Here is a 57,671-nt window from a genome sequence, read left to right on the forward strand (position 1 = left end):
TGTTCTTGAGCAGTCCAATAATAATTTGAAGTTGTTTGACCATTGTGAGGATTATCATAACTATACACCATTACTTCTGAATTTGCTATTGGGCTAAGACTTTCAGGATGTGTGATAGCCACTGCATCTTTCAAAGCAAACCAGAAAACATTAAGCCACCTAAAATCATATTTAAGGAGGTACTGTTTACTTCCAAGGTCAGAAACGGTCATTGTTTTGCTAATCCAAGAATCATTGTGCGAATTTGACCCACCTGAAAATGGAGTTAAATATTGTTGAAACATTGCATTATACGCTTCTTCTTTAGAAAAATAAACTGTCTCATTCCCATTACCATCGAATTTAGATATAGTCTCTACCCGACTTATAACTTCCCCTTTAAGATCCTGGAATTTGCTATTATATACATCTGCTGGCATACTTAAAATTTGATCTTCAGTAAAGCCTAAGCCTTTTAGTTGCTCAATTTTAGTATCCGTTAGATTATTAACAGGTTCTATATTACTAGCAGAAGTAACACCACTTATCGACATTATTAACAATAAAACAATACAAAGTGCGATAGAAAATTTCTTTTTCACAAAAATTCCCTCCTACTTTTTTATTAGGAATAACTAATACCACTTATCGACATTATTAACAATAAAACAATACAAAGTGCGATAGAAAATTTCTTTTTCACAAAAATTCCCTCCTACTTTTTTATTAGGAATAACTAATTTATCCATCATCTCCTCTCATTGCTATTCCTTATTAAAATTTTACATGATAAAGAAAATAAGAAAAAGAGGGTTATTTTGTAGAATTTTGTCATTAATAGAAGAAAACCGTGACTATACTATGACTTTCAGCAGTAGCTTTTTAAAAGAATTTTGCGTTTGGTATGAATTAATTTGTGAATTATTTAAAATTAACCCAATCATTGAAGCCCGTGTAGTAAGACTACAGCCAAAAGCCCACCGACCAGTTAAGGTTGACGGCTATTTATATATACTCTAAATTCAAATCGTTCCCGGATAAAACGGGTACCAGCTATCTTAATTGATTCGGTGTATACCCCTGCACTATACCTCCATAATCCATGAGGTGTCCTATAGGGTATGATTCAAGCCTAAACCAGACGGATACTTTAGATTGTGACAAAGCAGCAGCCAGGAAGTCTGTATCGCTCTTCAGGACTTTGTATGTAGTACTCTTGTAACTGACTCCTTTTTCTTTAAACAGGAATTTTTAAAAAGAACTGCTGCTCTGGTTCAAAGATATCCCATTTGAATAAATAGCTGTTTTTTTAATGAAATAGGTAATCCGTAAGGAACAATCGTATCATAAACCAGTTCAGTGCCGGCATGGTATGAAGAACCATCTCTAAAATCAAAAGAGCCAGTATCTAATGAAAACTGTAATTGATTCACATAATGGGAGTGATCTGTTCCTATCATAAAATAACAAAGATCAATTCCTTCATCCCTGTACATTTCCAGGTTAGATAAATCTTTAAAAACATGGAACCTTCACTCTGGTTGACCTTGCGATTGATGCCAGATACTTTAAGTATTTCGCACCCGATGTTGACCCTGTAAAATACAATGCTCAACAAGCCGGTGATGAATATGTTAATGATGATGACCTTCTATTTATAGTCGATCAGATTTTAAACAATCCAGAGTACTTGCCTAATAGTTAATTAATGAGCTGAAAATAACCTCGTCAAATTTTATTGACGGGGTTGTTTCTGTGTGTTCCTGGACATTTCTCATGCACCTCGCCGCGAGTTGGACATCGTGAAACAAGCCCACTCAGGAACCCCTAAGGCCCGGATTCGCGGATTCTACAAATCGGTTGACCGATCACACAAAAGAGAGCACCATTTACGGCACTCTCCCAGCTCATAACTATACCTCAGTGCAGCCGAGGGCTCTATCCGGGCGTCAAATATGGAATCCAATTCACGTCTGTGCACTTTGCCCGCCAAAATCACCCCTCAGACTCTTCAGAACACACATTCCGTGGCAATCAACGGACGCTTAAGCAATTCCCATCCGGTCTGGGCGGATATAAAAGAGGCAAGCTCGCAGCCCATCCGGTAATGCGTCTGATAGCCGGGATGGTAACGGCCTCCCCAGCCTTCTACCTCTGGATGAATCAGCCCTAAATCCACCAAGAATACCTTTCCGTTTCCAGTTTGATTATAATGGGCCACGACCTTCTTTGCACTGGCCAGATAGTTGTTGTTCATGGTTCCGACACAGCAAAAGACATAGGGGTCATTGTATTGATCCAGGATAACCTGAATGAATTTTATATAAGCGGCGATATACGCCTCATCCTCAATGGGTGTTGAATAATCGTTTTGACCCAAATTAATGACAATTCCATCAGGAGTATACCGGGAGAAGTCCCATGGCGCCGTCTCTTTGCCGAGGGTCCCGAAAAAATGCTCCGGCAATCCATGCTTATTCCCTACCGCATCCTGCCAAACGCCAATGCCGCAAATGGCCATCGTGTGATATTCCGCGTTCAACATTCTGGCGCTGATCCCGACATAGGACATGTAGCCGTCGTCAAGATGCGGGGCTTCAGCGAGCTCATGCGGATGGCCGATCCCTGCTCCATCTGTGATGGAATCCCCAAAGTATTCAAGCCGGATAGGTTTGGCCGCAGGCGGGGCAAGGAAGCTTCCGCCGTCCGGAAGAGAAAAATGATGAAATGCGATATTTCCGGTCAAAATCCCTGTTCGCTTGTGGATTTCCAAAGTATGCTCGCCGTCCGGGAGTCCCTGTTCGATTAGGTATACATGAACGCCCTTCTTCAGATTAATCCAATTCCGGGCGATCCCGTCCAATACGATTTCAACGTAATCCTGCCCGCCGGAATCCTCTGCTGTCATTGAGATGGCCGTACCCCGGAAGGCAAGCTGAACAGCACTGTTCACCCATCCGCATTTCGGATTCCCGTTCTCTGTTAGCTCAAATCTTCCCATCAGCCTGGTGTACTTAGTAAAGTCAAATTCCAAAGTAACTCCTCCCCTAAAGGCCCCCTTCCAGAAAACCTGCAGCACTTCCGGAAGGGTCCTTATTCAGTTAGTGCATATCACCCGGCACTCTATTGACCAGTCTTTCATTGAACCGGAGTAAGCCCTAGCTTTGGATTTGCCAGATCGAGCTTATACATAATTTGATTATAGTTATACCGCGGTGTTGCGACATGATTCGTGAACGTATTCGTATAAGTCCCCTCGAAGTAGATTACCCGGCCGCCGGACTTATTGAAGTTCTTATGCTGGGCAACGTTATAAAAAGTATAATTATCGTGCGTTACGATCTTTTTGGCAGTAGTCCATGGACCTTGAGGCGCCGGAGCTTCCGCGTACCAGATCTCTCCAAGCACCGAGGTCCCCTGCACCTGCTGCCCGATCATCACGTAACGCTGCCGGTAAGCATTCCATTCGACGGAGCTTGAGGAGATTTGAACCTCTTCACCGGTATCGGCATCTTTCAATTGATAATATTTCAGGTCGGACGCCTGGATCACGCCTAAGCCGATCAGCTCCTTCTCTTGATCCTGCTTAAGCGGCGGCGTATTCTTTTTCCATCCCCATACAAGCTGGCCGTTTGCATTGCGCTCCAACGACGTTTGAGCTCCGTTGTACGCCGTTCCCGGTGTTAGAGCTGTAAACGATTCATATTGAGTATAGTCGATGATGGCATCATAGCTTGCGGGAACGCGTAAATTCGGCATCCGGTGTTCGGTAAAGAGCCAATAGCCCTTGCCGTTCTCCTCATAATAGGTCGCCTGGCCGCCCGGATGGCGCCAATCGTCTATGGAAGGAAACTGGACGGCCTGCTCGAACTCCTTCATATTGTCATTAAAAGCAAGGATGCCGAAGGCGTTGAGTCCGGGATTGTGGGTACTATATCCGGCGAGCAGGCGTTCATGTCCTGCACTGTCCTTGGCAGTCATCAATCCGAACACCCAAGCGATGCCGGCGCCGTCTGGCAGCTGCGGCACCAGGCTTTTGACGAAACCGTCCGGTTTAGTGAAATAATCCAGATTCACACCGGCGTCCGGGTCCAATCCGCCAGCCTGCGGCAGCTGAGAAGTTGCTCCCGTCACCCGGAAGTTCCCCAGCGGATACGCCGGTCTGTCGGTGTCGCCCCAGAACCAGTACAGCTTATTGTTGTACGTGATCGTCTGCACAGAATCCTGTCCCATGACCAGACCGTTTATCAGCGGCTCCTGAATCGGCGCCCCCAGACCAAGGAGCATACTGTCGCGGTAAATACCTTGCCCCGTAATCCGGTACAGCCGTTCAGCGATGTTGACCCGGTTCATCTCGATGGTAATCATGCCCCCGGGCATAATCTGTACCGCCTGCCCACGATTGCCAAACATATCGGCAGGGATATCATAACCGTGGCTCGACAGATGGAAAAAGACCGACTGGTCCATCAATCCGGGCTCGCTGAACGCAATCACACCAGCACTATCCGTATAATACAGAATGTTGTTCGTCGTCTTCAGCTCCACAAGAGGAATGCCCCGGCCCGTCTCGGCATCCACGACCTTGATCTTGAATGGCGCCTGGACCCCTGTCTTTGCGCTGCTCAGATTTTGCCGGCTACCGTTTTCCTCCGCCTGGGCTGCAAACGCGCCGCCCGGCGCCGTCATAATCATCAGCACAAGGCAAGTCCATATTCCCGCACTTTTCCACGGTTTCATTTTCATTTTATTGGCCTCCCGATCTTAGTTTTTTCATATCACGCCTTGCGGAGCACCATCCGAATTGTCTTCACCTCGAACGGACGAAGTTTCAGCATGACCTCTCCGCCTTCGTGCGGCACTTCTGCAATCTTCTCCTCCAGCATATTGGTCTCACTAACCGCTGCAATGGACAGCCCGATGTGAAGCTTGCAGTCTACAGAAGCCCCTTTACTTTCGTACAGACGCACCACCCAATCTCCCGATCCGTCTTCGGCAAGCTTGACCGTCTCCGCAATCACATTCGCTTGATCAATGCGGAGTAAGGAATGTGTCCCGCCCCCTCCCCCAGGTGCAAGGCTGACAGGATAGTTCAGCTCATAAGCTTCACGTACGACAGGACTATCAAGAAACGCGCCGTTCCAGAATGTAAATCCGTAGGTAAAATGATGCACCCCTTGATCGGATGTTTCATCCGGCCAGGTCGGAGCCCGAAGCAGCGTTAGGCTCATCGTGTTATCATCGACGGAAATGCCGTATTTGCAGTCGTTCAGCAGTGCGAAGCCGCGGTTTGCCTCTGCAAGGGCGGACCACTTATGCTGAACCACTTCGTAACGATCCGCATCATGCGGACGCGAAGCATGATTCGGCCTCTTGACGTGACCGAACTGAATCTCCTGCAGGGACTCGTTCGTATGAATGCGAACCGGGAAATCGACTTTCAGCAGCTTATTCTTCTCGCGCCACTGAATCGTTGTATGGAACTCCACCCGGCGGCTGCCCGCCAGCAACCGGATATCCTGAATCATAGTCGAATGATTCAATTCCCGCTCCACCCGAATATTCGCGAAGAGCGGTCCATTCGCAGTAACGGAGACCTTGGCATTGGCGTTTAGATCAATGGGTGCCAAGCGGTAGCGCCGGTCAATCTCCCAGGCATCGAAGTCCGAATTTTGATCCCGGTACATCCGCATGACATTGCAGCAGTCTGCTGCCCACTCCGTACCGGTCTCCTTATCGACAACCCGTGTAATCTCACCCTTTTCATTAATTCCAAGGTCAATCCATTCATTCTCCATATGCGATTCACTTGCCAAGACTGTCGACAGGACAGGAACGACCGGTATTTCCGGTTCAGTTTTGTAGGTCGACCAGCCCATGGAAGGAGCCTCCAGCTTGGCATAGCTAGCACCTTCGTGCAATTGCACGGGTAGAGCTGTTCCATGGCTATCCGCAATTCCGTGAACGCCATTAGGTAATGCTACCAGTTCCTGTCTTCTCCAGGACAGCGAGTTAAATACGGTAACACTCGAGAAGTCGCCGTCCGTGATTGCTTCTCTTGCTTCTGACGCCATGTTGTACACATGCTTATTCAATTCGATCAGTTCAAGCTGCGCCTCTTCATGGACGCGGTGAATAGAGGAGCCCGGCAGAATATCGTGGAATTGGTGCAGCAGCAATACCTTCCACAGACGGTCCAGCTCTCCGTAAGGATAGGTCCGGTTATTTAAATGCTCCGCTGCAGCCCCCCATACCTCCGCCTCACGGAAGCCAATTTCCGCCTTCCTGTTCAGCTTTTTGATAACCGCTTGTGTTGTATAAGTCCCCCGGTGAGCGGGGTAATAGAGCTCTCCCACATACTTCGCATCAGGGATGCCCTTTTCGATCTGATCCCGGAAAAATTCGATTGGCGAGCCGTGCCTCGTCTTGGGAACGCCCTCCAGATTGCCGAGCCTGCGCATAAACTCAAGATCGTCCCGGTTCGAGCCTCCGCCTCCGTCGCCATGCCCGAACTGCGTGAGCCGCGTAGAAATCCCTTCCAGCTGGACGCGGTCTTTCCACTGATTGATTAAGAACGACGGACTGATCCGGATCGGGTAGTAGTCTCCATAGTTCAGCAGATGCGCCAAGATTTGCGAACCGTCGATCCCTTCCCACAGAAACGTATTATAGGGGAACGGATCTGCTACATTATCATAAGTTCCGAATAATTTAACGGAACCGAAATACTTAATCCCGCAACCCTTCATGATTTGCGGCAGATTCCCGGAATAGCCGAATACGTCAGGCAGCCACAGCATTTCATTGTCTACGCCGAATTCTTCCTTGAAGAAGCGTTTGCCGTGCATCGCCTGGCGGATCAGGCTCTCGCCGCTAGTAAGGTTCGTATCGGGCTCTATCCACATGGAGCCTTCGGGAATAATTCTGCCTTCCTTCACCGCTTGCTTGATCCGCGTATACAGCTCCGGATACAGTCTCTTGACTAACTGGAACAAATACGGCTGGCTCTGCATGTACGTATATTCCGGATATTCATCCATGAGCGCAAGCTGATTGGACATTGTCCGTGCAATCTTACGCTTCGTCTCGGCAATCGGCCACAGCCAGGCCACATCCAGATGGGACTGTCCCATAAGGTACAGGGTAGGCACTGTTGAACCGTTTACACAGGATAAAAGCGGTTTCATGATCTCCCTGCACTCTTTTACGTTCTCTCCCAGCAAGTCCTGACGCAGGGTCAGGTCCACCGCCGCAAATACCTGAGTCAGACAACGGTCTATCTCCGCAACGCGGAGAGATTTGACATCTAGATGATTGCGAAGATCGTACAGGCATTCCAAGTCAATAAAAAACTGGTACACCTCTTCTTCAAAAATACAGAGCTGTGACTCTCCGAACACCGGCTGTGAACCGGAATGGCCGGCGTACGCCTCCGCAACAATCTCGAAGGATTCGCCGCTTGCCGCCGAACGGGTTAAAGTTACGTAATGATGGTTAAGATCCTTTGCACCACTCACGATGCCGTCAACATACACAGTCGCTTCGGACCCAAAATCAAGCATAGCCACCAGCCGTTTGCCTGCGGCCTCCTCAGGAACGATGATTGTGGAGCGGAACCAGCCATACCCCCAATTCTCCCCCCACTGTTGTCCCCTGGCCATGCTCTGGAACGGTTGTTCATCCATTTCATGAATGAAGAGCTGTTCCATTGTCGTAAAACCTGAAAATTCTAGTGGAGAAATTTTTGTAATCATAAATTGATTTCTTTTATTCAGAAGCTTCTCAACATGGAATAAAATCTCTTTTTTCTCGTTCAAAGCTCTTCTCACATCCTAGTTATCTTAATTTGCTGTTACTCTTTGCGCAGCATCGTTATAAATTTTCAGCGCTTCATCAATGGCGCCCATTGTTTGGACTTTATCTATGAATTCCTGCCAATCATCGAAGCTGCTCTTGCCGGCCACGAATTTGGCCTGTTCTTCCGTAACAAACGTTTTAACCGGGTTCATAATCTCCGAGATCCGCTGGTTCTCATCGCCTGTGAGCTGAATTGAAGGTTCGCTCAGCCAGGAAGGAACGTATTCGTTCTCAGGCATGGGTAAGCTCGTCAGGAATGGCGACTTCTCAATTGGCACCTCTTCATATTTGCCGTCAAATACGGTATAGTCTGTCGCGGCGAAATCTACAAACGCTCTTGCGTCGCTGACCATTTGCAGGCCAGGATTATGATTCCGGCTTGCCCGCATGCCGTATTTATCGCCTTCCAGCCACGGATCTTTGGCATTTTTCAACGAGTCCACAAAGGTCGGAAGACCATCCTCCCCGATCGTATAGGTCGTGCCCTCAATCCCCCAGGTGATCAGTCTGATCATTTCGTCCGAATATTGATAATCAATGAATTTGATCAACTCTTCGGGGTTTTTCACTTTTGAGCTTAGGCCATAAGTTGCCCAGCCCAGATCAGGAGTATTGCCATTCACCACTTCCTGCCAGGCTTTCCCGTACTTCGGATTGTCAGGATACAGGGAAACCGCAAAAATCTTTCCATCGTTGGCCGTTCTTGTGTACTCCGCCGGAGTGGTGAACCACTGCGTCAGCCACATGAGGTTGTCGCCGTTCAGCGCCTTTCTTTTCAGCGTATCATCGGTATCAATCGTATACTCCGGATCTAACAGCTTATCCGCATACAGCTTATTTGCAAATTGGAGCGCATCTTTAAACCCTTCTTCCAGCACCCCATATACATATTTCTCACCGTTCCAGAAAATTTCGTCCTTGATATGGTTCGCAGAGAACAGCGATCTCAGGCTATTCCATTTGGTTGCGACGGGATATTTGTCGGGGTAGAGTTTTTTAAGACTTTTGGCAGCCTCATAAAATTCATCAAGCGTCTGCGGAATTTCGATATGATTCGCTTGGAACACATCATAGCGGTAAGAGGATGTATTCTGAATGAGCATGCCGCGATCCTCAGGGAACCTCGGAGTGGATGTTTCCATAAAGGTATACATCTCGCCGTCAGCATTCGTCACCCGCTTCATTCCATTGTTCACCTTGCTAATGTAGTTCATATAATTCGGCATCAAATCTGTATATTGGGCTAATTCAAGAAGCTGACCCTGAGCAGCCATTTCACTCGTATCATAAAATAACGGCGTCACGAAGAAGTCTGTCAGATCGTCGCTCGCAATCATGAGTTTGACCTTCTCGTCATATTCAGAAGACGGAATATAGTTATAATCAATTTCCACCTTTTTACCCATGTATGCTTCCATACGTTTGTGCCATTCCTTGCCTACGAGACTATTCGGATTATCCACGCCATACGTAGGCAGAGTCACCGAGAAGCGCATCACATCCTGATTCTCTTCATCGGTAGCAGAATTCTTGGATTCATTCGAACATCCTGAAACAATCATTAGTGCGGCCAACCCGAGGACAAGTATTCTCGCCAGCTTGCTCATTTCATTCCCCCCTAATGTGTACGATATACCTCAGCCTTTGACGGAGCCTACGAATAATCCCTTGGTGAAATGCTTCTGAAAGAAGGGATAGATGCACATAATCGGAAACATGGTAATAATAATGACGCTCATTCGTACCGCCTTCGGATCAAGTGTTTCTCCCGGAGCATTAACAGCAACTGCACCGCCTCCTACCCGGCCTTGAATCGCAGTCGTATCCAAAGTGAACAGATAGTTTCTTAACACCATCTGCAAAGGGTACTTATCCTGATCCCGCAAGTAAATCAAAGCTTCGAACCAGCTGTTCCAGCTTCCGACCAGACCGAACAGGGCAAAGGTTGCAAAAAGCGCTTTGGACAACGGCAGTATGATTCTGAATAGGACCACTAGATCATTCGCCCCGTCGATATAAGCAGAGTCCTTCAGCTCAGAAGGAATATTAAGAAAGAAGGTACGAAATAAAAATACGTTATAAGCGCTGATGGCGCCCGGGAGAATCATAACCCATACCGTGTCTAACAGGTTCAGACTGCGCATAAGCAGATAGGTCGGAATTAGACCACCGCCGAAAAACATCGTTATCATAAGAAAGAAGGTCAAAAACTTCTTACCTGCAAAGCCAGGGATCGTGAGCGGGTACGCCATCATTGCCGTAAAAAGCAGCATGATGCCCGTTGAGCCTGCCGCATAAATAATCGAGTTCAGATACCCTTTAAAAATGTATGGATCATGAAATACCGTCGTGTACGCTTCCAGATTAAATCCCTTAGGCCAAATCGTTACGCTCCCGGAAGAGATGTAACTTGCACCGCTTAGCGATGTCGCGACGATATTCAGAATCGGATACAGCACAACAACCAGGATCAACAGCATGATCACAACATTCAAGGCATCGAAAGCTCTGGAGCCTAAGCTATCCCTTTTCAACTTCTCACCACCTAGAACAAACTTGTCTCTGATACTCTACGGCTAATCCAATTGGTCAAGTAAAGAACAATAAAGGAAATAAGCGACATAAACATTCCGATGGCTGTGGTGTACTCGTATTGCGCACCCAGTATACCTTGACGATACACATAGGACCCAATGACATCCGCTACTTCGTAAGTCTCAGGGGAATAGAGCAGAATGATCTTCTGAAAGTCACTCCCCAGAACTCCTCCTACCGCAAAAATCAGCAAAATAATTGTAGTCGGCTTGAGCGAAGGCCAAGTAATGTGCACAACCTTCTTCCATCGGCCTGCGCCGTCTACTTCAGCCACATCATAAAGCGTTGGATCTATTCCGCTTAATGCGGCAAGGTAGATGATCGTGCCGAACCCGACGCCTTGCCATATACCGGAGGAGATGAAGATCGACCGGAAAAAATCCGACTCCAGGAGAAACATCACCGGCTCTCCGCCGAAAAAGGCGACAATATGGTTAAACAAGCCGTCTCTTGCCGTAAATTCCTTCAGCATTCCCGCAACAATGACGACTGAAATGAAGTGCGGGAAATAAGATACCGTCTGCACTATTTTCTTAAATCTTTTGTTCCTTAGTTCATTGAACAGCAGAGCCAATATAATCGGCGCCGGAAACGACCAGAATAAAGTATACAAACCGAGAAGCAATGTGTTCTTCAACACTCTAAACGCCATGGGATCATTAAAAAAAGAAAGGAAGTACTTGAATCCCACCCACTCGCTTCCCCATATTCCTTTAGAAGCATTAAAATCCTTGAAAGCGATTAGAATTCCGTACATCGGAAAATAGTGAAAAATTAACAGCGTCAGGAAGCCGGGAAGCACCATAAGGTAGAGATAGCGGTGCCTGATCATTCTGGCTATGAACCTGTTATTACTTGTCTTCACTGAAACGCCTCCTGACTGTCAACCTGTTGTAGTCTGATACACCTGGTACCGGTCGCTCACAGCCACCTGAACTCCACGATCCAACTGTTTGCAAGCGCATTCATTTTCACCTCCAGATCGGAACCCAAGTTCGTCGAAACCGGGTTGTTCGTGCTTTCCGTTTACTCAGATTAGATCATCATGATGCCGAAGGTTATTATGCTAAATAGAAAATAGCACATACTATTTGATGCGTCAATATATAAAAAGTAAACATAATTAATATTAATTTGGTATACCTATCTATGGATTTTACCGAATTGCCGGTACCGGTGAGGCGTCAGATTATGTCTCCGTTTAAACAAGTCGTAGAAGTAGCTGACGTTCTCAAGTCCAATCTCCAAACTGATATCCACGATTTCCATATCCGTGTTCAGCAGCAAATTCTCAGCGTAGGACATCCTTAATTCATTGATATATTGGGTTGGAGACATCCCAAGATACTCTCTGAACATTCTGCATACGTAGGCATGCGATTTGCCGGACAGCTGGACAAGCGCGGCCGTTCCCCGTGTAAATTGTTCTTTCTTGTTCACCTCTTTGCATAGGGCCTTTAACCATTCCGGCTGTCCTGCTGGTTCGAACGGCTCCGCTTCGGCCGTGATATAACGGGAGAACAAGTCGGTCAAGATGGCTCTTACCTCCGCTTTGATAGCCGGCTTCTTCTCCTGCGGGATCAGATTGAGCTGCTCCAGCCGATACCGCACATATTCTTTTTCCGTCTTGGACAGCAAAGTCGACGGCGGCATGGCCGGCTCAAGAAGCCTTCCGCTCGGAAATCCCTCTCCCAAAAAAGCAATCATGTCATCCAGGACTTCCCGGTCGAACGATAAATTGATGAACTGGCAATCACTATCCGCCGTCTGCTCATAACAATGCACATCCCGGTCCCGTATGAACACGAGAGTATTCTCCTGCAGCACCTGACGGCTGCTGTTAATGACATGCACAACGCTTCCCTTCAGAATGAGAAACAATTCAAAAAAGTCATGGCTATGCATCCCGATCGTCTCGCGCACCGAGGCGATCAGCCGGTAATGGGCCTGAATTTCAGAATCAATGCCATCCGCCGCAAGAAGCTTCAACATTGGCGATACTCCTCCTTGTTCGTTATGTACTTCGATAAAGACAAGTCTTGCAATGTCAAACCACCATAATGCATCCCAAAATGGAGCAAGAATTGGGACATAGCTATCCATTAGGATAGAATTGTTATTGAAGCCTGAAAGGAGATTGCCGCAAATGAACTTATTGCAGCTGCGTCAGCAGTTTGAAGCAAACAAACGGATCTATGAAAGCGCCAAGCTTGTCTTCCATGGAGCGGAAGAGTTCGATGTCTACAATCCTTCGATCCCGTTTGAATGGAACGGCAAGCGCTACATTTACGGACGCCTGGAAAGACGCGATGAGTGGGCAAGGTCTTGGGTCCGCCTGTTCGAGCAGAGCGGTCCGGATGACTGGACAGCCGTGCCGGACACCATGATATATCAGCTTGAAGACCCTTATATCAGCATCATCCACAAACAGCTCGTACTGGGCGGTACGCATGTCCGTTACAAGCAGGGGCAGCTTGATTCTTTCTATGGTTACTTCTACAAAGGCCGTGATATTCATGATCTCTTCTACTTCACGACGGGGCCGGATAATATGAAAGACATTCGGCTCGTAGAGCTTCAGGATGGCAGGATCGGCGTCTTCTCACGGCCACGCGGCGAAGGAATACGCAAGGAATTCGGAAGTGAATCTTTAGTTGGATTCACGATCATCAACAGCCTCGATGACCTGTCTTCCGAGGTTATCGGGAACGCCCCTAATATCCAAGGCCTGTTCCACGAGGATGAGTGGGGGGGCTGCAATCAGGCCTACTTGCTTGAGAGCGGGAAGATCGGCGTCATCGGCCATATCTGTTATGCCGAAAAAGGTATATCGACCTATATGAACATGGCCTTCGTATTGGACCCGCAGACGAATCAATTCTCAGAGCTGAGAATCATCGGCACGCGTCCATGTTACCCTGAGGGTCCCGCCAAGAAACCGCATCTGACGGACTGCGCATTCACCGCCGGCATCGAAATGCGTCCCGATGGCAAGGTCAATCTGTACAGCGGCATCGGCGATTGCGAGGTTGCCCGTATTGTCATCGACTACCCGTTCGAGAAGGAAGGCGCCATGGTTACCCTCTAAATGAAATACTTAAGCTTCGGGCTGCTGGATTTGCCAGCGGCTCTTTGGGTTGTCCGTTGACCGGCGTAGCTGACAGCAGTCAAGATGTTATGTTAGGTTAATGGTAAAGTATACTTTATTTGACCTCATAGTAATACATACCTGCTCAAAATTCAATTTTTTTATCTTATTCGATAAAACTCATCCAAAACACGCTGTAAGTAAGTATACTTTTAAAAACGATGTACGCTATAATTGAGGAAATGTCGATATGAGGTGAACTTACTTGAGCAAGAAGGACTTAACTCTGCCAAAGTACCAGATGGTTAAAGACTATGTCTTATCCCAGATTGAGAATCAGGAATTCACAGAAGAAAACCGGATTCCTAGCGAGTCGGAATTCTCCAAGCTGCTGGAAGTCAGCACTATCACCGTGCGCAAAGCACTGTCAGAGCTGGTGAACGAAGGCGTGATCTACCGTGTCAGGGGTAAGGGGAGCTTCGTCGCCAGTCAAGCGGCCGTCCCGGAGAAGACCTCGAATCTGGTGGCTTTCGTCATTTCCGGCGTCGAACTGTACGATAGCTCGTATATGCAGATCATGCGGGGCATCCAGTCCTTTCTGGGCAAACATGGCTGCAAGCTGATCATTGAATTCGTGGAGAATGATTTCGAACAGGAACGTGCACTTGTTCTGGAGCTGATTCAAACCGAACTAAGAGGACTACTCATCTATTCCTCTGATCCCGAAGCGGCAAAGGGCTATCTCGGGGAAGTTCGAAAAACAGCGATTCCGTTTGTTATGCTCGATCGTTCGCCTTCCGGCTATCCAGTCAACGTCGTCACTTGCAATAACCACGACGGTGCTTATGAAGCAGTGGAATACTTGATCCAGCAAGGTCATCGACGAATCGGATTTGCAGCTTACGACTATCATCTGAGTCCGGAGATTGACCGATATAACGGTTATCGCAATGCTATGTTGAATGCGTCCCTTCCAATCTCCGAGTCTCTCTTGTTCCTGGATAAGGACATGGATCACTCTATGCTTGCACACCTGATTCAGAGCAGGGAGCTGACCGCACTGTTCTGCGCGAACGATAAGCGGGCCCTTGAGGTAATAGACCAGCTGACTGCACTTGATATCCGTATCCCCGAACAAGTATCCCTGATCGGCTTTGACGATTTCGAGAGCTCCAAGTTCGCCAAGGTCGCCTTGAGCACAGTGAAGCAATATTTCGACGTTCTCGGCTATGAGAGTGCCAAACTGCTGTTCGAAATTACCGAAGGCTCGTCTTATGGTCATAAGAAAGTCATGTTGCCCACCAGCCTGGTCATACGTGAGACAACTAAGCCGTTCCAAGGTTGACACTCGATTCACCACCCGTTAACACGATACACTGAAGCTCAACTGGCTAAAGCCATAATAAAAAGCCGCCAATCGGCGGCTCTTTATGCATTCTTATTCTAACATGATTCAACTACTAACCCACATTTGTACCTGAATCCAATGCTCTTACTCCCAGCGCTAAGGACCCACACAAGCCAGCATTATCGCCGAGCTTAGGGGCGACAATATAATGTTCGATATCCGATACAATAGGCTGGGCACTCACGTATCCATTGAGAATACTGCCCACCTGCGCCCGGATCATCGGGAATAACTGAGCTTGCTTCATCACGCCCCCGCCGAGAATGACTTTCTTAGGGGATAACGTCAGGATCACATTCGATATGGCCTGCGCGATGTAGAACGCCTCCATCTCCCATGCCGGGTGGTCTTCCGGCAGTGTATCACCCTTTGCCTTCCATCTTGCTTCCAGCGCCGGGCCGGCGGCCATGCCTTCCAGACAATCGCCATGATAGGGACAATTGCCACCAAAGTCATCGTTCGGATGCCGCCTTGTGAGGATATGTCCACCCTCTGGATGAACAAGTCCATGTACCAGGTTCCCCTCGGTATAGACGCCGACTCCTACGCCAGTCCCGATCGTATAGTAGACGCAGCTATCCAATCCTTGTGCTGCACCCCATGTGGCTTCGCCCAACGCGGCAGCATTGACGTCCGTATCCCAGCCGACCGGAACATCGAAGACCGATTTCAGCGTACCCACGAAATTATATCCGGACCAGCCGGGTTTTGGCGTTGTCGTCACATAACCGTAAGTCGGACTGGATTGTTCGAGGTCGATCGGACCAAATGATCCGATTCCTATGCTATCGACTCTCTTATCGCGGAAGTAGGCGATGACATTCTCCATCGTCTCTTCGGGTCGACGCGTCGGAAAATGAACCCGATCTTCAATCTCCCCTAATTCATTCCCGACACCACAGACAAACTTGGTTCCGCCTGCTTCAATTGCCCCGATACGCATGTGCTTCCTCCTTGACCTCATCTCTCCATATGCTTCCCAGCTCGTTGATCTGGAGCGACACCAGCTTTACGTTTCCGCCTACCGCGTAGAGCTCAAGTCCGTTGCTTGCGGCAGCGGGGAAAATCATGTCCGAGATGACCGCGGTACCCTCACCACCGAACACTTCAATCGAAGACCAATCCAAGAAGATGGACATGCGTATACGGTTATTCACAGGCGTCAGCGGTGCCTGGTGCTTAGCTGCGAAGTCTGGATGGAAATTCGTAGTGCCTGAATTCGTGCGGTCGACAAACAACTCCATGTTAAGGGTATCGTACCCGACCACCGTTTCTTCATCTGCAGACTTTCTAACCTTCATTCCGAACTCCGTTGCAGTTCCAATTTCGAATTCCGCGATCAATTCCGCTCTATCAGTGGTGATGTCCGCCAGCGGATTCGTATCCGGAACCAAGGTTACATTCTCCAGAGCCATAAGCGGTGAACCTATCTTGCTCAATTCTTCTACCGGTTCTTGTACCAGACGAAGGCCTTCCCGATAGGTTCTCAACTTCAGCTCCCGTGGAATGGATGCATTTCCCCGCCACTTGTCAGTCGGAAGCGTCCCGGCATACCGCCAGTTGTTCATCCAGCCGATCCAGAGCTTGCGTCCGTCTCCTTCCGGTATATCGCTCCAGGTGACGGCTGCATAGAAATCGGACCCGAAATCAATCCATTTCACATCATGAACCGAAAGAATAGGCTCGTCCGGTGTAAATGTCTTACCATCGAAGCTGCCGACGAAGTACATCATACCGGAGCCGCCTGCCGGTGGTTCAGGCTCGTTCGGGTTCACTCCATTACAATCGCCTACACTTAGAATGAGCACCCACTTCTTCTGATTGGGATCACCATCGACATGAATCGAGAATAGATCCGGACATTCATAAACGCCGCGATGTGTTCCGATGACGTCAGCGCCAAATGCACTAGCAAATACCCATTCCTTCAAATTCGGAGAAGTGTAGAACTCCACACGATCTTGAACAGCCAGAGTCATAATCCAACTGGATGTATCCTCATGCCAGAATACCTTCGGATCGCGGAAATCAAGCGTCGTCTCCGGAAACAGGACCGGGTTCCCTTCATATTTCGTCCAAGTCCGTCCCTTGTCTCTGCTGTAGGCGATGCTTTGAACCTGCGGCTTACCTGGCTGCACCTTGTTGTCGTTATTCGTGTAGATCGCCACAAGCCCTGAGCCATCCTCATCAAAAAAACCACTAGTGTTATGTGTATCGACTACCGCGCTTCCAGAGAAAATCGCACCGTCATCACCTGGCGGCAAGGATGCTTCAAGCTCCTCCCAATGGACCAGATCGGTGCTTACCGCGTGCCCCCAATGCATTCTACCGAAATCAGGTTGGCTTGCGAACGGAGTGTGCTGATAAAATAGATGGTACTCATTCTCGTAATATACCATTCCGTTCGGATCGTTCATCCAGTTCTTTTGTGGCGAATAATGATACTGCGGACGGAACTTCTCTGTATAATTCATGTTTCTCCCACTCCTCCAGAATAATAATAATAATAGTAGTCAGAGTATGGCCTGTTACAGCATGAACTCACGCTCCGACGGTACGCATTATAATGTAACTTGCTATTTCCCCGCTCTGTCGTAACCTGTTTGTTTGATTTTCAGCCAATCCTGCATGCCGAGACGATCAAGCTCTTTGATGAATGCGTCCCACTCTTTGTCCACGTTCGCGCCTTGCATCCATTCCGTACGTTTCTTCAGAATATATGGCCACAGGTCGGCTTCGGTTTGGGTCAGGCGCTCTGATTCCTCTTTGGAGAAAAATACTCTCGGATACATATGCTCAGCTTTCATATCCGGCACATAGATCTTCTTCAAAATATCAATGCGATAGGCCGCATCGTCCGGCATCGTTGTTACCTTACCGTAATAGGAATCGAGAATAGCTAACGGTCCGCCAGCGCTTGTTTTGACGCGCAGCTCGTTCGGTGAAGCACCGTTCAGCGGCAAGTGCTTCAGCATTTTAGTAGCTTCGTCCATTTCAAAAATATTCTGCTGCGTTTCGTCGCCATAAGTTCCCCAATTGTTCTGTACAGACTGGGACGGATCATACATTGCGTCTATCCATTTAATCGTCGCTTCGATGTTCTTGTTATCGGCTGTGAGCACCATTCTGCCGCGGTCAAATCCCATACCGTTCGCACGGGCTACATTCTTCCAGCCGTTCGGCCCTTCCAGTGCCGGCATCGCTTCAAACGGACTGTCCATGCCGCTCACATTCGCCTTGTCCCAAGTGAAGTACAAACCGTAGCGGTCATCTTTGGCTTTGGCTATAAATTTGTTCCAGTCTTGGGTAATGAATTCCGGATCGATCAGACCCGCTGCGTACAGCTCCTGAAAGTACTTCATACCTTCCTTATAGCCCGGCGCCAATACAGCATTGTTCACCTTGCCGTCATTGTCGACCAGCGTCAGATCCCCGTTAAAGCCAGCTCCGAAGGAACCGAGAAGGAAACTTAAATCCTCGTTACCCCCGTCATCATTAATAAAGGAAACCGGAATCTCGTCGGCTTTGCCATTGCCATTCGGATCCTTCGTTTTGAACGCGATCAACACTTGTTTCAGTTCTTCCGTCGTCTTTGGCATTTGCAGGCCCAGCTTATCCAGCCATGCCTTGTTAATCCACGGAATATTGTTGACAGAGTGAATACTCTCCTTGCCTTCACCAAGCTCCTCAATCCAAGGGAATGCGAGGATGTGCCCGTCCGGTGAAGTCATCATACCTTTGTATTGGGGTGCCTGCTCCAGCACCTTACTGAGGTTCGGCATTTTCTCAGGCGTAATGTATTCCTCAACAGGAATGATGGTGCCGTCATTGGCCAATTTCAACAAATCGAAATCACTCAGGCCGGCGTTGAAAAGCGCATCTGGAAGCTCACCTGTGGCCAAAGCCAGATTCCGCTTCTCGACGTACACATCTTCCGAATAGACTTTCCAGTCGATATGAATGCCGGTCTTTTCTTCCAGGCGTTTGAAGATCAGCTTCTCATTCGGGTCTTGAGGAGCAAGCGGTGAGTTCGGCGTCATGAAGGTTAGGGTTTGATCACCGGAATCCCCCTTTTCTTTGTCGCTTCCTTTATCGCTGCTGCATCCCGTAATTGCCATAACAGCCGTCAGAGAAATAATGGATACTGTTTTCTTAATATGTTTCATACTAATTCTCCCCTTTTAAATGTCTTCATTTAAAATAACTGTAGGCTCTCTACTTGAGGGAACCGACCATGACACCTTTTTCGAAGTATTTCTGGAAGAAAGGATACATTACAAGAAGCGGAAGACTGGAGACTACGATGGCTGCATACTTCATCAATTCAGACAATCGCGCTAACTCAGCCTGTTCCTTAATAGAAGAGACAATATTCGGATCAACCTTGTTCAGAATCAGAATACGCCGAAGTACGAGCTGCAGCGGATATTTGTCTTGATTCTCCAAGTAGATCAGAGATTGAAAGAAATCGTTCCAGTGTCCCACGAAAGCATATAACGCAAGGACAAACACGATAGGCTTGGAAAGCGGTATGATAATGCTAAAGAAGATTGTGAAATCCGAGGCACCGTCAATCTTAGCCGCTTCATTCATTTCCTTGGGCAAGCCCCGGAAGAACGTCCGGGCCAGAATAATGTTCCACACGCTCACTGCACCCGGGATCACTAGCGCCCAGATGGTATCAAGCATGCCCAGACTCTTCACCACGAGATAAGTCGGGATCAGACCACCGCCAAAGAACATGGTGATAATGAAAAGCGTCATAATTACTTTTCTTCCTACGAAGTCGTCGAGCGCCAATGGATATCCTGCAAAGACGCAGACAGAAACCGTTATCACTGTGAAAACGGAGGAATACAGCAACGCGTTCAGAAATCCCCCAATGATTTTGTCATCCGATAAAATCATTCGATATCCCTCAAGGCTATAATCTGAGAAGTCGAAGGATAACCCCTTATTCAGAAGTGCCGTCGGTTCCATGAACGAAGCCACGACCATATAAATCAGCGGACCAATAATCGCTACAACGAGGAGAACTAGCAGGGTGAAGATAACACCGAGCACGACCTTGTCCATCTTAGTTGGTTTAATACTGTCCATGATGATCTCCTTTCCTATACAATTCCATCGCCATCGTTAACCCGTTTCACGATAAAATTCACCGTAAACAGCATAATGAGGTTAATGACGGTATTAAACAATTCCACGGCAGCGGAGAACGAATAGTTCGCCTGCTGGAAGCCGATCCGGTAGACATAAGTACTGATTACATCCGATTTCTCCATGTTCATCTCGTTCCACATCAGAATGGCTTTGTCACCGCCGCCGGCCATAATGCCGCCTGCCGCGAGAATGATCATAATCGCAATAACCGGCCTGATCGTTGGTAAATCTATATGGCGTATACGCTGAAGCAGGCTTGCACCGTCAAGTGTCGCCGCATTGTGCAGCTCCGGATCCACATTGGCCAATGCAGCCACATAGATAATGGACGCCCATCCAGCCCCCTGCCAGATTCCGGAGAGGATATACATCGGACGGAAATATTCCGGTTCTGACATGAACGAGAGCGGCATCCCGCCAAAGGCCACCACTAATTTATTGACCGGGCCTGTTGGAGAGAATAAGACAAAGAGCATACCTACAACAACAACAACAGAAATGAAGTTCGGCGCATATAAGAACAATTGAATGTTCTTTTTCATCGCGGCCTTGCGTACCTGATTCAACATTAATGCCAGAATAATCGGCACCGGGAATCCCAGTAAAAGACCGTAAATGTTCAACTGAAGTGTATTGAATAACAATTGCTCAAAATTGGGTGCATTAAAGAATCGTTCGAAGTGATGAAACCCAACCCAGTCACTCCCCAAAATACCCTTGCGAAAGCTGTAGTCTTTAAAAGCGATCAAAACACCATACATAGGAAGATATTTAAAAATAATAGTCAATACGACTGCGGGAAGCACAAAAAGGTAAAGCCAATAGTTGTTCTTGATATACCTGAGTTTCTCCATAAGTCCTATGCGATTCCGGGCTTCCGGTCTTTTATTTTGTGTAATTCCAGAAGTTTGTTGCAACTTCTCCTCCCCCTCAATACTCATTTGCAAAACATAAATGTGATTTTGGATACTTCTCGCGCGAAAGTAAGTGCTTCCATAAGTCACTGTCAACGGCTTAGCAAATTCAATTTACAACATCGCGATTACTTCGTCAAGACTTTTTATGAATACAAAAGTAAACATATGCACATAACAAAAACACCATTTCATTTTAATAACGTAAAATTAATTGTTTTTTCTACATAAAAAAACAAAATAATAGTTTTATATTACGAAAAATCCATAACCGGGTGAATGCACACCGTCCATTTTACTTGTGCATTTGTTTACTTTTGAACAAAATGCAAACCACATTAATCTTTCTTTTCACTTTTTATCTAATTGTTCATTTGTAACAATTAAGTTGACAATTACATTATTTTATACTACGATTATTGTGGTTGAGAACGCATCACTTCTGCTAAAGGAGCCATTATCTTTGAACAAAGAAAAAGTAACCATTCAAGATATAGCCGATTCGCTTGGACTTTCTAGAAATACTGTATCCAAAGCATTAAATAATAATCCCTCTATACCGGATGACACACGCAGCAAAGTGGTTAGGAAAGCTATTGATATGAATTACAAGCAGTTCGCCTTGTTCGAACAAGAAGGCACTTCTGCCAAAAAAACCGGCAATATCGCCCTGCTTACTGCAAATATGCCGAACAATTCACATTTTGGCACGTCACTGCTAAGCGGCCTCGAACAAAAAATCAGCTCCGAAGGCTTCAATTTGTCGATACATATCGTTCGGGAGAATGAACTCGATTCGTCGGCTCTTCCTGTCAATTTCGACAAAAGTAAAGTAGATGGCATTGTCTGTATCGAATTGTTCGACAAGAGGTACTCAGAGTTTATTACGTCATTCGGGATCCCGACATTATTCATTGACGCTTCAGCCGAACTGACGTTTTCAGAGATGAAGGCAGATCTGCTGCTGATGGAGAACATTCACAGTACTTTCAGTCTAACGAAGAAGCTCATTGATGAAGGAATTACGGAGATCGGGTTCATCGGCGATTCCCGCCATTGCATGAGCTTCAACGAGCGTTGGGACGGGTTCACCAAAGCCATGTATACCGCCCGGATTGATCTTGATGAATCCTTCTGCATTCTTGAAAACGACCGGTATATCGCTGACTATAAGTGGCTTAAGCAGCGACTAGCGAGCATGACTAATCTTCCACCCGCGTTCGTATGCGCCAATGACTACATCGCGATTAATGCTATTCGTATCTTAAAGGACCTAAATATCCAAATTCCGGGTGAGGTTAGGGTCTGCGGATTCGATAATTCCCCAGAGTCGCGAATCGTCGAACCCCACTTGACCACCGTTCATATCCACCGGTCCGAAATGGGCTTCCTTGCCGCCGAGATGCTTCTGTCCAAAATCGAAAATCCCAACAGACCTCCACTGGTTACGCATGTGAAGACGATGCCGGTTTTCCGGCAATCGACGGGTGATGTGGAGTAGGCAACAGAACGATGGCGTGGGATATGCAGAAGAGGAGTATTGAACTTGTTGGGACATATTCTTTGCCAATTACGGCAAGGAACCTGTTATTCCACGATCTTTGGTTTGTAAGACAAATAAGGGTTCCAGCTCAAATGAGCTGGAACCCTTATTGTTGTAATGCTGAGGACGAAGGTTGAATTCGTATGGTACTTACATACCACGATTATAGATTCCTCTCTAATAATATCCCCAGTTGTTTTGCCAAGACCTGATGCGGGATAGGTCTTCCATTCGTAAACCACCATTCCACGACTCCTACTTGAGCTGATGCAACAAATAATACAATAACATCTTCATTTAATCCCTGGTTTTTGCCTTTGGTTACGTCTGCTTCTTTCTTCAACTCTTCGATTAGGAAGTCAAGGAATCGATTACGAAAATAAGGGGCTCCTTTACTCGTTAACATCAACGAAAAGAATGAATAATTATTTTCAAAGTATTCGGTCCAGATCAAAGTCGCTTCTACAAAATCCAAATCAGATGCGAATTCGCAGAGTTCCCTTAGTTCGTTAAAATGTTTTTCAGTAAGCTTATCCAGTAGATCATATTTATCCAAGTAATGATGGTAAACTGTTCTTCGACCAACATTTGCCCTGTCAGAGATATCTTGTATCGTAATTTGATCAAAATTCTTTTCAGACATTAGTTCAATAAAAGCCTTATTTATTGCTTTTAGAGATTTGAGTATTCTTCTATCCACTATAGACATTGTGAGAGTCACCAAACTTTCTTAGGAATAATTGCACAATTTTAATCAACTTGTGCAATAGGGCACAAACGGTGTTCATTTGATTATTGTAGACATCCTAGTTTCATTTTATATTGTATACCTAAGTGCGATATCGCATCAATGTGCATTTATAATAAAAATCAAAAAGGAGAAAAAATAATGAAAAAATCAGTAACATTTAATAACGGTAATTTAACAATGGCAGGAGATCTGTATTTGCCAGACGGATTCGATGAACATAAAAAATATCCTACGGTTGTTAGCGTTCATCCCGGCGGAGGAGTAAAGGAACAGACTGCTGGGTTGTATGCACAGAAACTCTCCAAGCAGGGATTTGTTGCATTATCCTTTGATGCGTCGCATCAGGGAGAGAGCGAGGGTGAGCCGCGTTTACTCGAAGACCCGATTGCCAGAGTGGAAGATGTGCGTTGTGCAGTAGATTATCTGTCTACACTTCCATTTGTAGATGAAGAAAAGATTGGAGCCCTTGGTATTTGTGCCGGTGGCGGTTATGCTATAACTGCAGCACAAGCCGAACGTCGTATCAAAGCAGTAGCAGGAGTCAGTGCAATTGATATAGGTGCTATGTTCCGAGGAGAAGGTACAGGAGGTACCGTTTCATCACAATTGCAAACACTTGAGGCGGTTGCTAAGCAGCGTACTGCAGAAGCAAATGGAGCAGAGGCTATGTTCCTTACTTATGTACCTGATTCGCCTGAAGGATTTGATGAAAATACACCTGTGCTTATGCGTGAAGGCTATGAATACTATAGAACTCCTAGAGCACAGCATCCAAATTCTACTAATCGATTCCTATTTAGAAGCGTTGACAAAATCATGGCATTCTCGGCATTAAGCCAAATAAGTACCTTTCTAACTCAACCTCTTTTAACGATTGCAGGAACCGAGGCTGACACACGTGGTTTCAGCGAACAAGCTTATGCATTGTCGAATGGACCAAAAGAATTATTTTGGGTTGATGGTGCAACGCATATCGCCATGTATGACACGCCGGGATATGTAGCTCAGGCTGTAATCAAGTTAACAGAATTCTTTGGGAAGAATCTTTAAAAATCAATAAAGATGTGCAAATTAATACATGAAGAATAAAAATGCCCTGACAAGGGGCTTATTATAATACCTTGCAAACTTCATATCTAAAAGAGAAATAAATTAAGGGACACGTAAAAAATTTAAGTGAAATTGTAATTTTCCCCATGAAACCGGCACGTGGACTTCATGCTGGAGATGTTGTAGAAATACTTCCAAATGTTAAGTTTTTATTCTTATTAACAGGTATTATTCCAAAAAAAGTAAAAAATTGATGATTTTTATTTTCATCCATTTTTTACGTATAAAAAATTGCACAATGAAGCAAGCATTTGTAATAGAAATAAGATTTGATTGGAGAAGATCGTTTAATGAACAAAATAGAATTAAGCGAACAGAAATTTAAGGAATTATTTGGAGATGTAATTAGTTGCATAGGTCCGACCAGAAACTTTTCGTCGGGCACCGCCATGTCGGAGGCCATCTCGAACATCCTAGCAGCCTGCCAGGGCGCCGGAGTCAAGCGCTTCGTCATGCAAAGCGGCATCGGTCTTAGCGACGGAAAAGAACTTTCCGTGCTCAATCGCTGGGCCATACGCAATTCGGGCCGCATCTTCTCGAAGGCGGTCGAGGACAAGGCCATTGCGGCGAGTGCAGTGCAACGGAGCGACCTAGATTGGATCATTGTACGACTGGCCGCACTTAGCGACTTAGCCGCCACTTCGAAATATACATCAGGCCCCTCGACCCGCATCGCTCCGCTGCTGCCGCTTTCCTTCGCAGACTGCACCGACTGCCTCGTACGGGCGGCGACGAATGAGCCAACCTGGGTCAGGAAGATTGTTAACGTTGGGCGGTAATGGGGTTGTCTTAAAAGAAACGTTAGTTCTCGTTATTTTAATTTTGATATTTCTAAGTATTGTTGTTTTGAACTCTTTGCCGGTTTTTGGAGCAAGACCGACAAGGAAGAAGAAAAGCCAATTCCAACAATCCAAGAACTTCGTAAAAGGGAAGTTTAAATATCCTATTAAATCGCGTATTGATTATAGACTAAAGGTGCTACTGCCAGTACTTCTTGAAATCATGAAAGGAAATCCTGATGCGCGACCTAAAGAAAAGCTTCAAGTTCAACGGATAACAAAATCTTTACTCTCTAGAAGCATGGATAAAGCATCCGTTACATGGTTCGGACACTCTACCTCATTAATCCAGTTAGACGACCAATTATTATTGTTAGACCCGGTATTCGCGGCCTATTCCTCGCCTTTTAGATTTGGTGGTAGACGTTATAGTGAGCAAATGCCAATTGAAATCGAGGACCTTCCGGAGATTGATGTTGTACTTATATCACACGATCACTATGATCATCTTGATTATCAGTCTATCAAGAAATTAAGAAACAAAGTAAGAAAATTTCTTGTGCCTCTTGGAGTTGGCAGCCATCTTGAGAGATGGGGTATTGCTCCTGAGCGGATTGTTGAACTTGACTGGTGGGAAGAAGTTCAGTTTTATGGCCTGAAGTTCCGCTGCACACCAGCAAAGCATGGCTCGGGAAGAGGAATTTTTGGCCAAAATTTAACCTTGTGGTCTTCGTGGATCATAGAGGGAAAGCATACAAAAGTGTTTTTCGGTGGTGATAGCGGCTATGGTCCACACTTTAAAGAGATTGGTGAAAAATATGGACCATTTGATTTAACACTAATCGAAGCCGGACAATATGACAACAGAGGTTGGTGGCCATTGCATATGTTGCCTGAGGAAACAGTACAAGCTCATATTGAACTCCGGGGTAACCTATTACTTCCAATTCACTGGGGAGCATTTTCATTAGCGATCCATGACTGGAATGAACCCATTGAACGTGTTCTCACAGCTGCTCACGAAAGAAAGGTATCAGTTACTGCGCCTCGTATCGGAGAAACAGTCGAAATAAGTTTATCTAATCTACCACGAACTCCATGGTGGAGAGTTGAATCATAGCTGAACAATCGAGATTTTATACGCCAAATAAAATCATAATCAGCGCAATCTCTCGCCGCTTCAGAAAGGCCGTGCAGCACTGCTCCGGTGCCTTCTGCTCCAGACATTGAAAGAGCAAACGGTAAAGCACCTGTGATGGCTGCTGGTTCCATAATAACACCGGATGATGCTCTTAAAGCTGTTGAATTAGGTTTGCCACTAGTCGCCATTGGGCATGCGTTAATTATGGATCCTAATTGGGTTGAGAAGGTTGCAAACGGACGTGAAGCAGAGGTGGATTCTTAGCTGAACGTTTCAAAACTCGACCAGCTTAATATTCCAGAAAAACTTTGGAATGTAAATAAAGTTTAGTCTTAAAAGCTACTAAGATTGAGAACCCGAAGTCTCGTATGAGACCTTGGGTTTCTTTTGCTGATTCTATAGTGATCCGTCGGTCCCTAGTTCGGCAGGACAATTCTTGCTATTGCGGACACAGATACTGCGTATGTTTCGATCTTGAAGGCCTTTGTAGATAAGGTTCGTTAAATAACCTGAATTTAAGGCTACTGCTCCAGAGGTGATATCGAACGGACATAATTTCATTCAATACTGTTCCTCTCTTATTTTTGAAAGGCTTTAGCTCCTCAGAGTTTCAATCTTGACCCGTGTAAACTCCGCTGCACCTTGACTGACGAATAGAGCAAGCTTTTTATTCGGAGCGTACCGGAAACCTCGAACCTACACTCAAAAAAAGGCGCCGTTAGCAAAATGTTAGCAAACCATCTTAAAAACAAACAAGGGTTCCAGCTCTAATGAGCTGAAACCCTTGTTGTTCTAGTGCCGAGGACGGGGGTCGAACCCGTACGGTAGTCACCTACCGCAGGATTTTAAGTCCCAGAAGTCATTTGGACTTTAACCCCCTGCAGTGGAATATAAGGGAACCTACAATCCGCAAAAAACCTTGTAGAATCAAGGATTTTTACGGTTTTTCGTGTTTTCCCTAGAGCCACAAGGGTTACCGGCAACAATCAACAGAAAGAGCAAATTTAGCCTTTGGAGAGAACTGCGAGAGAACTCGGAGAGAAAAATGAGAGAACCAGCCCGCTCCCTACCATTGACAATATGTTCGGAGCAAACCTCCGGGGAGGTTTTTATAATGACACAAACAACCGTTATCACCATTGCTAATCAGAAAGGTGGCACAGGCAAGACTACCACCGCCTACAATCTGGCGTGCGCCTTGTCCTATGAAGATAAAAAAGTGCTGCTGGTTGATTTCGACCCACAAGGCAATCTGAGCATGTGCTTTGGAATCGAGAATCCAGATCAGCTTAAGTTTTCAATGTTCAATATTATGAACGCCCTCATGAGCGACGAATCACTGCCGGCTCCTGAAGAATACATTCATAATCATGGCAATATAGATCTCATCCCAAGCAACATAGAACTATCCGTTGCTGAGATTAATTTAAGAGATGAAATGGGTGGTGAAAAGACTCTCACCACATTATTGGAATCCATGAAGCAAAGATATGACTATATCATTATAGACACAAATCCCTCTCTTGGTCTACTAACGATAAACGCCCTTGCTGCCAGTGACAGTGTGTTAATCCCGGTAAACCCTCAACTGTGGTCAGCAACAGGCCTAACTCAGCTTCTGAAAATTATCATTAAGGTAAAGAAACGAATTAATCCGCAGATTAACATTGCAGGTATTTTAATGACCATGTGTGATACTCGAACCAATTTATATAAAGAAGCCTTTAGGTTGGTAAAAGCATATTACCAGGAAACCGTCCGCATCTTTGATGTTCAGATCCCTCTTTCCGTAAAAGTCGGAGAGGCGAATTTCTACAGTCAAAGTATTATTGAATTCAATCCTAAGTCGAAGGTAGCCACAGCTTATTGCAGTTTAGCAAAGGAGCTGATGCAAGTTGAGCAATAAGCGACCTACGCCTAAACTTTCAAGCATTGATGAGCTTTTACTTTTGTCTCAAGGACCCAACCTTACAACATCATCCCCTGAAAATTCAGGAGTCACTTCTCTTCTACTCTCCAGCCTTATTCCCTTTTATAAACATCCATTTAAGCTCTATGAGGGCAAAAAACTGGATGACCTAATCGAAAGTGTCCTAGAGAACGGTGTGCTAATTCCCGTTATAGTCCGTCCAATGGAACAAAATTCCTATGAAATTCTTTCTGGGCATAATCGCGTCAATGCCGCTAAAGCCGCGGGACTACTTTCTATCCCTTCCATTATTAAAGAACATTTGACGGAAGCAGAAGCTGTAATTATCGTGGTGGACACCAATTTCCATCAACGTTCCATTCAGGATATGTTGCCCAGTGAGCTCGCCTGTGCCCTGCAGATGCAGCTTGAAGCTTGCAAGGAGGCTAAGCAGAAGCAGAGTAAAATAACTCAGCTTGAAAACGGCGAGACCCCTTATAACACAAAGGATTCTGAGTCCACTGTCCCAGTGGGACAGCGAACTCGGAGTGTGGATGAAGTTTCCGAGAAAAACGATATGAGCCCAACCAATATCAAACGATATTTGCGCTTGAATCATCTTTTACCAGAACTCATGGAAAGAGTAGATCAAGGTGAGATCAAGCTTCGCCCGGCCGTCGATCTCTCTTATCTGAAGCGGGAAGAACAACAAATCGTGGAATCGTTAATACATGGACAGGGTTACAAAGTAGATATGAAAAAATCCGAGCTGCTTCGAGCGAAATCAGAAAATCGCATTTTCACTGAGCAAGCCGCATTAGCGATCATTTCCGGTGAGTCTAGCCGGAAGCCAAAAAGTAAGTTCCCTGCCCCATTTAAGCTAAAGCACAAAGTATATGCCAAATACTTCTCTCCTGAGAGTAAAGCCGCGGAAGTTGAGGAAATCATCGATAAAGCTTTAACCCTATATTTTTCACTCCAGTCAGTGCCTGAACAACATCCCTTAATTGAAGAGGAGGAAATTTAGTGATATTCAAAGATCTGGCTCATGAACAGTTTTATGAAGGTAATGTCATTCGTGCTGAGCGTCAACACGATCCATACCGATCCGCTCTGTTTTATCTATTAGGCCTTACAGAAGATACTCGCCGTCACATTAATGATCTTTATGATTTCAGAGAAGACAGCATTAGGCTAGAGGGCTTAAACAACGGCTGGCAGACAGGAACAACGGTCCGTCTTTCCCGCCTCGCATTTAACCTTTATTCGGGCTATACGGGAGAACATGAAGAAGAGACCCACTCTTTCAGCCCCTATCATCTATTCGATAATGGACTCATGCCATATTTCTTTGAAGGGATCAAGCTTCGCTATCCAGCTTATGCCGTAGATATCAAACGAGATTGGCTTCCCTTTGTGCCAGCCAAAGATATCTATGATGAGCTGGAACAGTAAGGCGCACATTTTATCCATTGGAAGGGAGGATAACCATCATGGCTCGTATTACAACACTCAGAGCTATCTATCAATTGGCTGTATCACAAATTTCACAGTCACCACAAGATTGGATGGATTATTTAAAATTTGCTTCTGGAATTTATAAATACTCTTTTGATAATGCTCTTCTCATATATATGCAGAATCCAAAGGCATCCATGTTAGCCTCCCTTCCTCTTTGGAACAAACTAGGCCGGTACGTTAATCGAGGAGAAAAAGCCATTGGCGTCAGTAACTTTCAGGAGAATAGGCCTCATATAGACTATTTATTCGATGTCTCTCAGACTCACGGGAGGGTCCCTCCTCAATCCTGGAGTTTACTGGGGTTAGATTTCACTGATCTCGCTAACAGGCTATCCTCCAATGAAACCAATGATCTCGGGTTATGTATCACGCAGATGGTTAAACAGCATTTATTGTCTTTTGATTTATTTCAGGATATAGAGCTGGACATGGTGAATCATCCTTTTGCCACATTCCCATTTTCTGGTGTGCAAGAACAAATGCAGGAACTGATTGTCGCCAGCAGCATCTACTTCATTCATTCTCGGTGCGGGCTTCCAGAGCCAGATTCATCTCAGGTGTTCGATACTATATGCGATTGGAACACTGTACCGCTAATGTCTCGATTGGGCGGGATATTAACTGAGATATCGAAAGAGATTTTGCTCGACATCGGCAGACATATCAAATTAATGGAACTAGAAAGGAAGGTTAGTTATGAACAAAGAGAGCTTGAATCTCAACTACAGTCAGCAGACAAACGGACTGCTCTATCCTCTGATGCAAATATCGAGTCAAGTGGAGACCGAACAGCAGCCTCTAGGCAAATACGGAAGAATGAGCTTAAACTATCTCAGGAATCATCATCCCCATCGATTAATGAGCTTGAAGATGCAGGGCAATCTGATGGAGAAAATGCACCAAATCGACCAGGAAGCGAACGAGAGAATACAACAGCTGACGGACCAGTTACTCCAACTACAACCGCTACCTCAGACCGAAGATACTCTAGAACGGACACGGCACTTGAACCAGATCAAATCAACCGCGGAGGAACTGGCACTGAACGAGATCGTCTTGAGACCCAGATAACTGCAACTTCAAATACATTGTCCTTAGAACCGCAAATTAGCGGTTCTTTTTTATTGCCTGAAAAATCTGAAGATATCATTTTATCGGAACAAGAAATGTTAGAATACTTGCTCCGCAGCGGTATGGGTTCAATGCAAGGAAAACAAGTCATCTATTCTTACGTAGTCGAACACTCAGTTACAAAGGCTCATGACCTCATTCCGATGCTTAAAAATCGATACGGGACTGGTGGAGCCAGAGGCGATTTTGGCAATGGCTTGACCGGATATACTCACTCTGGAAAAGGAATTGAACTACTATGGTCTGACAGTGCAGGTGCCCATGAGGCCCTTATCAACTGGAGAACGATAGCCACTACCCTCCTGCAGCTCATTCAAAATGGAAGCTATGACGATAGCCTATCTGTCTTCCCTCCGCAAGAAGAGGAATGGACATTATTTGATTACGTTCAGCAGGCGGAAGACAATAAGAGTCAGGCCGGTACTCTTGGAGCTCCTATACAACGTGAGCCTATAGAAATTGAATCCGCCGAGAATCAGGAATTCCAAGAAGAGACTGAAAGTACTCTTTCTGTTACTCAAGAACCTCTTGAACACCCTGCTTTCACACCTCAGAACTTCCACTACAATACGGAAGTATCCCTTTATCCTTCCGGAGCTAAAAGCAAATACAAACGAAATATAGAAGCAATCCGTCTTCTGAAACTGCTTGAATCTGAACGTCGTGTTCCCTCGCCTGACGAGCAAAGGATATTAGCTGGTTATGTGGGCTGGGGTGGACTAGCAAATGCCTTTAATGAGAATGCAAAAGATTGGGAGTATGAAGCTGCGGAGTTAAAACATTTGCTGGATGAGAGAGAATATGCTGAAGCACTGAACTCCACGATTACAGCCTATTACACAGAGCCGGAGTTAATTCGTTACATCTATCAAGCACTCGAGCGCTTTGGCCTAAATGACGGAGAACACCGTAAAATCCTTGATCCTGCTATGGGTACCGGAAACTTCTTCTCTGTACTTCCTGACACCTTACAGCAAGCAAAGCTTTTTGGCGTTGAACTGGATGGAATCACCGGTAGGATGGCCAAGCAATTATACCCCTCAGCACAAATCCATGTTCAAGGTTTTGAGACAACCAACTTTACTCCAAGCAGTTTTGATGGTGTTATCGGCAATATCCCTTTCAATAACATCCAAGTCTTCGATCATCGCTTTAAAGAGAGCTACTTGATCCATGATTACTTTTTCATAAAATCAATGGAATTGGTGAAGCCGGGCGGGATCATAGCCTTTATCACCAGTAAAGGTACACTCGATAAACAAGACTCTTCGATCCGAAAAGAGTTAGCAGAACAAGCTGATCTCATTGGTGCTATTCGCTTACCGAATACTGCTTTTAAAGCAGTTGCCGGTACTGAAGTAACTGCCGACATGGTATTCCTGCAGAAACTGGATCAGCCCCGGCAGCTGGAAACTGAACAATTCCCAGATTGGATTTCGGTCTCCCCCACATCCGATGGCATTCCAATCAATACTTATTTTGTTCATCATCCCGAAATGGTGCTCGGAGATATGAACTGGGATCGTAGTATGTATGGTTCAGAACGAACTACTGCTTGCTTTCCAAAACCTGCCCAGAATCTATATGCCGACTTAAGCGTTGCCCTTCATTCTTTAAAATCTCAATTTTCAGCATTACCCGATGATATTCAAATTGAGGACTTAGAGGATGGACAGGAACAAGCGCAACCAGCCGATGCAGGAACCAAGAATTTCACTTACCTGATCAAGGATAATCAGATCTATTTCTGCGAGAATGAATATTTGCTTTTCCAAGACATCAAGGGCAAAAAGGCAGAACGCATTAAAGGATTATGCGACATTCGAGATGCCCTCAAAACAGTGATTGACATTCAGTCCCGAGAATATGGTTATGACATCTCTGAACTCCAACAGGGACAGCAGCGACTAAATGAGGTCTACGATCAATTTGTCAAAAGACACGGGCCCATTAATGATCGAGCTAATACTGCCGCTTTTTCAGATGATGATCAGCTCCCACTACTACGCTCCATTGAGGATATGACACCCGAGAAGAATTGGGTAAAAGCTCAAGTGTTCACTAAACCCACGATTCGTCCGAACCGCATGCCGGTACATCCTGATTCAGCTTTACAAGCTCTTCAAATCTGCCTGAATCAGAAGCTCAAAGTAGATCTATCCTATATGTCGAGACTATATGGCAAATCAACAGAAGAGATCTTAGATGAACTCGGAGACCGGCTGTTCCTTAATCCCCAGAAATATGTTGGTAATCAAGACGAAGGCTGGGAACTGGATGAAGAATACTTATCCGGAAATGTAAAAGACAAATTAGCCTATGCCAAGCTGAAAACATCGGAATATCCCGAGGTGTTTGAGCGTAATGTAACCGCCCTGAGTGCTGTGCAACCTGCTCCACTATTACCGGGTGATATTGATTTCCGGATTGGCAGTCCGTGGATTCCAATCAAGTATTACCGTGATTTCATGTATGAGACATTTGGAACGGCGGGATATCATCAATCTGCTGGAAATATCAATGTTGAGTACATGGAATATGCGAACTCCTGGCGCGTCTCCGGCAAATCATTGGAACGGGAATCAATAAAAGTAAACCGCACTCTTGGTACATCACGGGTAAATGCATACGACATTTATGAAGGCAGTTTGAACCTGCAGAGTATTACTGTTCGTGATCCGGTAACCTACTTCGACCAGAATGGAAATGAACAAATCAAATATGTGGTGAACGCCAAGGAAACAATGATTGCCCGTGCCAAGCAGCAGCAAATCAAAGAGGCCTTTTCATCTTGGCTATTCAAGGACAAAGACCGGGCAGATATATTGCTGGGTATCTATAATGAGAAGTTTAATACTCTCCGTCCACGTACTTATGATGGCAGCCATCTTGTGTTTCAGGGTATGAGTGAAGAAGTGGAGCTCCGGCAACACCAGCAAGACGTTGCAGCAAGAATTATATACTCAGGGACCGCCCTTATGGCTCATGAGGTGGGAGCCGGTAAGACCGCTGCTATGATTGCTTCAGGCATGTATTTAAAGCAGCTCGGAGCCATTCAAAAGCCACTTTATTGTGTTCCCAACCACTTAACTGAACAATGGGCCAATGAGTTTATGCGCTTCTTCCCTGCTGCCAACATCCTGGTAACCACAAAAAAGGATTTCAGTATGCAGAACCGAAATCGCTTTGTCTCTAAAATCGCCATGGGTGATTACGACGCAATTATCATCGGCCACAGCCAATTCGAAAAGATCCCTATATCTCATGAACGTCAGGAACAATTACTGCAAAATGAAATCAATGGAGTTACCCAGATGATTGATCAGGTCAAAAGGGAAAAGGGTGGCAACTGGACGATTAAACAGATGGTCATTTTTCAAAATCAGCTAAAGCATCGATTGGAGCGTTTAGTCAATGAGGATAAAAAAGACAACTTGCTTTACTTTGAACAGCTTGGGGTTGATATGTTATTTGTCGATGAAGCGCATGCCTACAAAAACTGTTTTACGTTTACCAAAATGCGCAATGTCGCTGGTATAGGTAAAACAAGTAGTCAGCGTGCCATGGATATGCTCTTAAAATGCCAATATATCCAGGAGATGAATCAAGGCAGAGGTGTGGTGTTCGCAACGGGGACACCGATCAGCAACAGCATGTCTGAGATGTACGTAATGCAGCGTTATTTGCAGCCAATGGTTTTAAAGCGACTTGGATTGGACTTTTTCGATAATTGGGCTGCCACCTTTGGAGAAGTTGTCTCATCACTTGAAATGACGCCTGAAGGCAGTGGGTATCGTATGAAGTCCCGGTTTGCTAAATTTCATAATCTCCCAGAACTAATGAACATATTTCGCACCGTTGCTGATATTCAAACTGCCGAAATGCTCAAGCTGCCGGTTCCCGAATTGAAAGATGGGAAGCCGGAGATTGTCGTCACTGAATGCTCTCCCTTCCAAAAAATGATGATGGACAGCTTTGTCGAACGTGCTGAGAAAATCCGTAACAATGATGTGCTGGCTACCGAAGACAATATGCTGAAATTAACGAATGAAGCCAAGCTTATGTCCATTGATCCCCGTCTGATGAACCCTGAAGCTCCGGTTGAATCTGATTCCAAGTTAAGTCGATGTATCAGTAACGTTTTTAATATTTGGGAACAATCCAGACCTGATCGACTTACTCAAGTCATTTTCTCTGATAGTGGCACACCCAAGCCAGGATACTTCAATGTCTACGATGAAACAAAAACACAACTAATCAATAAAGGAATTCCTGAACAAGAGATTGCATTTATCCACGATGCTAAAACAGATATACAACGAGAGGATTTATTTGAACAGGTTCGCCGCGGTGAAGTACGTATCTTGCTCGGATCAACACAAAAGATGGGAACTGGTACGAATGTTCAGGATCGACTTATTGCAGCACATCACCTTGACTGCCCCTGGCGTCCGGCGGATATTACTCAACGTGATGGACGTATCCTTAGACAAGGTAATAAAAACAATATGATTCAGATCTTTCGCTATGTAACTAAGGGTACTTTTGATAGCTACTTATGGCAGATTCAAGAGCAGAAGCTCCGATACATTTCACAAGTAATGACTGGCAAAAGCATATCCCGTTCCTGTCAGGACGCTGATGAAACGGTTTTGTCGGCTGCCGAGGTAAAGGCTATCGCTACAGCTAATCCCCTTCTCGCAGAAAAGATGCAGGTAGATAATGAGGTGATAAGGCTGAAGTTGCTCAAGGCCAATTGGAACAATGAGCGTCTAATAATGGAAAGACAGATTTCACAGCAATATCCGCGGGAAATACAAGCTTGTGAACAACGTATTGCTCATCTGCAAACTGATGTTGAATTGGCTGAACAAACACGAGGCGATGAATTTTCCATTGAGCTTGAAGGGAAGATCTATAATGAGAAATCAAAGGCTGGAGAGTTGCTACTCCTTCTTTCGAACGTGAGTGAAATTAACATTGGAGAAGTAAAATACGTAGGGCGCTATCGTGGATTTGAGCTTTATTTAGGTTACTCTGCTTTTAATACTAACTATATCCAGGTGAAAGGGACTGAAGCATATTCTGTTGATTTAGGGGAATCGGCGATTGGAAGTATTACTCGGATAGAGAATGTGATTGAAAAAATTCCAACCAACCTCCACTCAACTAAGCAGAGGTTGCAAGATATTCAAATTCAGCTTGCAGAAGCCAAGAATGAAGTTGAAAAACCATTTGAATACGAGCTATTCATACAAGAAATATCAACTCGACAACTAGAAATAAATTATCTTTTAGAGTTTGCTGATTTGCAGAATCACGAAATAATTATGGATCATCGAGAGGAGGGAAAAGCAGGAGAGCAATTCAAGGAATTAACGGAAATTACTGACGATATTGAAAGGGATTCATAAACCATTCTAATTAAATAAGGACTTATCAATATCAGAATGGCCAGACAAGTTGTTAAAGGAAGGGGCATCAATAATAAATTGCAAAGTGGAATTTGTCCTCTGGCTTCCCTAAGAACATACAAGTTACCTCTTCTTGAAATCCTTTAATAGCTATAAATTTTTCTATATACGCCTGCTCATATTTATAAAAAATATCTTTTGTTTTATCACTCTCAGCTTTATGAGTTAGGAATGGAAATAATCTTAGCTTTTCTTGATTTATTATAGGATACATTCCTGCTCCCTCTCCAAGTTGCATTAACTGACTAAATCTTTCAACTGCATTAAACCAACCAAGAATAAAAGCTCTTTTCCCTTTTAATCCAGTCGTAATTTCGTTAGTTAACCACATAAAATCTTTTTGAAATGCCTCTTTCCAAACAAGCTTTGCTGCCCTACTTTTTATTAATGGGTTACTTGTAAAATTCCTTAGGTATTTTACTTCAATTATAAAATCTTTTTTTGGAACAATAATATCACGTGAATTTCTTTGCATATTAAAACTTGCCATCTGTCTAAAAGGATATCCCAACCTGACTACAAGATCTGCTTCACAAAAGTTTAAATCTGCGAAAGTTTTCATTTCTTCAATCGACTTATTTTCAAACTTCTCATTAAACTCATCAATTATAAAAAGACAATTAGAAATAAGGTATTTATCAATCATTTAATAATATTTCTCCTCACATAATAATATCGTTAAAACATTTAGCAAACACATTATATTCTAAAGATGAAAATAGTAATCCTTTAGCTCTTATAATCCCTTAGCGCTAATTGATTCAAGACATATTCACCATAACTTTGCTCTTCATCGTTAAGACAAAACATAAACGCTTCTAGGAAATCGACATCTGTATTTGTAAATCCTTCATAAAAATACCTCCATGTTACAAACGTGTCCTTATGTAGTACAAGTGAATTTTCAAACTCTTGTTCTGTAAATTGCTCAGGAGCGTTTAATATTTCAGACTTTAAGTTGTATGTCTGAATTGTTCGATAAGTGATATCTTTACGAGTGGTTTCATTAATTTGATAAAACAATTTTTTCAAGTCATGTCCTTTAGGTATTTTTCCACATTCACTTCTTCTAATGTTTTTCAAAGCAAGCTCACATGAAAATGCTGCTGTTGTTATTGCAGGAACGAAATATGCTGAGTATGAATCATTATAAAAATTGCTGACCTCTATATGCTTAGCAATCAAACATTTATAAGATAAATAATAAGCTTTTGCAGTTGCCTCGACTATATCACTAATCTCTTTCATATGGATCCTCTCTCTTCCTATCCCAATTTAATAATTCAACATACTTGAGCAAGCTTATTCTGTTTAAATTATTGGCTTCATAGTAAAAACATCTCGAAATCCATTGAATTCAATTAAGTAGCAGAATCGTGCAAAGCATCATCATTGACGAGTATGTCATATGTACTACCCTACCTTAGCCCTATGTAGTATAGTTAAATATAGAAATTATTCCATATTAGCTCACATCTACCCTTTTTGAACTTTTGTTCATCAGCGGAAGAGAGACATAGGCGCTAAAGAGGAGAAGTTTATGACTACTAATGATAATACTTTAAAAACGCTCGGTTTTATCTATCAAGCGTATATTGGATTGATAAAGTGCTTAGAAATGAATGATGACGAAAAGGTTATTATTGAACATTTAGGAGACGTTACGTTAGTCTCTAAATCGAATGACTCTCAACAGATTGAGGTAAAACATCATTTCGAGGAGACAATTCTTTCTGATCGTAGTCATGAAATCTGGAATAGTGTTTGGAACTGGTACAACAATTTCGATAATTACCATGATATACAAGAAATGATTTTATTTACAACGGCAAAATTATCTCAAAAATCAATCTTTAGAAATTGGGAAAGCATGGATATCGAAACTAGGTATCAAGTTTTTAAAAGCATTGGAAATGTACACAAACAGAAAGAAGCTGATTTCAGAAAAATATACAATAAGATTTTCTCATCTCAACATACTGCTGATAATTTAAAGAGTGTTCTGGGAAAATTCAAAATTTTGTCGGAACAACAAACTATCACAACTATTATAAATCAACATTATAAATCCACCTTCAAATTCTTGGGTGATAAGAAAAAAATGGAGGAATTTGTATCTTCCCTAATTGGTATGTTACTAAGCTTGCCTATCCAACAAAACAAATGGGAGATAACTTCCGCTAATTTCAATTTAGTCTTTAAGGATTATGCAAAAAGATTTGTCGATCCTACAGAATATCCCCTTCAACTTACTTTTGAAGATTATGAACCCACACCTACAGAACATCAGCTCTTGAGCAAAAAGTGTTTCGTTTCAGAAATTCACAGGATTGATCTCTCTGATGAAATTACAGACGCAATAAACGATTATTGTAGAGCAAATAAAACGATCATTAATTATTTTGAAAATAATATTTTCAAAGCAAAAGAATTAAAAGATTATCGAAAGCAATTAGGAAAGACCCTCTCAACAAACAAAAAAATTATCAGGTTAGATTGTAAAGATGATAAAAAAAGCATTTTACCTCAATCACAAAAGCTCTATCTCCAATCAATGGTGATGGAAGCGCGAACTATTAACGGTATAAGTAATAATCGAGACTTTTTTCAAAGAGGTGTTATTCATAGTATTGTCGATGATGGTGAGATAACTTGGCATGTAGGAGATCTTAAATGAATATACAACATATTGAAACATTAATGTACAATCCCTTTTTCCTGAGTAAAATTATTCAATGTTATTTAACCGGCTATAACAAGGAATCTGACCTTAAGCCCATATTCTATGTCCTTCCTATTGTTATGTATAAAGATTCTAGAGATAGGTTGAACAGTGCCAGATCAGATAGTTCACTTTACTCTATTTTCTCCAAAGAAGTTCCATTTAAAGACTATAACAATTCCAAGCTAAATTCAAAATTCAGCTTAAGTCAAGTAGCCGAGCTCTTTGATGATTATATTGAGCCTACAAAAATGGCAATAATAATTCTTGAAAACAATAAAAAAATAAAATTTAGTAAGAAAATCAAATTAACAGAACGGCTCGAATATAATAAAACTCATCCACTTATAAGAGATTACTTTAAAAGTGCATACTATTTAGGTCATATTTTACGTAATATCGATATAAATGAATTCGAAAAGTTTTTAGAGATGAAAATGGAAGCATAGGTGAATTATATGCAGAGTAGAATTGAGAGCATCATATTATTAAATGACAAAGATGAAAAACGATTTGTTGATTTTAACGATGGAGTTAATATAATCACAGGAGAATCCAAAACAGGGAAAAGTGCATTAGTAGAAATAATTGACTACTGTCTTTGTAGTTCACGTTCAACCATTCCTAAAGGAAAAATCACTGATTTTGCTACACTTTTTTCATTAATTTTAATTATTGACAACGAAAGATATATAATCGCTAGAAAGTCTACTTATTTAGAGAAAAAGAAAATGTTATTTTTATCTTTACCAGAAGAAATAACGTGTAAGACGATTAGTAGAGCATTCTTTACCGAGGATAAGTTCCATGATTATAAAATCGTGCAAAAACAAATTGAGAGAGTTCTTAATTTAAGAGTTTCCAATGTCACAGAAGATCCTGACGATAGAAAGGAAGCTGCTTCATTAAGACATATGACTTCCTATTTGTTTCAGCATCAGAATTTAATGGCAAGTAAATTTGCACTTTTTTATAGATTTGATGACTATCAAAAGAAAAAAGATGTTATTCAGCAATTCCCTATCTTTGCTGGTATTGTTGGACAGGAGTACTATTCCGTCCTCCTTCAACTCAATTCATACAAAAAAGAACTCAAGAAAATTCAAGCTAATCAAGTAAGTGATGCTGCAATTAAAAATGAGGTTATTAAAAATTTATTACCAAAGGTGAAAAATTACTATGCATTAATAGGTGTAGAATTTATAGATAACTTATCTTTAGAAAAATTAATTGAGTTAGCAAATAATTTACCAACACTTAACGACAATTCCTATACTTCCAACGAGATTGTCGTTCGTTATGAAAAAATCAAACAGGAGATTGAAGAACTAAGGTCGCAGGAACAACTTTTTAAGAGCAGGTTAATTAAGCTTGAATCCGCCTCAGACAACAGCGTCGATTATATCTCCTCATTAGAAAAGCTCAATTATAAATCAGAACTTTCAATACATGAAAAGAAAGACTATAACTGTCCACTATGTGGTTCTGAGTGTACAGATTTACACCAAATTTCTCGCGAAATTGAACAAGCATCTTCATGGTTAACAAATGAAATACATCTTATGAATCAGAATAGCTCTCACTTTGCTGAAGAACATAGAAAAATAACAGACCAAATGAATCAAATCATAAAGGAAATACGAAGACTCTGGGGCCAAATGCGAAGTATAGAAAGAAACTACTTGTCTCAAAGTAATCGCCATGACTTAGAGAAAAAACTTAATTATTGCAGACTTGAGATTCAACTATATCTTGAAACAAAAGAAAAAGGCTTGTTTAACAATCTCGATAAAGAACTAGAAGACATTCAAAATAAAATTAATGAATGCAATTTAAAGCTTGGACAGTTTAACTTGGAGGAAGAAAAAAAAATAGCTTTAAAAAAAATTAATCAAAATATGAACTTGTTAAAGGCCCAACTAGATTTTGAAGAAGAGTTCAAACAATATCAGTTGGTTTTTAACCTTGAAGAATTTGAACTTGCTTTAGTCGGAAAAGATGGTGAAAAGGTCACTTTGAGTGAAATGGGAAGTGGTGCTAACTGGGTTTCATGTCACATCGCACTCTTTCTTAGCCTTTTACGTTACTTCACATCTCAAGGAAGCCGTTCACCAATGCCTTTATTCATGTTTTTCGACCAACCAAGTCAAGTTTATTTTCCACAAGATGCAGCTGAGAAAGCTGATAAAAAAACACAGAAAGAATCAGAAAAAGACAAACTTGCAGTTACTAAGATGTACAAAGTTATGTTTGATGAAATAGAAAAAATCTTCATTGATACCAAAATCAAACCTCAATTAATTGTTGTTGATCATGTGGATTTCACCTCAATACGAGGAGACAAAGAACGTGTAAAATTCTCCAAGTCTACTAGAAGAACTTGGAGAAATGGTAAGGCACTAATATGATTGTTATATCCCGAGGAGTTCCACGTGAAAGTGGACTCCTTTACTTATTATGTTTATCACCTTAATTTATATCACATACTAACTACTTATTTCCTTATCTCGTTGTTCAATAGGGTTAAACCATTCAATTTTACTTTCTACGTCAACGTCGCCTAACTCTGACCTTTCAACTAATCTTAAGTGATATTTTTTTATCGGTTTTTTTCTTATAGGGATAATTTCTCCATTATTTAAATAGCAGGTATTAAATTCAATTGGCGTTTGTTGAATGAATTTTTTAAATATTTCTTTTAATTCTTGTTCACCAGTATAGATTGCTGGAAGAAAATCAATATATGACATTACTTTTAAATTCACTCTCTCATTCTTATCCAACGTACTCTCGACTGCATTTACTGTATGTAGAGCAGAGATTCTGAAAGGACTGGGATAAATATACAATGAATAACGTAAACTATCTTCAAAAACTATACTTAATATTAAATTATTGTCCTCGTCGTTTAATTTCCCTAAAACAATTGATTCAAAAAATTGAAAATGTTCAATCGCTTCAGTTTTAGTTTTATACACTAAGTATATAAAAGGTCTGTTCATTTCATCATCTATATAACCATATCCAATTGAAACATGCTGATTTTTTCTTATCTTTTGAGGAAATGGATTTACATGTACAATATTATACACAAATACAATCTTTTCTATTAAATAACCTATCAATGCAAACATAGAAGCAGCAGCTACATTAATATAAGTAGGAAATGTAAAAAAAGCTATAATAACGGATATTATTACCACTGTTCTGCTAATGTATTTTATTTTGTTCTTGTATCTTCCGTTTATCTGAATTGGAAACATAGTATTACTAATCACTCCTCGTTTTCTCAATATTGACCTAATTAGCTCTATTTCTTAAGCCCACCTGAATTTAATTTCTCGATTTCCCTTAGCCGACAATGAGATCAATAAAATTTATAGATTGTGAGAAAAACATCTTTTCATTAATTTTACAATAACCCCTTGAATATTTCGACTTCTAATTTCTTTAAGACCTTTGTATATAGCTATAAATAAATCCTGAGACATATCTCCCACGCTGGTAGACATTCCTTAGAATCTATAGTTACTCTAATAAAGTCAACAACCCTGTATTTTCTAGTTATTAAATGAAAGGTAGGAAGTGATTAAAGTTGTCTTCTCGTTTCCCCTCCTTCAAATCCAATGTCACCAAAGCCAACAATACCAACCTAATCGATTTCGCTAAATCCCACGGCTACATCCTTGAAAATGGTGGCCGCCGCGCGCTTCACGCGAAGCAAAGTGGCGGTCTTTACTTTTTCAAAGACAACAATAAGTACCATCACTTTTCCACTGATACCCACGGAGGCCCAATTGACTTTGTAATGCAATTCTGGAATATGAATTTCAAAGAAGCTGTAGCTTTTTTACTGGAGAGTGAAATCCCACGCTTCACTCCTCTGCCCCATTCTCCTCAAACAGCCGGCCAGCTCATCCTTCCAGACAAGGCATCCAACTATAGGCGAGTCGCTTGGTATCTCGTACATGTTCGCGGAATTGACTCCGAAATACTGTCCCACCTCATGCACGAAAAAAAGCTTTACCAGCAATCCAAAACCGGAAACTGTGTTTTCGTCGGATACGATCAAGAAGCAGCCCCTAAGTACTGTTCGATGAGGGGTTGCGATCCAAATCGTCCCTTTAAACAGGATCAAATACACTCAGATAAAAGCCACCCTTTTCACATCTCTGGTAGTGACAACAGTACACGAGTCTATGTATGTGAGAGTCCCATCGACGCCATGAGCCATGCCACACTCACCAAGCTGAACGGGCTGGACTGGCGAGCAGATCATCGAATTTCCCTCGGGTGTTTATCAGATAATGCCTTAGAGCGCTTCCTATCCCAACACACTATTCATGAAATCATCTTCTGCTTAGATAATGACTATAACGCCACTTATCGAGATGGCAGCCCGGCTCCCAATTGGGGACAAGAGGCTGCCTTTAAATTTGCCCATAAGTATTATGAGTTAGGATATCGGACCAGTATCCAGACGCCACACAATAAGGATTTCAATGTAGATCTGGTTTCTATGCGTCAGCCCACAACCGAAGAGAAATCACCTATTCATGAGGAGGATTGTGACTATGAGCTATAAGCTTTTTTCTCATTGGATAAGAGGACTGCCGTCCCACCACCAGAGGGCACCGCCCGATGGTGGTGGTGTAAAGGCAGGAATAGCAAAATGTCATTTTGCTAGAAAACAGCGTGGAAGCAGAGCTTCCACCGACATTTTTAGTGATTTCCACCCGGCAAACGAATGTCGCTTAAGAGTACCCCAAAGGGAAGGAGATGCCATGGCACAAGCTGAGAAAACCATACAGATCACCGTCAAGCTCCCAAAGAAACAATATGAAGTATTGAAAAAGTATGCAGCTGCGAAGCATCTCAGTATGGCAGATATCGTACGTGCCTTTATTCAAAAGGGGATGTCTGTAGATGCCTATACCGAAGAGATTGATTTCATCACCACTATTATCCGCCAGGAGATCACCATTGCCATCAATAGTTTGAGTAACCGGTTAGCCGGACTGGCTAGCAAAGACCTCATCATGTCCGCCGCCTCTTATTACTCCACCATTGCTATCATTGCGGATTTAATAGATGTGAATCGTTATACAACTTTCCGGGAGATTGAGAAGAAGGCTCGACAGCTTGCGGTGGAATACATGAAGATGAAGCTCACTGATGTGGAGAAGCTCTTCCTCTTCGGTGATGGTTTTGAGCAGGATGCGGAGCGACTGCGCGGAGGCGATACCGATGTCGGCTCTGATCTATAAGCAACGCTTCTTCCATCCCAATAAGCCCAAAACCGCAGTCAGCAATTACTGTCATATTGGTTATATCGCCACCCGCCCCGGTGCGGTTCGTCATGGTGCGAAGAACCATGGCCTGTTCGGAAAACTAAAGCCCGGTGAACTTCAAGTATTTGATTCCTGGCAAGAAGTGGCGCGAACTGCCCGAGATATTTCACAACAAGGCAAAAACATGTATCGTGGCATTATTTCTTTCCGCAAAGAAACTGCAATGGAACTAGGACTATCAAACTTCACGGCATGGCAGCAGTATATGGAGCAGCACATTGCCACACTTGCAGCTCAAAACCAGATTAAAACAGAGAACCTTTGTTGGGCTGCCGCCCTTCATAACGAAATGGATCATCCCCATCTTCATGTGGTGTTCTGGGACAGGAAACAAGAAATCATGAAGAACTTCACTTCCCCCGAAGTCCCCAACAGCATTCGCAAACAGTTGATTAAAGACACGTTCGCTTATAAAATCAAACAGTTTATTGCCATGCGGGATCAGGCCAAATCCGGAGTGTCCGAGATTACCGATCAATTGGTGTCAGAATTTGAGAACTATCTGAAGCAGTTGAACCCAAGAGCATTTCGAGCATTCCAGCAGCGGTTTGAAGTCGATGATGAAGACTCTCTTCTCCTCTTTCCCAAACACCCCTTGGTGGAGCCCTCTTCTGTAAAGAAGTTGGCTGAACAGCTTTTTCAATTGCGTCAACAAATGCCGAAATCCGGACGACTTGCGTACAAGCTGTTGCCCCCTGAATCAAAAACACCACTAGATAAGTTTGTACAGAACTTGTTGCAAGAGAATCGCTATCTTGCTCAGATGGTAGAAGATTACGTTGAGGCCAAAATGAACCTGGCAATGCTATATGACTCTAATCCAGATCATTTGAACAGGCAGCGTGCTAAATATCAGGCTGAAGCAGAGAAACGTATCGCCAACCGCATCCTCTCCACGGTTCGCACCATCATCCAGCTAGAGAAGGATGCCAGCTTTAATATCAAACAAGCTAATTGGCAGTATGCCATGACAGAGCAATTAGTGCTTGAGCTGCTTAACCTGATGGAAGGCTTGGCGATGAATGCCCAAATGGATTACGACGACAAAAGCAAGCTAATGGGAGGTGACTTATCGAAGCAGGCTAAGAAAGAATGGCTCCTACGGAATAAGGATAAAGGATTCGATAGGTAGTGTGAGTCTCCAACCACATCGAAGGGAATGATCAAATGTTTTTTACCAATGGAAAGCTGCAATCGTTTGAGAAACTGATGCGTCAAACTCCACGGAAACATCGACCACCGTCAGAAGACAAACCGAATCAACAACCTCAAGTAATTCCTTCTCAGGAGAGTCCATCTCAGCTCAAGGAGCAATCGGCCAGTGGAGATCAATAATCGAATGAAAGAGGTGCTGGAAGCAGAGCTCTCCCGTTTAGGTTTGAATATCCAGCGTGAATCGTCCTCCGTTCTCTCCGTTCTTCAAAAGAACGACCCTATCGCATTTATTCATCAGAATGGTGAAATTCATTATCCAGCTAATGCCGAAGCTGCACTTGCTCACCAGATTCCAAGCATTGTCGGAAAGGTCTGGGAGATAGAACGCAGCTATCGTAATGCTACCCAACTTGGAATCTCCAGTTTGAGCAGTTACCGCAGTATGCTGGAATATAACTATCATGTATTAGCAGGCCGTTACGATGGGGACGGTGAGTTTCGCTTTGTTACGTGGGAGATGAATAACGAGCGGACTGGATTTGCCATGGGCCATTATTTTTATCGCAATGAATATGAGAAGGCTAAGGACGATTTTCTAATGCGAAGTGGATTACTCGACAAGGGTAGATTGTTTGAAACCGATCAGCTCAGTTCGCTTTACGCGGCCCTCCTCTATCGTAGCCTTAATGATTCCACACTAGGGTATAACGAAAAACAATCCATTGACCATCTTCTGCAGAAAATTGAGTCGCTGACTCCCCATTCTCTAAATCCCCTTCAATCGCCACTTCAAGCTGAACTGGATCACGAACAGTAGTCTTCTTGAAAGGTGTGCCTCAAATGAAAAGTAAAAGTGAATTTTATAAAAGCTTCTTTGCTGCCCTATCCCAGCAAGGGATTGAGGTTCGGCGTTCCACATCCGCAGACTATTTAGCAGATCTATATCAGAAGGATCAGATCATTGCCTTCTATACACGGATGGACAGCATTGAACGTAATCCTTTTGTTACTGTCCCGGATCGGCTTATGAGCAGCATTTCAGACCTGGCACGGAAAACAGCCCTGCAGCTGGGCGTTTGTACGGAAAAGCCATATACCGATAAGGATGAGAAGATCACAAACGGTGTCTACAAGCTTAGTGAATATGGGGATGTCATTCTTGCTTGCAAACATCATCCTCTATTCGAATATGTATTTTCGACCTACCGTCTTGCGCCAGAGAATGGAATGCCGGTACAACGCCAATATTTTTATGACAGAAATGAGGCGATGGAGAACTTTGCCGTCCGCAGCGGCCTGGTAGATGGTAAGAAACTATTCAGCGAGAATGAGCTTATTCTCATTCATGATGAGATGGTCAAATTCCTCATCAGTCCCAACGACAAGACGATGGAGCAATTTGAACAGGTCCAGATCCTGATCGACCGATTGGAGGAACTACTGCCCGAGCTTAAAGATCGGGAAATCCACCTGAACTACGAACATGAATTTAGTCATGACTTTGACGGTAACTCGGAGACGCTCGAAATTACCGAAGATGCTCGGTAACAACTCATCTTTGTTATAGAAGGAAGTGAGTCCATGCCTCAGCCCGAAAGCTCGATATGGGGTAATATTTTAACCTGCGCGGAAATTGGCCTGCATGTGTACGGCATGATGGCCGAACACAATAGCGGCATTGTTGTGGATGCTGATTATGCCAAAGAAGTACTCAGTGAAGAAGCGTTGCAAGCTGGAGAGTCACAAGGTGATCATATTTATTTCGACGACGCTAAAAGTATCATTCCTGCTTATGAACTACTCAAAAAAGATGCCATTACAGATCCGGAATTTAAAGAATGGTGCGGCTCGCCAGAAAAACTGACCCAGGATGGAGAGTTTTTTGCTCCGGAGTATTTTGGTGGAATGACCCCACCAGCAACTACACCCTGGGGAGACATTATGGAGAGCCAAGAGTTCTACAATGGTATTTCCATGGTGAATCATGACGGAGAGTGGGCACTCGCGGTACATCAAACGATCGCAAAGCATTGTCTGTCGGAGATGGCACAGGAGGTAGCAGCTGGTCAAGAAAACTATCTCTTTTATCCACTCGATGCTTGCTCCATTCCGGTTTATGAATTGTCCGCTTCTCACCCCGCTATGCTGGAACAAATTATCAACGAAGATAGCTTGGTGCACACCTTATGTGAGGATCATCCCGTATATGTAACGATGCATAATCTTCATGTTGAAGAATGGGGCCGTATTTATGATCAGCCGGCACCAAGATCACTCTTTCTACAAATACAGTTAGATCAGGAAGCTCGCTTCCCTGCTACAGAACAATATGATAACTTCCCACAATCCCATCAAGACTCTATCTCCCTGAGAGAACGACCTGATAATTTTTTTGAACCCACAGAGGAGCCGGAGTGGTGAAAACGAAACAAAAGCTGCTGCTTTGCACGCTTTTAATAACCATCGGTTTCATCTTTAATCTCTTCTTCTCTACGGGCCTGCATGGTGCCTTATCCGGTTCAACTTCAACCCTCACTGTCCCCTCCCTAAATGCAAGCCTGGGTAGTCTTATTTCTAGCAGAGTTCACTTTCTGCTTTTTCTTTGTCTTCAAGGATTTACTTTACTCCTGTCCGCTCTCTTTTTCGTCTCCAATAACCGGCCATATCAGAGCAAACTTAAGCAAATCGCCCCCGGGATTGAAACACCTGTAGTGGTGGGACAAAATCAGCATGGTTCCGCACGATGGCTCCTAGAAGAGGAATGGGCTCATGCCTTCGACTGCGAATTGCTCGATTTGAAGAATCCCTATATTCGCCAATTGATTCAATCCGGTTACGACGACCTGCATTTCCGACGAACCGATCTGAAGGAGGACTTTCACCGTGAGGATGCTTCATCCGAAGTCTATTCCGAAAGTGAACACCGCGGTTAACCATCCTCGCCCCACTGCAGCACCACCTCTGATCCAATCGGGTGGTATTGTCCTAGGATTACAACAAGCACGAAACCAGGAGCGTCTTTTCTTTATAGGGGACGATGTTCATTCTCTCTGTATCGGCGCGACACGCAGCGGGAAATCTCGAACAGTGGTCCTTCAATCCATCGGACTCTTGGCATTAGCCAGAGAGTCATTGGTTATCTCTGATCCGAAAGCAGAGCTATTTCATTATAGTAGCGTCCTGCTGGAGAAGCTGGGTTATGAAGTATTTGCTCTCGATTTCCGCCATCCGGAAAAGAGCCACCATTACAATCTGCTTCAGCCTATCATTGACGCGACGCTAGCTGGAGACCAAGAGCAAGCAGAAATGCTCGCTTGGGACATGACGAACGTGCTGGTAGGCAAAGCTCAGGGTGAAAAAATCTGGACCAACGGAGAAATGTCGGTCATCGCCGCCTCGATCCTCAGTGTCGTGTGGGATAACGTCAAGCGCCCGGAGTTCCAAAATATGACCAATGTCTACTGGTTTCTAGCAGAGATGAACAAACAAATCGGCAACAAAACACCGATGCAGGAGTACATTAGGCGGTTGCCTCAGAATCATCCTGCTCGGGCTCTGCTCAGCATCTCCGACATTGCTCCCTCCCGCACCAAAGGTAGTTTCTATACCTCAGCGTTGACCACATTGCGTCTCTTCACCTCCAAATCGATTTATGCCATCACACACAAAAGCGACTTTTCTTTAGCCGACATCGGCAATAAGAAACAGGCGCTTTTTATTATCCTCCCCGATGAGAAGACAACCTTTTATCCTGTGGCTTCGCTTATGGTATCCCAGTTGTACGAACTATTAACTACCGAAGCAGACAAACGTGGAGGACGCTTAAAACAACGGGTCAATTTTATCCTTGATGAGTTTGGTAACTTTACGCCCATTGCCGATTTCACAAATAAGTTGACGGTCGGCGGCGGGCGTGGAATGCGCTTTAACCTATTTCTACAAAGTTTCGAACAATTGAAAGAAAAATACGATGACCATGTAGCCAGTACGATCAAATCCAATTGTCAGACCTGGATATACCTGCAGGCTGACGATCTTGAGACGCTGCGGGAAGTCAGCGAGAAGCTCGGGACATATACAACGTCCAGTTATCAGCTATCTGCATCACATGGCAAATATTCGACGCCCAGCACTTCACACAGCTTAAATCTGCTTGAGCGCAAGTTGTTAACGGTAGACGAGGTGCACCGTGTCTCACGCCCTTATCAGATTGTACTATCTCGTTCCCATCCAGCAATGATGCATTCTCCCGATCTATCCTCTTGGGCATTTAACGCGATGATGGGCCTTGGAGACAAGGAACACAATCGCAAAGTGAGAGAAGAACGAGAAATGCGGCGAATCATACGAACGAATACGAATGAGGAGGTGAAACTTTGGAACATTTGGATCTACTATCAGAAAGATATCACCCGGCAGATGGCCGAACAACGGCAACAAGCAGCCGCTCAAAGCGGATTATTCCCTCCGGGTTCAGACGACGATTAAGGTCCGGCCGCTTCTCTTCGGTTATACGAACTGCAGCAGCCGTACTATTTACGCTTTACTACAATTGGGTTGAATCCTCATCCGTTTATGCTTCCGGCGACATTAAAGGTAGCAAGCTGGTGACTGGGACCGAGAAATTAATTGGTGATGTCACAACTTGGTTGATGATTCTGGCTCCGGTTGTTTCCGGTTTGCTCATTGTTTATTTTAGTATCCGACGCTCAGCTGCGGATGAGATGGACACCAAAAAGTGGAACAACCGTATCATTGTTGCCGTTGTATCCTGCATTGGTGCAGTACTCGGCGCAGCCACCCTTAATATCATTATTGGCTACTACAAGTAAAAAAGAGCTTGTTGACCGCAGCAGGCTCTTTTCTATGCTCACATTGAATTTTGGAGGTTATGAATAATGAAAAAATGGATGAAGGCTGTACCAATAATATTTGCTCACATGGGGAGCAATGCAAAGAGAGTACTTAGCAACCGAAGCGGGGAAGGTTTCGTGGATACGGCTGTAAAGATCCTGATGGCGGTTGTAATTGGTGCACTAGTGCTAGGCGGTCTGTATCTGCTGTTTGAAGGAACCATCCTGCCCACACTTACTCAGCGGATCAAGGAAATGTTCAACTACAAAGGTTAAGCAGCCTTCAGAGGAAGCGGCGGTCACGCCGCTTCTCTTAGAAAGGAGGAATATATGGAGAAGATCTTACTGCTGCTCGTCGTTGCTCTGCTTAACGGGGCGCTAATCTATATGGACACCTTGTTAAAAGACATTCTTCCCATCTCCTTATATGCAGAGAAATACATGACCCTCACAACTGGCACGAATCTACTGGAAAGCTTGTACGATATTTTGTTTGGCTTTGGAGTTGCAGTGATGATTCTCAAATTTCTGAAAAAGGGCTTTGAGATTTATGTACTTTGGACCGATGGGGATCCGGATGAAGAACCTCTGTTTCTACTGACCAATTTTTTCAGGGCAATGGCTGTTGCCATTTGTTTTCCCACCATCTATACCTGGATCGGTCAAATGGTCGAAGAGCTAACCAATCAGTTACTGGTCGTCATCGGGCAATCGACCGACTACAACTGGCAGGTTTGGGTTAACAGTATCAGCTCACTCGGACTTGTGACCGCACTATTTGGATTGGTCTTCGTGGTTTGTTTCTTCATCCTGTATTTCCAGTTTCTCATGCGCGGACTCGAAATGTTCATCCTTCGTGTTGGTATTCCGCTAGCCTGCGCTGGATTACTGGATAATGACCGTGGTGTGTTCCGTGCCTATACCCAGAAATTTGTGCAATCCATGTTGACGGTAGTTATTCAAATCGCCTTAGCCAAATTAGGAGTAGGGCTGATGCTGCAATCCCATGTCTTCTGGGGACTAGCCTGTATGATGCTCGCGATCAAGACACCACGCTTCCTCTCCGATTTTTTAATTACATCAGGTGGCGGTGGCGGGGTTGTAAACAATATCTATCACTCCGTCAAACTCGTAGGGATGGCCCGCAAAATGACGAAGGCCGGGTGACTGGATGGATACACTGGAGGAGTTGGCACAAGCTCTTATCGCCTTAATCCGACTTGGCTGCGCCTGTCGCTTGGTGTATTGCATGGTACGTCTGGCTGGAGCTGACGAGGAAGCGGCGAAATACAAGAAGCGCAGCCGAAACGTGGTACTGTTTTACATTCTTGCCGAAAGCATCTGGCAGGTGAAGGATATCATTCTGTTCTATTACCAGTAGGAGGCATGAGATGACTCAAGAATCGCAAACGTTGTATATTCCGATGGGTGTGAAGCCGGAAGCCGAGTGGTTTCCGGGTTTTGGCAAACAGCAATTAGGTAAGGCCTTTATCGGTTCATTGCTCACTGTACTTCTGGCGCTATTACTGTGGCTGATCAATGGCAGTGTGCCGATGGCCTTAGTTACTTTCTTAACCGGTGTTTCCGCCTCAGTGATGATGACCACGAAAGACCGAAATAATTTGTCTGTTCTCGATCAAGTACGCTTTATGGTTCGCTTTGCCAAAAGCCAAAAGGTATACCCCTACAGAACTCTACCTGAATGGCCGTGGCAGGAGGAGCAACTTTGAGTCTGTCCCTAAATATCATCCTTCTGAAAGGTTTACTTCTTACCTTGCTCCTGACTTATGCCAGCATTCAGGATGTGAAAACTCGCCAGATCCCTGATTCTCTTTCCGTAGTTATTACCACTCTAGGATTCATACACTTCTCTCCTCTTTTCTCCTTATCCGGGATGCTCCTTACTGGCATACCGTACCTTGTTGCGGCTGTAATCTCCAAAGGCAAGCTCGGAGGCGGTGATATCAAACTTATGGCGGCCTGTGGCTTTGTACTAGGTCCTGTAGGTGGCATAATTCAAAGCATTATTGGATTAACATTTGTTCTTTTAGCTGCTGCAGGTATCGGTATCAAATCCGGTTATCAATCTGCTAAACAAACGTCTCTGCCGCTGGCTCCCTTTTTATCTGCCGGCGGCCTTTTTGCGTTTATCATGCTCCAACTCTAAACCCTTCCTCAGGAGGTCTTGTCTTTTATGCACAGATTTAAAAATCGTTCTGTATTAGGAGCAGCTTGTATTTTACTCTCTCTCATCATTTGTTTTGGTATTGCACCACTCTTAAACCGTGCAGCCAGCGATACCACTCCAATCATCCGTATTACCAAAGATGTTGCCAAAGGCTCGATAATTCAGTCTGAACAGGTAGAAACCGTTGAGGTAGGAAAGCTCCATTTGCCTGAAGCTGTTCTCAAAGCGAAGGAGACCGTCGTTGGACAATATGCGGCGGTGGATCTCAAAAGCGGCGACTATTTGCTCCCTGCCAAGTTATCTGCTGTTCCACTAGATGCTTACCTCAATCGACTGGATGGACACAAACAAGCCATGTCCGTCACAATTAAGAGCCTTGCAGCAGGCCTATCCGGGAAACTTCAACCTGGAGATATCGTAACCCTTATCGCTTCAGATTACGGAGAAATGCGTACGACTACCATGCCTCCAGAGCTGCAATATGTTGAAGTATTGGCTGTCACTGCAAGCAGCGGACTGGACGCCCAAACAGGTACTAACGTCACCGCAAAAGACGATGAGGAAAATGAACTCCCTTCGACCCTAACCTTACTTGTCCAACCGCAGCAGGCTCAACTTTTAGCCGATCTTGAGAATAAAGCTAAGCTGCATACATCCCTCGTGTACCGCGGCGCCCCTGCTACCGCCAAAGCTTTTACCGACAAACAAGATGCTTACTTTACAGCCCAGCAAAAGAAAGGAGAGGCAAATGAGTAATAAACCGTTGATCGCTGTTTGGGGCAATCCCGGTAGCGGCAAGACCGTAACGACGATCAAGCTGGCGAAAGCCTTTGCCGCTAAAAAGAAAAATGTTCTGATTCTTTGCTGCGATGCCCTTTGCCCCTCCGCTTCTACAATCCTGCCGCAAGCCGCCAAGCAACAACGCTCCCTAGGCGAACTGCTCAGTCTGCCTGCGTTAACCCAAGAAGAATTACTACGGTTTGCTCTACCACTGGATGGTTCTCCTCATGTTGCTTTGATTGGTTACAAAAAAGGGGACACCGCTTTTACGTATGCGTCTTACGACAGAGAGCGAGCTGTCGATCTTCTAACGTTGGCAAGACATCTAGCAGATGTGATATTGGTTGATTGCTCCAGCTATCTATCCGCCGATCCCCTTTCCACGGTAGCACTGGAACTCGCCGATACCGTCTATCGGTTACACAGTTGTGAGCTGAAAAGCCTCATGTTCTATGCTTCCTATTTACCATTGTTGACGGATTTACGGTTTCGCCGTTCATTGAATGTCTCTGTACTATCCAATGTTAAAGCAGGGCAAGACGAACGGGAATACAGTCAAGTTTTCGGAGGTATTGAGGTAACCCTTCCCTATGTGACTGAGCTAGAGCAACAAACGGCAGATGCCCGGCTGCTCGATGACCTATCTGGCAAAGAAGCAAAGACCTATCTCAGTGGTGTGGAACATTTGATTCAACTGGCTTTACCGGAAGAACACCCGCATGTAGCGAAGTCAAAAGATAAATCCTCTACAACTCCAATCCATAATCCGACAACTTTAAATCTCCTCAATTGGCTGAAATCATTCCTACCAAAACGCCGAGGTGATGGTCAATGAATCAAGCTTCTTCTCTATTTTTCTCTGCCACCCAGTCCAAGCCCTTTGCAGATGTGCTTAAGGAAGTCCAGACTTATCTTTCCGGGAAATATGCCACACTGATGAGCCGCCATCCTGAGGAACAAAAACAGCAGATCATTTCCTATATGAGTCAATATCTAACCGACCAACGGCTACATGTGCCAGGACTGACATTCGATGAACTAATCAATCGACTGTATGCCGAGATGGTGGAATATTCCTTTTTAACCCGTTACCTTTTTTCAAGAGATGTCGAAGAAATCAATATCAATAGCTACAATGACGTGAAAATCAGCTATACAGATGGACGCATACTCCCAGCTGAAGAACAGTTTTCTTCACCAGAGCATGCGGTGGATGTCATAAGGCGGCTCCTGCATCAGTCTGGTATGATCCTGGATTATTCTCAGCCCATTGTCCGGGGCCATCTGGCCAACAATATTCGCATTACCGTGTTCGGTGCTCCCATTACAGATAAAGATAAAGGGATTGCTGCTTCCATACGGATCATTAACCCTCAGAAGTTAGCCCGAGAGGATTTTATTCAGAATGAAACAGCGACCGCGGAAATGCTGGACTTCCTTAGCATCTGTCTAAGGTATGGGTTATCCATGTGCGTCACTGGAGCCACCGGCAGCGGGAAAACAACCTTGATGAGCTGGCTGCTATCCACGATCCCCTTTGACAAACGTATCTTCACTATTGAGAATGATTGCCGTGAGTTTGATCTGGTCATTACCGACGAAAACGGCTGCGTTCTGAACAATGTGGTGCATACTGTGACACGCTCCAGCGAAGACCCCCGCCAGCATATCGATCAGGAAAAACTTCTGGAATTCGCCCTGACTGCAAACCCCGATATTATTTGCGTCGGAGAAATGAAATCTGCTGAAGCTTTTGCTTCCCAAGAAGCAGCTCGAACTGGTCATACCGTGATTACCACTACCCATGCAAATTCTTGTTTTGCTACCTACTACCGGATGGTGACGCTCTGTACCCAGAAATATGATATGAATGACCAGACCCTGTACAACCTGGTAACAGAAGCTTTTCCACTCATTTTGTTTGTGAAGAAACTTGAGGACAATACCCGCAGGATGATGGAAATCACAGAATGCTGCATACTCCCAGATGGTCAGCGTGTCATTCATACGCTATTCCGGTTTGCCGTCCATGCTACTTACGAAGAAGCCGGCCGTATTTGCATCGACGGCGCTTATGAGAAGGTTAGTGACATTTCCATCAGCCTACAGAAACGGTTGCTCGAAAACGGTTTTCCCTTGTCCTCATTGCAACGTTTGTTATCTGGAGGTGAAGCCTCATGACGTTTATGCTGCTGTTAGCCTCTATCGGTTTAACTGCAGGCTGCATGTTGATCCTTCAACTCACTCCTTACACATTAGCACAAGAACTCTCCGAACTACTCTCCCATTTGTCTATTCGAAATCCATCACTAGCAAAACGGATCCGTACTGTTCAGCACCCAAAGAAACTTAAAGGCTGGCGAGCTACAGTACATGAAGCCCAAGCCATTCTAGAACAGACGGGTCATAGTCAACGGTTTAGTTTGCTAATCGCCGGTTCCTTATCTTTAGCAATTATCGGAGCAATACTGGCAATCCTCATGAACAACTTGTGGTTGTTGCCCATAATGGCGGGAGGATTTGCCCTACTCCCTTTTTGGGGTGTCATGTTCAGCTCTACCTTCTATAAGAAGCGGCTTGGTAGTGAACTAGAAACGGCTCTCTCCGTCATTACCACCTCCTACTTACGCAACGAGAATATTCTGGCAGCGATTGAAGAAAATCTCCCTTACTTGAATCCTCCAGTAGCAGACGTATTTCAAGCGTTTCTAGCTGAAACGAAACTGATTCATGCCAACCTCAGACTAGCAACTCAACAGCTTAGAGGCCGAATTAACAACACTGTTTTTCAAGAGTGGTGTGATGCCCTGATTGCCTGTCAGGATGATCGAACGTTGAAATCCACACTCATGCCCATTGTCGCCAAATTATCCGATATGCGTGTTGTCTCGGCGGAGCTTGACTATTTACTCTATGAGCCGTTAAAAGAATTTCTAACCATGGCTATCCTACTCGTCGGCAATATTCCCTTACTTTATTTTCTGAATCGCGACTGGTTCCATACATTGACTACCAGCACTCCTGGGCATATCGTGCTTTCAATTTGCGCATTAGCATTGTTTGTCTCACTGGCAGCAGTGATCCGGCTTACACGTCCTCTGGAATACAAACGGTAAGAAGGGAGTATTCAAATGCACGATTCTATTCGGTTACTAGGCAATTTAATTGAGGCATCCCCGCAAGAGCAGATCATCTTACAATCCCTGATTGAGGAATACGGGTTCCATAACTTTTGGGACCGGTTCGAGGAAGAGGACCTGTCTGGCGATTTGAAAAGCAAGCTGCAGGCAGTAAAGAAGATCTTACATGCCTTGGAGCCAGTCCCATCTCCTGAAAGGAGCGAATTCGATGGGCCAAGGCTCTCTTGATAAGAGAATGGTCAAGGAATATATCCAATCCCTTCATCAGTTAACGGGAATTCCACTCAAAAAATTAGAGAACTATGGAAATACCAATAACCTAATGAATGCTCTGGAGCATCCCCATTCCCTGGAACTCACTTCAATGCAATTACAGAAAGTGGAGCAGCTTAATGAATTCCTCATCTCTCACCGTGTTCTGCAGTGGGAAGTGGAGAATACACAGCGAAAAATCACCTCTCCAGAACTGGCAGGAAGCTACTTCTCCGCATTTTTACATGGGCTACGGGACCGAGAACGCTTCATGGTCGCCTTCTTAGATAATGGTAACCATGTGATTGAAACACGGATTATTTCTGAAGGTGGTCTCACTGAGGCCCCTGTGTACCCCCGCAATATTTTAAAGGCTGCGCTGAATTGTGACTGCACATCCATCATTATGGCGCATAACCATCCGGGCGGAAGTCTGAAGCCATCCTGGCAAGATATCGAGATGACCAAACGAATGGTTGCAATCTTCGAACCGCTTCACATTGGTATTTTGGATCACATCATTATTGGTAATGCAGGCTTTACTTCATTGACACAGATGGGGAAATTGCCGAAATCAGCTGAGGAGGCGATCAGTTATGAGGCCATCACCCTCAAAAGTCTGGAGGAAGTCGAACCGTATATTCACGCTCCTTACCCGGAGCCTGCATGGGATGGTGTAGTGCGTGAGGAAGAATGGGAGCGCTAATGGAGGTGATTGTCTATGATGTCCGGATTACTAATGTTCATTGGTTTGTTTTTCGCTGCTGGATCTTATCTCGTTATCGCGGACCTGATTAAACTTCCTACACTTGCTGCCTCAAAGGCAGTTATTCAGGTCGCACGAACTGGGAAGAAAAACAGTTCTAC

Annotated in this window: 52 protein-coding genes (2 of these 52 cut by a window edge); 34 read left to right on the top strand and 18 right to left on the bottom strand. The window is 44.2% G+C overall.

Going from position 1 to position 57,671, the window contains the following annotated elements:
* The 9 genes from KDC22_RS23475 to KDC22_RS23515 form a co-directional block, all read right to left on the bottom strand.
* A protein-coding gene (locus tag KDC22_RS23475) for a hypothetical protein (protein ID WP_211720521.1) crosses the window boundary here: on the bottom strand, positions 1-581 show its 5' portion. Its footprint begins 265 nt before the window's first position; 581 of the gene's 846 nt are visible here — the first part of the coding sequence; it begins with the start codon at positions 579-581; its stop codon lies off the left edge, out of view.
* A 672-nt stretch (positions 582-1,253) separates the two neighbouring features.
* Complete coding sequence (locus KDC22_RS23480; protein WP_211720522.1) at positions 1,254-1,439, bottom strand: hypothetical protein; 186 nt, start codon at positions 1,437-1,439, stop codon at positions 1,254-1,256.
* Between the two features lie 551 nt (positions 1,440-1,990).
* Positions 1,991-3,013, bottom strand: coding sequence for an SGNH/GDSL hydrolase family protein (locus tag KDC22_RS23485; RefSeq protein WP_246552909.1), 1,023 nt, complete (start codon positions 3,011-3,013; stop codon positions 1,991-1,993).
* A gap of 104 nt (positions 3,014-3,117) precedes the next feature.
* The gene (locus KDC22_RS23490) at positions 3,118-4,725 is read right to left on the bottom strand and encodes a hypothetical protein (RefSeq protein WP_211720523.1); all 1,608 of its coding nucleotides are present in this window, start codon (positions 4,723-4,725) and stop codon (positions 3,118-3,120) included.
* 32 nt (positions 4,726-4,757) lie between these two features.
* Positions 4,758-7,688 (bottom strand): alpha-mannosidase, encoded by a 2,931-nt coding sequence (locus KDC22_RS23495; protein WP_246552911.1) that lies wholly within the window; start codon positions 7,686-7,688, stop codon positions 4,758-4,760.
* A gap of 132 nt (positions 7,689-7,820) precedes the next feature.
* A complete protein-coding gene (locus KDC22_RS23500; protein WP_211720525.1) occupies positions 7,821-9,443 on the bottom strand; it encodes an extracellular solute-binding protein in 1,623 nt (540 codons plus the stop codon).
* Between the two features lie 30 nt (positions 9,444-9,473).
* Complete coding sequence (locus tag KDC22_RS23505; protein ID WP_211720526.1) at positions 9,474-10,370, bottom strand: carbohydrate ABC transporter permease; 897 nt, start codon at positions 10,368-10,370, stop codon at positions 9,474-9,476.
* Between the two features lie 11 nt (positions 10,371-10,381).
* Positions 10,382-11,296 (bottom strand): ABC transporter permease, encoded by a 915-nt coding sequence (locus KDC22_RS23510; protein WP_211720527.1) that lies wholly within the window; start codon positions 11,294-11,296, stop codon positions 10,382-10,384.
* A gap of 278 nt (positions 11,297-11,574) precedes the next feature.
* Entirely contained in the window at positions 11,575-12,423 is an 849-nt protein-coding gene (locus tag KDC22_RS23515) for a helix-turn-helix transcriptional regulator (RefSeq protein WP_211720528.1), read from the bottom strand.
* Positions 12,424-12,577: 154 nt separating this feature from the next.
* Between KDC22_RS23515 and KDC22_RS23520 the strand changes: the two genes are divergently transcribed.
* Complete coding sequence (locus KDC22_RS23520) at positions 12,578-13,519, top strand: MTP-1 family protein (protein ID WP_173127970.1); 942 nt, start codon at positions 12,578-12,580, stop codon at positions 13,517-13,519.
* Between the two features lie 265 nt (positions 13,520-13,784).
* Positions 13,785-14,864 carry a LacI family DNA-binding transcriptional regulator gene (locus tag KDC22_RS23525; RefSeq protein WP_211720529.1) on the top strand — a complete coding sequence of 360 codons (1,080 nt, stop codon included), beginning with the start codon at positions 13,785-13,787 and terminating at the stop codon, positions 14,862-14,864.
* A gap of 115 nt (positions 14,865-14,979) precedes the next feature.
* On the opposite strand, the gene KDC22_RS23530 is transcribed toward KDC22_RS23525, so the two are convergent.
* From KDC22_RS23530 to KDC22_RS23550, 5 genes are all read right to left on the bottom strand, one after another.
* Complete coding sequence (locus KDC22_RS23530; RefSeq protein WP_211720530.1) at positions 14,980-15,870, bottom strand: ROK family protein; 891 nt, start codon at positions 15,868-15,870, stop codon at positions 14,980-14,982.
* Complete coding sequence (locus KDC22_RS23535; RefSeq protein WP_211720531.1) at positions 15,851-17,401, bottom strand: glycoside hydrolase family 32 protein; 1,551 nt, start codon at positions 17,399-17,401, stop codon at positions 15,851-15,853. Before KDC22_RS23535 ends, KDC22_RS23530 begins: the two co-directional genes overlap by 20 nt.
* Before the next feature lie 102 nt (positions 17,402-17,503).
* Entirely contained in the window at positions 17,504-19,093 is a 1,590-nt protein-coding gene (locus KDC22_RS23540) for an ABC transporter substrate-binding protein (RefSeq protein ID WP_211720532.1), read from the bottom strand.
* Positions 19,094-19,142: 49 nt separating this feature from the next.
* Positions 19,143-20,027 carry a carbohydrate ABC transporter permease gene (locus KDC22_RS23545; RefSeq protein ID WP_173128009.1) on the bottom strand — a complete coding sequence of 295 codons (885 nt, stop codon included), beginning with the start codon at positions 20,025-20,027 and terminating at the stop codon, positions 19,143-19,145.
* Between the two features lie 14 nt (positions 20,028-20,041).
* Positions 20,042-21,031 carry an ABC transporter permease gene (locus KDC22_RS23550; RefSeq protein WP_173128012.1) on the bottom strand — a complete coding sequence of 330 codons (990 nt, stop codon included), beginning with the start codon at positions 21,029-21,031 and terminating at the stop codon, positions 20,042-20,044.
* A 436-nt stretch (positions 21,032-21,467) separates the two neighbouring features.
* Here KDC22_RS23550 and KDC22_RS23555 point away from each other — a divergent pair, with 436 nt between their 5' ends.
* Positions 21,468-22,505: a LacI family DNA-binding transcriptional regulator gene (locus KDC22_RS23555; RefSeq protein WP_211720533.1), complete on the top strand. Its 1,038-nt coding sequence runs from the start codon at positions 21,468-21,470 to the stop codon at positions 22,503-22,505.
* 205 nt (positions 22,506-22,710) lie between these two features.
* Here the strand turns inward: KDC22_RS23555 and KDC22_RS23560 are convergent, their stop codons facing one another.
* Positions 22,711-23,256: a TetR/AcrR family transcriptional regulator gene (locus KDC22_RS23560; protein WP_211720534.1), complete on the bottom strand. Its 546-nt coding sequence runs from the start codon at positions 23,254-23,256 to the stop codon at positions 22,711-22,713.
* A gap of 180 nt (positions 23,257-23,436) precedes the next feature.
* Between KDC22_RS23560 and KDC22_RS23565 the strand changes: the two genes are divergently transcribed.
* From KDC22_RS23565 to KDC22_RS23605, 8 genes are all read left to right on the top strand, one after another.
* The gene (locus KDC22_RS23565) at positions 23,437-24,348 is read left to right on the top strand and encodes an alpha/beta hydrolase (protein ID WP_246552914.1); all 912 of its coding nucleotides are present in this window, start codon (positions 23,437-23,439) and stop codon (positions 24,346-24,348) included.
* Between the two features lie 350 nt (positions 24,349-24,698).
* A complete protein-coding gene (locus KDC22_RS23570) occupies positions 24,699-25,187 on the top strand; it encodes an NAD(P)-dependent oxidoreductase (RefSeq protein WP_211720536.1) in 489 nt (162 codons plus the stop codon).
* Positions 25,144-26,307, top strand: a complete 1,164-nt coding sequence (locus KDC22_RS23575) for an MBL fold metallo-hydrolase (RefSeq protein WP_211720537.1) — start codon at positions 25,144-25,146, stop codon at positions 26,305-26,307. Before KDC22_RS23570 ends, KDC22_RS23575 begins: the two co-directional genes overlap by 44 nt.
* An 87-nt stretch (positions 26,308-26,394) precedes the next feature.
* Positions 26,395-26,592 carry an oxidoreductase gene (locus KDC22_RS23580; RefSeq protein WP_246552916.1) on the top strand — a complete coding sequence of 66 codons (198 nt, stop codon included), beginning with the start codon at positions 26,395-26,397 and terminating at the stop codon, positions 26,590-26,592.
* Between the two features lie 850 nt (positions 26,593-27,442).
* On the top strand, positions 27,443-28,234 hold the full coding sequence (locus KDC22_RS23585; protein WP_211720538.1) for a ParA family protein: 792 nt from the start codon (positions 27,443-27,445) through the stop codon (positions 28,232-28,234).
* Positions 28,224-29,264, top strand: a complete 1,041-nt coding sequence (locus tag KDC22_RS23590) for a ParB N-terminal domain-containing protein (protein ID WP_211720539.1) — start codon at positions 28,224-28,226, stop codon at positions 29,262-29,264. The genes KDC22_RS23585 and KDC22_RS23590 overlap by 11 nt, the downstream gene beginning before the upstream one ends.
* Positions 29,264-29,692: a DUF6075 family protein gene (locus tag KDC22_RS23595; protein ID WP_211720540.1), complete on the top strand. Its 429-nt coding sequence runs from the start codon at positions 29,264-29,266 to the stop codon at positions 29,690-29,692. Before KDC22_RS23590 ends, KDC22_RS23595 begins: the two co-directional genes overlap by 1 nt.
* Positions 29,693-29,730: 38 nt before the next feature.
* Complete coding sequence (locus KDC22_RS23605) at positions 29,731-36,303, top strand: N-6 DNA methylase (RefSeq protein WP_425516966.1); 6,573 nt, start codon at positions 29,731-29,733, stop codon at positions 36,301-36,303.
* Between the two features lie 67 nt (positions 36,304-36,370).
* Here KDC22_RS23605 and KDC22_RS23610 read toward each other — a convergent pair whose 3' ends face one another.
* Together KDC22_RS23610 and KDC22_RS23615 are read right to left on the bottom strand one after the other, a co-directional pair.
* Positions 36,371-37,009, bottom strand: a complete 639-nt coding sequence (locus KDC22_RS23610; RefSeq protein ID WP_211720543.1) for a hypothetical protein — start codon at positions 37,007-37,009, stop codon at positions 36,371-36,373.
* A gap of 83 nt (positions 37,010-37,092) precedes the next feature.
* Complete coding sequence (locus KDC22_RS23615) at positions 37,093-37,611, bottom strand: hypothetical protein (RefSeq protein WP_211720544.1); 519 nt, start codon at positions 37,609-37,611, stop codon at positions 37,093-37,095.
* 292 nt (positions 37,612-37,903) lie between these two features.
* On the opposite strand from KDC22_RS23615, the gene KDC22_RS23620 reads away from it, so the two are divergent.
* Genes KDC22_RS23620 through KDC22_RS23630 form a run of 3 tightly spaced genes read left to right on the top strand, consistent with a single transcriptional unit; the run spans position 37,904 to position 41,493 of the window.
* Positions 37,904-39,040 carry an ABC-three component system protein gene (locus tag KDC22_RS23620; RefSeq protein ID WP_211720545.1) on the top strand — a complete coding sequence of 379 codons (1,137 nt, stop codon included), beginning with the start codon at positions 37,904-37,906 and terminating at the stop codon, positions 39,038-39,040.
* On the top strand, positions 39,037-39,534 hold the full coding sequence (locus KDC22_RS23625) for a three component ABC system middle component (RefSeq protein ID WP_211720546.1): 498 nt from the start codon (positions 39,037-39,039) through the stop codon (positions 39,532-39,534). Before KDC22_RS23620 ends, KDC22_RS23625 begins: the two co-directional genes overlap by 4 nt.
* 9 nt (positions 39,535-39,543) lie before the next feature.
* Positions 39,544-41,493, top strand: coding sequence for a DUF3732 domain-containing protein (locus tag KDC22_RS23630; RefSeq protein WP_211720547.1), 1,950 nt, complete (start codon positions 39,544-39,546; stop codon positions 41,491-41,493).
* A 78-nt stretch (positions 41,494-41,571) separates the two neighbouring features.
* Here KDC22_RS23630 and KDC22_RS23635 read toward each other — a convergent pair whose 3' ends face one another.
* Positions 41,572-42,348 carry a hypothetical protein gene (locus KDC22_RS23635; RefSeq protein ID WP_211720548.1) on the bottom strand — a complete coding sequence of 259 codons (777 nt, stop codon included), beginning with the start codon at positions 42,346-42,348 and terminating at the stop codon, positions 41,572-41,574.
* 332 nt (positions 42,349-42,680) lie between these two features.
* Between KDC22_RS23635 and KDC22_RS23640 the strand changes: the two genes are divergently transcribed.
* From KDC22_RS23640 to KDC22_RS23735, 20 genes are all read left to right on the top strand, one after another.
* The gene (locus KDC22_RS23640; protein WP_211720549.1) at positions 42,681-43,670 is read left to right on the top strand and encodes a DUF3991 domain-containing protein; all 990 of its coding nucleotides are present in this window, start codon (positions 42,681-42,683) and stop codon (positions 43,668-43,670) included.
* Positions 43,660-44,352, top strand: a complete 693-nt coding sequence (locus KDC22_RS23645) for a hypothetical protein (protein WP_211720550.1) — start codon at positions 43,660-43,662, stop codon at positions 44,350-44,352. Before KDC22_RS23640 ends, KDC22_RS23645 begins: the two co-directional genes overlap by 11 nt.
* Entirely contained in the window at positions 44,333-45,568 is a 1,236-nt protein-coding gene (gene mobP3 / locus KDC22_RS23650) for a MobP3 family relaxase (RefSeq protein WP_211720551.1), read from the top strand. The genes KDC22_RS23645 and mobP3 overlap by 20 nt, the downstream gene beginning before the upstream one ends.
* A gap of 189 nt (positions 45,569-45,757) precedes the next feature.
* The gene (locus tag KDC22_RS23655) at positions 45,758-46,408 is read left to right on the top strand and encodes a hypothetical protein (RefSeq protein ID WP_211720552.1); all 651 of its coding nucleotides are present in this window, start codon (positions 45,758-45,760) and stop codon (positions 46,406-46,408) included.
* A gap of 23 nt (positions 46,409-46,431) precedes the next feature.
* The gene (locus tag KDC22_RS23660) at positions 46,432-47,139 is read left to right on the top strand and encodes a hypothetical protein (protein WP_211720553.1); all 708 of its coding nucleotides are present in this window, start codon (positions 46,432-46,434) and stop codon (positions 47,137-47,139) included.
* Positions 47,140-47,172: 33 nt separating this feature from the next.
* Positions 47,173-48,012 (top strand): hypothetical protein, encoded by an 840-nt coding sequence (locus tag KDC22_RS23665; RefSeq protein WP_211720554.1) that lies wholly within the window; start codon positions 47,173-47,175, stop codon positions 48,010-48,012.
* Positions 48,009-48,524 (top strand): hypothetical protein, encoded by a 516-nt coding sequence (locus tag KDC22_RS23670; protein WP_211720555.1) that lies wholly within the window; start codon positions 48,009-48,011, stop codon positions 48,522-48,524. The genes KDC22_RS23665 and KDC22_RS23670 overlap by 4 nt, the downstream gene beginning before the upstream one ends.
* Positions 48,481-50,079, top strand: coding sequence for a VirD4-like conjugal transfer protein, CD1115 family (locus KDC22_RS23675; protein ID WP_246553777.1), 1,599 nt, complete (start codon positions 48,481-48,483; stop codon positions 50,077-50,079). Before KDC22_RS23670 ends, KDC22_RS23675 begins: the two co-directional genes overlap by 44 nt.
* 119 nt (positions 50,080-50,198) lie before the next feature.
* Positions 50,199-50,423 (top strand): Mbov_0395 family pilin-like conjugal transfer protein, encoded by a 225-nt coding sequence (locus KDC22_RS33555; RefSeq protein ID WP_197074276.1) that lies wholly within the window; start codon positions 50,199-50,201, stop codon positions 50,421-50,423.
* A gap of 108 nt (positions 50,424-50,531) precedes the next feature.
* Positions 50,532-50,720, top strand: coding sequence for a DUF6133 family protein (locus KDC22_RS23685; RefSeq protein ID WP_246552918.1), 189 nt, complete (start codon positions 50,532-50,534; stop codon positions 50,718-50,720).
* Positions 50,721-50,774: 54 nt separating this feature from the next.
* A complete protein-coding gene (locus KDC22_RS23690; RefSeq protein WP_211720557.1) occupies positions 50,775-51,611 on the top strand; it encodes a conjugal transfer protein TrbL family protein in 837 nt (278 codons plus the stop codon).
* 4 nt (positions 51,612-51,615) lie between these two features.
* A complete protein-coding gene (locus KDC22_RS23695) occupies positions 51,616-51,825 on the top strand; it encodes a hypothetical protein (protein ID WP_042139145.1) in 210 nt (69 codons plus the stop codon).
* Between the two features lie 10 nt (positions 51,826-51,835).
* Positions 51,836-52,174, top strand: coding sequence for a hypothetical protein (locus KDC22_RS23700; RefSeq protein ID WP_211720558.1), 339 nt, complete (start codon positions 51,836-51,838; stop codon positions 52,172-52,174).
* Complete coding sequence (locus KDC22_RS23705; protein ID WP_211720559.1) at positions 52,171-52,611, top strand: prepilin peptidase; 441 nt, start codon at positions 52,171-52,173, stop codon at positions 52,609-52,611. Before KDC22_RS23700 ends, KDC22_RS23705 begins: the two co-directional genes overlap by 4 nt.
* Positions 52,612-52,638: 27 nt before the next feature.
* Entirely contained in the window at positions 52,639-53,388 is a 750-nt protein-coding gene (gene cpaB, locus KDC22_RS23710) for a Flp pilus assembly protein CpaB (RefSeq protein ID WP_211720560.1), read from the top strand.
* Positions 53,381-54,247: a hypothetical protein gene (locus KDC22_RS23715; RefSeq protein WP_211720561.1), complete on the top strand. Its 867-nt coding sequence runs from the start codon at positions 53,381-53,383 to the stop codon at positions 54,245-54,247. Before cpaB ends, KDC22_RS23715 begins: the two co-directional genes overlap by 8 nt.
* The gene (locus tag KDC22_RS23720) at positions 54,244-55,593 is read left to right on the top strand and encodes a CpaF/VirB11 family protein (RefSeq protein ID WP_211720562.1); all 1,350 of its coding nucleotides are present in this window, start codon (positions 54,244-54,246) and stop codon (positions 55,591-55,593) included. The genes KDC22_RS23715 and KDC22_RS23720 overlap by 4 nt, the downstream gene beginning before the upstream one ends.
* Entirely contained in the window at positions 55,590-56,528 is a 939-nt protein-coding gene (locus KDC22_RS23725) for a type II secretion system F family protein (RefSeq protein ID WP_211720563.1), read from the top strand. Before KDC22_RS23720 ends, KDC22_RS23725 begins: the two co-directional genes overlap by 4 nt.
* Positions 56,529-56,760: 232 nt before the next feature.
* The gene (locus KDC22_RS23730; protein ID WP_211720564.1) at positions 56,761-57,510 is read left to right on the top strand and encodes a JAB domain-containing protein; all 750 of its coding nucleotides are present in this window, start codon (positions 56,761-56,763) and stop codon (positions 57,508-57,510) included.
* Between the two features lie 15 nt (positions 57,511-57,525).
* On the top strand, positions 57,526-57,671 hold the 5' portion of the coding sequence (locus KDC22_RS23735) for a secretion protein F (RefSeq protein WP_246552920.1). 730 nt of this gene lie beyond the right edge of the window; 146 of the gene's 876 nt are visible here — the first part of the coding sequence; the start codon lies at positions 57,526-57,528; the stop codon falls past the right edge of the window.

It is taken from the genome of Paenibacillus tritici (assembly GCF_018207515.1).
Taxonomy (GTDB): domain Bacteria; phylum Bacillota; class Bacilli; order Paenibacillales; family Paenibacillaceae; genus Paenibacillus_AQ; species Paenibacillus_AQ tritici.

What these genes read in the sequence shown, in the direction of transcription:
- KDC22_RS23690 (WP_211720557.1), top strand. Translation starts at nt 50,775, where the DNA reads ATGGAGAAGATCTTACTGCTGCTCGTCGTTGCTCTGCTTAACGGGGCG.
- mobP3 (WP_211720551.1), top strand. Translation starts at nt 44,333, where the DNA reads ATGTCGGCTCTGATCTATAAGCAACGCTTCTTCCATCCCAATAAGCCC.
- KDC22_RS23500 (WP_211720525.1), bottom strand. Translation starts at nt 9,443, where the DNA reads ATGAGCAAGCTGGCGAGAATACTTGTCCTCGGGTTGGCCGCACTAATG.
- KDC22_RS23515 (WP_211720528.1), bottom strand. Translation starts at nt 12,423, where the DNA reads ATGTTGAAGCTTCTTGCGGCGGATGGCATTGATTCTGAAATTCAGGCC.
- KDC22_RS23665 (WP_211720554.1), top strand. Translation starts at nt 47,173, where the DNA reads ATGCCTCAGCCCGAAAGCTCGATATGGGGTAATATTTTAACCTGCGCG.
- KDC22_RS23550 (WP_173128012.1), bottom strand. Translation starts at nt 21,031, where the DNA reads ATGAGTATTGAGGGGGAGGAGAAGTTGCAACAAACTTCTGGAATTACA.
- KDC22_RS23620 (WP_211720545.1), top strand. Translation starts at nt 37,904, where the DNA reads ATGACTACTAATGATAATACTTTAAAAACGCTCGGTTTTATCTATCAA.
- KDC22_RS23725 (WP_211720563.1), top strand. Translation starts at nt 55,590, where the DNA reads ATGACGTTTATGCTGCTGTTAGCCTCTATCGGTTTAACTGCAGGCTGC.
- KDC22_RS23730 (WP_211720564.1), top strand. Translation starts at nt 56,761, where the DNA reads ATGGGCCAAGGCTCTCTTGATAAGAGAATGGTCAAGGAATATATCCAA.
- KDC22_RS23520 (WP_173127970.1), top strand. Translation starts at nt 12,578, where the DNA reads ATGAACTTATTGCAGCTGCGTCAGCAGTTTGAAGCAAACAAACGGATC.
- KDC22_RS23560 (WP_211720534.1), bottom strand. Translation starts at nt 23,256, where the DNA reads ATGTCTATAGTGGATAGAAGAATACTCAAATCTCTAAAAGCAATAAAT.
- KDC22_RS23570 (WP_211720536.1), top strand. Translation starts at nt 24,699, where the DNA reads ATGAACAAAATAGAATTAAGCGAACAGAAATTTAAGGAATTATTTGGA.
- KDC22_RS23625 (WP_211720546.1), top strand. Translation starts at nt 39,037, where the DNA reads ATGAATATACAACATATTGAAACATTAATGTACAATCCCTTTTTCCTG.
- KDC22_RS23585 (WP_211720538.1), top strand. Translation starts at nt 27,443, where the DNA reads ATGACACAAACAACCGTTATCACCATTGCTAATCAGAAAGGTGGCACA.
- KDC22_RS23675 (WP_246553777.1), top strand. Translation starts at nt 48,481, where the DNA reads ATGCTTCATCCGAAGTCTATTCCGAAAGTGAACACCGCGGTTAACCAT.
- KDC22_RS23720 (WP_211720562.1), top strand. Translation starts at nt 54,244, where the DNA reads ATGAATCAAGCTTCTTCTCTATTTTTCTCTGCCACCCAGTCCAAGCCC.
- KDC22_RS23715 (WP_211720561.1), top strand. Translation starts at nt 53,381, where the DNA reads ATGAGTAATAAACCGTTGATCGCTGTTTGGGGCAATCCCGGTAGCGGC.
- KDC22_RS23530 (WP_211720530.1), bottom strand. Translation starts at nt 15,870, where the DNA reads ATGCGTATCGGGGCAATTGAAGCAGGCGGAACCAAGTTTGTCTGTGGT.
- KDC22_RS23645 (WP_211720550.1), top strand. Translation starts at nt 43,660, where the DNA reads ATGAGCTATAAGCTTTTTTCTCATTGGATAAGAGGACTGCCGTCCCAC.
- KDC22_RS23700 (WP_211720558.1), top strand. Translation starts at nt 51,836, where the DNA reads ATGACTCAAGAATCGCAAACGTTGTATATTCCGATGGGTGTGAAGCCG.
- cpaB (WP_211720560.1), top strand. Translation starts at nt 52,639, where the DNA reads ATGCACAGATTTAAAAATCGTTCTGTATTAGGAGCAGCTTGTATTTTA.
- KDC22_RS23575 (WP_211720537.1), top strand. Translation starts at nt 25,144, where the DNA reads ATGAGCCAACCTGGGTCAGGAAGATTGTTAACGTTGGGCGGTAATGGG.
- KDC22_RS23495 (WP_246552911.1), bottom strand. Translation starts at nt 7,688, where the DNA reads ATGGAACAGCTCTTCATTCATGAAATGGATGAACAACCGTTCCAGAGC.
- KDC22_RS23685 (WP_246552918.1), top strand. Translation starts at nt 50,532, where the DNA reads ATGGGGAGCAATGCAAAGAGAGTACTTAGCAACCGAAGCGGGGAAGGT.
- KDC22_RS23695 (WP_042139145.1), top strand. Translation starts at nt 51,616, where the DNA reads ATGGATACACTGGAGGAGTTGGCACAAGCTCTTATCGCCTTAATCCGA.
- KDC22_RS23540 (WP_211720532.1), bottom strand. Translation starts at nt 19,093, where the DNA reads ATGAAACATATTAAGAAAACAGTATCCATTATTTCTCTGACGGCTGTT.
- KDC22_RS23630 (WP_211720547.1), top strand. Translation starts at nt 39,544, where the DNA reads ATGCAGAGTAGAATTGAGAGCATCATATTATTAAATGACAAAGATGAA.
- KDC22_RS23610 (WP_211720543.1), bottom strand. Translation starts at nt 37,009, where the DNA reads ATGATTGATAAATACCTTATTTCTAATTGTCTTTTTATAATTGATGAG.
- KDC22_RS23535 (WP_211720531.1), bottom strand. Translation starts at nt 17,401, where the DNA reads ATGAATTATACAGAGAAGTTCCGTCCGCAGTATCATTATTCGCCACAA.
- KDC22_RS23635 (WP_211720548.1), bottom strand. Translation starts at nt 42,348, where the DNA reads ATGTTTCCAATTCAGATAAACGGAAGATACAAGAACAAAATAAAATAC.
- KDC22_RS23605 (WP_425516966.1), top strand. Translation starts at nt 29,731, where the DNA reads ATGGCTCGTATTACAACACTCAGAGCTATCTATCAATTGGCTGTATCA.
- KDC22_RS23660 (WP_211720553.1), top strand. Translation starts at nt 46,432, where the DNA reads ATGAAAAGTAAAAGTGAATTTTATAAAAGCTTCTTTGCTGCCCTATCC.
- KDC22_RS23545 (WP_173128009.1), bottom strand. Translation starts at nt 20,027, where the DNA reads ATGGACAGTATTAAACCAACTAAGATGGACAAGGTCGTGCTCGGTGTT.
- KDC22_RS23480 (WP_211720522.1), bottom strand. Translation starts at nt 1,439, where the DNA reads ATGATAGGAACAGATCACTCCCATTATGTGAATCAATTACAGTTTTCA.
- KDC22_RS23615 (WP_211720544.1), bottom strand. Translation starts at nt 37,611, where the DNA reads ATGAAAGAGATTAGTGATATAGTCGAGGCAACTGCAAAAGCTTATTAT.
- KDC22_RS23490 (WP_211720523.1), bottom strand. Translation starts at nt 4,725, where the DNA reads ATGAAAATGAAACCGTGGAAAAGTGCGGGAATATGGACTTGCCTTGTG.
- KDC22_RS23565 (WP_246552914.1), top strand. Translation starts at nt 23,437, where the DNA reads ATGAAAAAATCAGTAACATTTAATAACGGTAATTTAACAATGGCAGGA.